The organism is Methylocaldum sp. (genome assembly GCF_035627495.1).
Taxonomy (GTDB): Bacteria; Pseudomonadota; Gammaproteobacteria; order Methylococcales; family Methylococcaceae; genus Methylocaldum.
The window spans coordinates 1-56303 of sequence record NZ_DASPLO010000012.1; the positions used below are offsets into that span (position 1 = coordinate 1).

Annotated in this window: 58 protein-coding genes and 1 pseudogene (1 of these 59 running past the window's edge); 35 read left to right on the forward strand and 24 right to left on the reverse strand. The window is 58.4% G+C overall.

The window, feature by feature from the left end:
• A pseudogene (locus tag VEB01_RS01220) lies at window positions 1-120 on the forward strand (IS110 family transposase); the annotation flags it as partial.
• 53 nt (window positions 121-173) lie between these two features.
• On the opposite strand, the gene VEB01_RS01225 reads toward VEB01_RS01220, so the two are convergent.
• Window positions 174-812 (reverse strand): hypothetical protein, encoded by a 639-nt coding sequence (locus tag VEB01_RS01225; RefSeq protein ID WP_324872282.1) that lies wholly within the window; start codon window positions 810-812, stop codon window positions 174-176.
• 775 nt (window positions 813-1587) lie between these two features.
• On the opposite strand from VEB01_RS01225, the gene VEB01_RS01230 reads away from it, so the two are divergent.
• From VEB01_RS01230 to VEB01_RS01300, 15 genes are all read left to right on the forward strand, one after another.
• Entirely contained in the window at window positions 1588-3132 is a 1545-nt protein-coding gene (locus VEB01_RS01230) for a porin (RefSeq protein WP_324872283.1), read from the forward strand.
• A 67-nt stretch (window positions 3133-3199) separates the two neighbouring features.
• Entirely contained in the window at window positions 3200-4012 is an 813-nt protein-coding gene (gene modA, locus VEB01_RS01235) for a molybdate ABC transporter substrate-binding protein (protein ID WP_324872284.1), read from the forward strand.
• Window positions 4009-4188 (forward strand): hypothetical protein, encoded by a 180-nt coding sequence (locus VEB01_RS01240; protein WP_324872285.1) that lies wholly within the window; start codon window positions 4009-4011, stop codon window positions 4186-4188. Before modA ends, VEB01_RS01240 begins: the two co-directional genes overlap by 4 nt.
• Window positions 4185-4598, forward strand: a complete 414-nt coding sequence (locus tag VEB01_RS01245; RefSeq protein WP_324872286.1) for a TOBE domain-containing protein — start codon at window positions 4185-4187, stop codon at window positions 4596-4598. Before VEB01_RS01240 ends, VEB01_RS01245 begins: the two co-directional genes overlap by 4 nt.
• Window positions 4588-5259, forward strand: coding sequence for a molybdate ABC transporter permease subunit (gene modB, locus VEB01_RS01250; protein WP_324872287.1), 672 nt, complete (start codon window positions 4588-4590; stop codon window positions 5257-5259). The genes VEB01_RS01245 and modB overlap by 11 nt, the downstream gene beginning before the upstream one ends.
• The gene (locus VEB01_RS01255; RefSeq protein ID WP_324872288.1) at window positions 5259-6167 is read left to right on the forward strand and encodes an ATP-binding cassette domain-containing protein; all 909 of its coding nucleotides are present in this window, start codon (window positions 5259-5261) and stop codon (window positions 6165-6167) included. Before modB ends, VEB01_RS01255 begins: the two co-directional genes overlap by 1 nt.
• A 14-nt stretch (window positions 6168-6181) precedes the next feature.
• Window positions 6182-6997, forward strand: coding sequence for a TOBE domain-containing protein (locus tag VEB01_RS01260; protein WP_324872289.1), 816 nt, complete (start codon window positions 6182-6184; stop codon window positions 6995-6997).
• A gap of 147 nt (window positions 6998-7144) precedes the next feature.
• Window positions 7145-7486 carry an ArsR/SmtB family transcription factor gene (locus VEB01_RS01265; RefSeq protein WP_324872290.1) on the forward strand — a complete coding sequence of 114 codons (342 nt, stop codon included), beginning with the start codon at window positions 7145-7147 and terminating at the stop codon, window positions 7484-7486.
• The gene (locus VEB01_RS01270; RefSeq protein ID WP_324872291.1) at window positions 7483-7986 is read left to right on the forward strand and encodes an arsenate reductase ArsC; all 504 of its coding nucleotides are present in this window, start codon (window positions 7483-7485) and stop codon (window positions 7984-7986) included. The genes VEB01_RS01265 and VEB01_RS01270 overlap by 4 nt, the downstream gene beginning before the upstream one ends.
• A 51-nt stretch (window positions 7987-8037) precedes the next feature.
• Window positions 8038-8610 carry an arsenite efflux transporter metallochaperone ArsD gene (arsD, locus tag VEB01_RS01275; RefSeq protein ID WP_324872292.1) on the forward strand — a complete coding sequence of 191 codons (573 nt, stop codon included), beginning with the start codon at window positions 8038-8040 and terminating at the stop codon, window positions 8608-8610.
• Window positions 8611-8619: 9 nt separating this feature from the next.
• Entirely contained in the window at window positions 8620-10404 is a 1785-nt protein-coding gene (gene arsA, locus VEB01_RS01280; protein ID WP_324872293.1) for an arsenical pump-driving ATPase, read from the forward strand.
• Between the two features lie 45 nt (window positions 10405-10449).
• Window positions 10450-10893, forward strand: a complete 444-nt coding sequence (locus VEB01_RS01285) for an ArsI/CadI family heavy metal resistance metalloenzyme (protein ID WP_324872294.1) — start codon at window positions 10450-10452, stop codon at window positions 10891-10893.
• Entirely contained in the window at window positions 10890-11381 is a 492-nt protein-coding gene (locus VEB01_RS01290) for an arsenate reductase ArsC (protein WP_324872295.1), read from the forward strand. The genes VEB01_RS01285 and VEB01_RS01290 overlap by 4 nt, the downstream gene beginning before the upstream one ends.
• A gap of 20 nt (window positions 11382-11401) precedes the next feature.
• Complete coding sequence (gene arsB, locus VEB01_RS01295) at window positions 11402-12541, forward strand: ACR3 family arsenite efflux transporter (protein WP_324872296.1); 1140 nt, start codon at window positions 11402-11404, stop codon at window positions 12539-12541.
• Window positions 12538-13356 carry a class I SAM-dependent methyltransferase gene (locus tag VEB01_RS01300; protein WP_324872297.1) on the forward strand — a complete coding sequence of 273 codons (819 nt, stop codon included), beginning with the start codon at window positions 12538-12540 and terminating at the stop codon, window positions 13354-13356. Before arsB ends, VEB01_RS01300 begins: the two co-directional genes overlap by 4 nt.
• A 53-nt stretch (window positions 13357-13409) precedes the next feature.
• Here the strand turns inward: VEB01_RS01300 and VEB01_RS01305 are convergent, their stop codons facing one another.
• Window positions 13410-13589: a hypothetical protein gene (locus VEB01_RS01305; RefSeq protein WP_324872298.1), complete on the reverse strand. Its 180-nt coding sequence runs from the start codon at window positions 13587-13589 to the stop codon at window positions 13410-13412.
• Window positions 13590-13624: 35 nt separating this feature from the next.
• Here VEB01_RS01305 and VEB01_RS01310 point away from each other — a divergent pair, with 35 nt between their 5' ends.
• Together VEB01_RS01310 and VEB01_RS01315 are read left to right on the forward strand one after the other, a co-directional pair.
• On the forward strand, window positions 13625-14158 hold the full coding sequence (locus VEB01_RS01310; RefSeq protein ID WP_324872299.1) for an FAD-dependent oxidoreductase: 534 nt from the start codon (window positions 13625-13627) through the stop codon (window positions 14156-14158).
• 291 nt (window positions 14159-14449) lie between these two features.
• Entirely contained in the window at window positions 14450-14812 is a 363-nt protein-coding gene (locus VEB01_RS01315) for a YceK/YidQ family lipoprotein (RefSeq protein WP_324872300.1), read from the forward strand.
• 290 nt (window positions 14813-15102) lie between these two features.
• Here VEB01_RS01315 and VEB01_RS01320 read toward each other — a convergent pair whose 3' ends face one another.
• Genes VEB01_RS01320 through VEB01_RS01330 form a run of 3 tightly spaced genes read right to left on the reverse strand, consistent with a single transcriptional unit; the run spans window position 15103 to window position 17561 of the window.
• A complete protein-coding gene (locus tag VEB01_RS01320) occupies window positions 15103-16542 on the reverse strand; it encodes a hypothetical protein (protein WP_324872301.1) in 1440 nt (479 codons plus the stop codon).
• The gene (locus tag VEB01_RS01325) at window positions 16508-17089 is read right to left on the reverse strand and encodes a nucleoid-associated protein (RefSeq protein WP_324872302.1); all 582 of its coding nucleotides are present in this window, start codon (window positions 17087-17089) and stop codon (window positions 16508-16510) included. Before VEB01_RS01325 ends, VEB01_RS01320 begins: the two co-directional genes overlap by 35 nt.
• Complete coding sequence (locus VEB01_RS01330; RefSeq protein WP_324872303.1) at window positions 17028-17561, reverse strand: hypothetical protein; 534 nt, start codon at window positions 17559-17561, stop codon at window positions 17028-17030. The genes VEB01_RS01325 and VEB01_RS01330 overlap by 62 nt, the downstream gene beginning before the upstream one ends.
• Window positions 17562-17875: 314 nt before the next feature.
• Between VEB01_RS01330 and VEB01_RS01335 the strand changes: the two genes are divergently transcribed.
• The 4 genes from VEB01_RS01335 to VEB01_RS01350 all read left to right on the forward strand — a co-directional run bounded on the left by VEB01_RS01335 (window position 17876) and on the right by VEB01_RS01350 (window position 22842).
• On the forward strand, window positions 17876-20092 hold the full coding sequence (locus VEB01_RS01335) for a hypothetical protein (RefSeq protein WP_324872304.1): 2217 nt from the start codon (window positions 17876-17878) through the stop codon (window positions 20090-20092).
• A gap of 271 nt (window positions 20093-20363) precedes the next feature.
• Window positions 20364-20849 carry a hypothetical protein gene (locus VEB01_RS01340; RefSeq protein ID WP_324872305.1) on the forward strand — a complete coding sequence of 162 codons (486 nt, stop codon included), beginning with the start codon at window positions 20364-20366 and terminating at the stop codon, window positions 20847-20849.
• Between the two features lie 224 nt (window positions 20850-21073).
• Window positions 21074-21886 carry an alpha/beta fold hydrolase gene (locus VEB01_RS01345; RefSeq protein ID WP_324872306.1) on the forward strand — a complete coding sequence of 271 codons (813 nt, stop codon included), beginning with the start codon at window positions 21074-21076 and terminating at the stop codon, window positions 21884-21886.
• Between the two features lie 734 nt (window positions 21887-22620).
• Window positions 22621-22842, forward strand: coding sequence for a hypothetical protein (locus tag VEB01_RS01350; protein ID WP_324872307.1), 222 nt, complete (start codon window positions 22621-22623; stop codon window positions 22840-22842).
• 135 nt (window positions 22843-22977) lie between these two features.
• On the opposite strand, the gene VEB01_RS01355 is transcribed toward VEB01_RS01350, so the two are convergent.
• Window positions 22978-23943, reverse strand: a complete 966-nt coding sequence (locus VEB01_RS01355) for a CvpA family protein (RefSeq protein WP_324872308.1) — start codon at window positions 23941-23943, stop codon at window positions 22978-22980.
• Window positions 23944-24166: 223 nt separating this feature from the next.
• On the opposite strand from VEB01_RS01355, the gene VEB01_RS01360 reads away from it, so the two are divergent.
• The 6 genes from VEB01_RS01360 to VEB01_RS01385 all read left to right on the forward strand — a co-directional run bounded on the left by VEB01_RS01360 (window position 24167) and on the right by VEB01_RS01385 (window position 28686).
• The gene (locus VEB01_RS01360; RefSeq protein ID WP_324872309.1) at window positions 24167-24508 is read left to right on the forward strand and encodes a zinc ribbon domain-containing protein YjdM; all 342 of its coding nucleotides are present in this window, start codon (window positions 24167-24169) and stop codon (window positions 24506-24508) included.
• Between the two features lie 650 nt (window positions 24509-25158).
• Complete coding sequence (locus VEB01_RS01365) at window positions 25159-26427, forward strand: RNA polymerase sigma factor (protein WP_324872310.1); 1269 nt, start codon at window positions 25159-25161, stop codon at window positions 26425-26427.
• A 265-nt stretch (window positions 26428-26692) separates the two neighbouring features.
• The gene (locus tag VEB01_RS01370; RefSeq protein ID WP_324872311.1) at window positions 26693-27094 is read left to right on the forward strand and encodes a YciI family protein; all 402 of its coding nucleotides are present in this window, start codon (window positions 26693-26695) and stop codon (window positions 27092-27094) included.
• Window positions 27095-27105: 11 nt separating this feature from the next.
• A complete protein-coding gene (locus VEB01_RS01375) occupies window positions 27106-27462 on the forward strand; it encodes a YciI family protein (RefSeq protein WP_324872312.1) in 357 nt (118 codons plus the stop codon).
• 92 nt (window positions 27463-27554) lie between these two features.
• Window positions 27555-28037: a DUF1579 domain-containing protein gene (locus tag VEB01_RS01380; RefSeq protein ID WP_324872313.1), complete on the forward strand. Its 483-nt coding sequence runs from the start codon at window positions 27555-27557 to the stop codon at window positions 28035-28037.
• A 121-nt stretch (window positions 28038-28158) separates the two neighbouring features.
• Window positions 28159-28686 (forward strand): SRPBCC family protein, encoded by a 528-nt coding sequence (locus VEB01_RS01385; RefSeq protein WP_324872314.1) that lies wholly within the window; start codon window positions 28159-28161, stop codon window positions 28684-28686.
• A gap of 112 nt (window positions 28687-28798) precedes the next feature.
• On the opposite strand, the gene VEB01_RS01390 is transcribed toward VEB01_RS01385, so the two are convergent.
• On the reverse strand, window positions 28799-30790 hold the full coding sequence (locus VEB01_RS01390; protein ID WP_324872354.1) for a sensor histidine kinase: 1992 nt from the start codon (window positions 30788-30790) through the stop codon (window positions 28799-28801).
• Window positions 30791-31175: 385 nt separating this feature from the next.
• Here VEB01_RS01390 and VEB01_RS01395 point away from each other — a divergent pair, with 385 nt between their 5' ends.
• Genes VEB01_RS01395 through VEB01_RS01415 form a run of 5 tightly spaced genes read left to right on the forward strand, consistent with a single transcriptional unit; the run spans window position 31176 to window position 35131 of the window.
• Window positions 31176-32135, forward strand: a complete 960-nt coding sequence (locus VEB01_RS01395; RefSeq protein ID WP_324872315.1) for a protoglobin domain-containing protein — start codon at window positions 31176-31178, stop codon at window positions 32133-32135.
• A gap of 18 nt (window positions 32136-32153) precedes the next feature.
• Window positions 32154-32531 carry an STAS domain-containing protein gene (locus tag VEB01_RS01400; protein WP_324872316.1) on the forward strand — a complete coding sequence of 126 codons (378 nt, stop codon included), beginning with the start codon at window positions 32154-32156 and terminating at the stop codon, window positions 32529-32531.
• Entirely contained in the window at window positions 32500-32925 is a 426-nt protein-coding gene (locus VEB01_RS01405; RefSeq protein WP_324872317.1) for an anti-sigma regulatory factor, read from the forward strand. Before VEB01_RS01400 ends, VEB01_RS01405 begins: the two co-directional genes overlap by 32 nt.
• Entirely contained in the window at window positions 32913-33533 is a 621-nt protein-coding gene (locus tag VEB01_RS01410; RefSeq protein WP_324872318.1) for a SpoIIE family protein phosphatase, read from the forward strand. Before VEB01_RS01405 ends, VEB01_RS01410 begins: the two co-directional genes overlap by 13 nt.
• On the forward strand, window positions 33530-35131 hold the full coding sequence (locus tag VEB01_RS01415) for a SpoIIE family protein phosphatase (protein ID WP_324872319.1): 1602 nt from the start codon (window positions 33530-33532) through the stop codon (window positions 35129-35131). The genes VEB01_RS01410 and VEB01_RS01415 overlap by 4 nt, the downstream gene beginning before the upstream one ends.
• An 872-nt stretch (window positions 35132-36003) precedes the next feature.
• Here the strand turns inward: VEB01_RS01415 and VEB01_RS01420 are convergent.
• From VEB01_RS01420 to VEB01_RS01430, 3 genes are all read right to left on the reverse strand, one after another.
• The gene (locus tag VEB01_RS01420) at window positions 36004-40380 is read right to left on the reverse strand and encodes a DUF4062 domain-containing protein (RefSeq protein ID WP_324872355.1); all 4377 of its coding nucleotides are present in this window, start codon (window positions 40378-40380) and stop codon (window positions 36004-36006) included.
• A 403-nt stretch (window positions 40381-40783) separates the two neighbouring features.
• Window positions 40784-41509, reverse strand: coding sequence for an RES family NAD+ phosphorylase (locus VEB01_RS01425; protein WP_324872320.1), 726 nt, complete (start codon window positions 41507-41509; stop codon window positions 40784-40786).
• Window positions 41469-41849: an MbcA/ParS/Xre antitoxin family protein gene (locus VEB01_RS01430; RefSeq protein ID WP_324872321.1), complete on the reverse strand. Its 381-nt coding sequence runs from the start codon at window positions 41847-41849 to the stop codon at window positions 41469-41471. The genes VEB01_RS01425 and VEB01_RS01430 overlap by 41 nt, the downstream gene beginning before the upstream one ends.
• A gap of 219 nt (window positions 41850-42068) precedes the next feature.
• Between VEB01_RS01430 and VEB01_RS01435 the strand changes: the two genes are divergently transcribed.
• Together VEB01_RS01435 and VEB01_RS01440 are read left to right on the forward strand one after the other, a co-directional pair.
• Window positions 42069-42284 carry a TOBE domain-containing protein gene (locus VEB01_RS01435; RefSeq protein WP_324872322.1) on the forward strand — a complete coding sequence of 72 codons (216 nt, stop codon included), beginning with the start codon at window positions 42069-42071 and terminating at the stop codon, window positions 42282-42284.
• A 60-nt stretch (window positions 42285-42344) separates the two neighbouring features.
• Window positions 42345-44783: an AMP-binding protein gene (locus VEB01_RS01440; protein WP_324872323.1), complete on the forward strand. Its 2439-nt coding sequence runs from the start codon at window positions 42345-42347 to the stop codon at window positions 44781-44783.
• A 41-nt stretch (window positions 44784-44824) separates the two neighbouring features.
• Here VEB01_RS01440 and der read toward each other — a convergent pair whose 3' ends face one another.
• From der to VEB01_RS01510, 14 genes are all read right to left on the reverse strand, one after another.
• Window positions 44825-46216 carry a ribosome biogenesis GTPase Der gene (gene der, locus VEB01_RS01445; protein WP_324872324.1) on the reverse strand — a complete coding sequence of 464 codons (1392 nt, stop codon included), beginning with the start codon at window positions 46214-46216 and terminating at the stop codon, window positions 44825-44827.
• A gap of 3 nt (window positions 46217-46219) precedes the next feature.
• Window positions 46220-47449: an outer membrane protein assembly factor BamB gene (bamB, locus tag VEB01_RS01450; RefSeq protein ID WP_324872325.1), complete on the reverse strand. Its 1230-nt coding sequence runs from the start codon at window positions 47447-47449 to the stop codon at window positions 46220-46222.
• Complete coding sequence (locus tag VEB01_RS01455; protein WP_324872326.1) at window positions 47449-48096, reverse strand: YfgM family protein; 648 nt, start codon at window positions 48094-48096, stop codon at window positions 47449-47451. Before VEB01_RS01455 ends, bamB begins: the two co-directional genes overlap by 1 nt.
• A gap of 15 nt (window positions 48097-48111) precedes the next feature.
• A complete protein-coding gene (hisS, locus tag VEB01_RS01460; protein WP_349255735.1) occupies window positions 48112-49383 on the reverse strand; it encodes a histidine--tRNA ligase in 1272 nt (423 codons plus the stop codon).
• Window positions 49384-49419: 36 nt separating this feature from the next.
• Window positions 49420-50190, reverse strand: a complete 771-nt coding sequence (gene pilW, locus VEB01_RS01465; protein WP_324872328.1) for a type IV pilus biogenesis/stability protein PilW — start codon at window positions 50188-50190, stop codon at window positions 49420-49422.
• Entirely contained in the window at window positions 50187-51287 is a 1101-nt protein-coding gene (gene rlmN, locus VEB01_RS01470) for a dual-specificity RNA methyltransferase RlmN (protein WP_324872329.1), read from the reverse strand. Before rlmN ends, pilW begins: the two co-directional genes overlap by 4 nt.
• The gene (gene ndk / locus VEB01_RS01475) at window positions 51262-51693 is read right to left on the reverse strand and encodes a nucleoside-diphosphate kinase (protein WP_324872330.1); all 432 of its coding nucleotides are present in this window, start codon (window positions 51691-51693) and stop codon (window positions 51262-51264) included. Before ndk ends, rlmN begins: the two co-directional genes overlap by 26 nt.
• Window positions 51694-51909: 216 nt before the next feature.
• The gene (locus tag VEB01_RS01480; protein WP_324872331.1) at window positions 51910-52233 is read right to left on the reverse strand and encodes a HesB/IscA family protein; all 324 of its coding nucleotides are present in this window, start codon (window positions 52231-52233) and stop codon (window positions 51910-51912) included.
• A 121-nt stretch (window positions 52234-52354) separates the two neighbouring features.
• Window positions 52355-53515 (reverse strand): cysteine desulfurase family protein, encoded by a 1161-nt coding sequence (locus tag VEB01_RS01485; RefSeq protein ID WP_324872332.1) that lies wholly within the window; start codon window positions 53513-53515, stop codon window positions 52355-52357.
• Window positions 53516-53527: 12 nt separating this feature from the next.
• The gene (gene iscR, locus VEB01_RS01490; RefSeq protein WP_324872333.1) at window positions 53528-54016 is read right to left on the reverse strand and encodes a Fe-S cluster assembly transcriptional regulator IscR; all 489 of its coding nucleotides are present in this window, start codon (window positions 54014-54016) and stop codon (window positions 53528-53530) included.
• A 253-nt stretch (window positions 54017-54269) separates the two neighbouring features.
• Complete coding sequence (gene gmk, locus VEB01_RS01495) at window positions 54270-54884, reverse strand: guanylate kinase (protein ID WP_324872334.1); 615 nt, start codon at window positions 54882-54884, stop codon at window positions 54270-54272.
• Window positions 54885-55056: 172 nt separating this feature from the next.
• Window positions 55057-55458, reverse strand: coding sequence for a c-type cytochrome (locus VEB01_RS01500; protein ID WP_324872335.1), 402 nt, complete (start codon window positions 55456-55458; stop codon window positions 55057-55059).
• Window positions 55459-55627: 169 nt separating this feature from the next.
• The gene (locus VEB01_RS01505) at window positions 55628-56224 is read right to left on the reverse strand and encodes a cytochrome c oxidase subunit 3 (protein ID WP_324872336.1); all 597 of its coding nucleotides are present in this window, start codon (window positions 56222-56224) and stop codon (window positions 55628-55630) included.
• Window positions 56221-56303: the 3' end of a c-type cytochrome gene (locus VEB01_RS01510; protein ID WP_324872337.1), read on the reverse strand. Its footprint extends 391 nt past the window's final position; 83 of the gene's 474 nt are visible here — the last part of the coding sequence; the start codon falls outside the window, past its right edge — the gene reads right to left on this strand; its stop codon occupies window positions 56221-56223. The genes VEB01_RS01505 and VEB01_RS01510 overlap by 4 nt, the downstream gene beginning before the upstream one ends.

Below are 56303 nucleotides of genomic sequence, written 5' to 3' on the forward strand. Positions count from 1 at the left end.
GCGCTTTCGGGTAAACCCGCCAAGCTCATCATCGGCGCCATGATGCGCAAGCTTTTGCAGGTCGCCTTCGGCGTCCTCAAATCCGAAAAACCCTTCGATCCAGCCCTGCATGGCGCTTGACCCGGATAACAGTATCTACAACCAAGGAAAGTCCCGCCCCCAAGAAACCTCGCCTATTCACACATACTTTTAAGCTGAGCGAGCGATTGCGCCATCTGCTGTTCGCATGTCCGGCGAGCATCCCCCGTTGCGCCGGCGCAGGCTTTCTTCGGGTCCATCTGGACCATCTGCGCTTTCATCGCCTTGCAGGCCTCGCTGTTCTTATCGAAGCTGACCACCGGTTTCCCGCTGTTTCCCTGGCAAGGCCCTTCATAGGTGTAACGCGAGGTCATGGCGAACGAGCCTTCCGCGCCCTTGCCATTGGCTTCGATGACGAATGAACGAGGTCCCTCGCGGGTTATGGTGCTGCGATAGACGCCGCTATCCTCGCACGTGGTCTCATAAACGGCGCGATTGTCCGTGTTTTCGAGAATTTTGCCGCGACAAGCTTTGGGACCCTGCTGCTGCTCGCTCTTCTTGGCCATGTCCATGAGGCTGTCCATGCACATCGTCATGCTCTTCGGCATGGCGCTTGCGCCCTCTCCGTTGTCTTCCATGCCGTCGAACTTGAGAATCTCCATGCGCCATTGACCCTTTTGGGCCGGAGCGTCGCGAAACACTTTGGGCGTGGGCATTTCTTCCGCGGCAACGGCGGACACGCCGCCCGCGATCAACAAAAGCCCCACGACACCGAACTTACCGATCTTGTTCACAGATATCTCCTATGGAAAAAGCACTCAGGGCACCGGCAGGCAACAACGCCGGTTCCGGTGCCCGAAAGCTTAGCCAAGTTCGCGCCTTACGGCCTAAAGCGCATAGCTCTCCTTTGTCCGATTGCGTGCAACATGACAGTCGCTATTTGTGCGAAACCCGACATTCCTTTAGCCGCAGTATCCACTGACAATTGCCGTTCAAGCGCTTCGCATCGGTATGTATATTTATATATAGCGGCATGCTAGCAGGACGATAAACCGTGACTGAAAACGCATTTCCATCGGACATTCAACAATATGCATGCAGGTTTGTGGTTGTCACGGTAAGAATATGGCCGAAAACAACGTTCCGATTCATGTTGCTGGTGTAGGTGGGTTAGGCGCGCACCGCACCGAATCTGGAAAGTTCCTGTGGTGTTTCCGCGCGCCGTAACCCACCAGGCAAGGCCGCGGAACCGGTGGGTTACGGCGCGCGGAGAGTCCTGCGGCCATGGCATGGTTCGTGGCCGTGCGCGCCTAGCCCACCATCGATGGGTTTCGCTTCGCTCTACCCATCCTACAATCGTTTTCGAGTAGAACGGGATGTTATTGGCGGCCAAATCCTAAGCAAGCCATTACCAGGCAGTCCGCGCTCGCCGATCTAGTTACCCCAATTTTGGCCCCGCTTTTGCTTGATCTTCGTTATTACTACACAGTAATAACGATCATCGCGATCGGAGACTTCGTGGAAAGTGCTGTCGCAGCTTACCGGCAAAACCAATTGGGGAAACATCTCGTGACGATAAAAACAAAAACAGCGCTCGCCGTCGCTTGTCACGGCTTACTCCTTGTCGCGCCTGACGGCGCTTCGGCGGCCACCATGGAGGAACGCATGCAGGCGATGGAGCGGCGCCTTATGGAAATGGAAGATCGCCTGGAACAATCGGAAAAGGAAAATACACAACTCCGCAAACAGATCGCTGCGAAGACGCAGGAAACGAATCCGACGAGCCTCCCTGTTGCCGTGCCTGGTGGCGAGGTGAAGGCGCTGAACGACAAGGTCGCCACGCTAGAGAAAAAAATCGAGCTGGATCGCAAGGCGACAGCGGAAGCGGCGAAGAATGCGCCTAAAATCGATATGAACGGCAACGGCCTGGTCATCAAATCCGCCGACGAGAACTATCGCCTGAGCCTCCGCGCCTATGCCCAGGCCGACGGCAACTTCTTCATGGATGATTCGTCCGGCGACACGATTCCAGACAAGTTCACCATCCGCCGCGCCCGCCTGACCATCGACGGCACCTTCTTCAAATGGGCGGATTTCCGTTTTTCGCCTGATTTCGGCCAAGGCAATCTGCGCCTCTTCGACGCCTTCGCCGATCTACACTATTTTCCGTACGCCAGTCTGATGGCGGGTAAATTCAGACCGCCGGTCAACGGCCTGGAACGCCAGCAAGGGGCGCCCAATATCGCGTTCGTCGAGCGCGCCTTGACCCAGAACCTGACTCCGGCGCGAGACATCGGCGTGATGCTGCACGGCCAGATTCCCTATCCCGGCTATAGCACGCAGTACACGATATTGCCGGTGTTCCGGGAGTTCTTAGGGTATCAACTGGGCGTCTTCAATGGTGCCCGCGACGGGGGAAACACGGACAGCGAGCGGGAAGACAACAAGGAATTCGCCGGCCGTCTTTTTTCCCATCCGTTCCTGCACAGCGGCATCCCGGCTTTGGAAGGCTTGGGCGTCGGCATTGCCGGCAGTTGGGGGCAGCCCAGGCGGAACAGCTTGAACAATCTGGTTTCGGCCGGACAGCAGGCCTTCCTGACTTATAACCCGAATATCACCGCTTCCGGAGACGCCTACCGTGTCACGCCCCAGGCTTATTGGTACTGGGGACCGTTCGGACTGCTGACCGAGTACGTCATTTCATCGCAACGCCTGGCCAATAGCACGAGAACCAGGACCGCGCGCCAGGACAATACCGCTTGGCAAGTGCAGAGCTCTTATGTGCTGACCGGCGAAAGGAACTCGTTCTTCGGGATCAAACCGGCCCGGAACTTCGCCCCCTTCGCCGGCACCTGGGGCGCTTTCCAGATCGCCGCCCGCTGGGGCGAACTGGATGTGGACGACGATACCTTCAAATTCAACGGGGTCTTCGTCAATCCATCCACATCGGCCAGCAAAGCCACCGAGTGGGCGCTCGGCTTGAACTGGTATATCAACGGCAATATCAAGTTCATGGCCGATTACGCCCAGACTTATTTTGACAGCGGCGCAGCCCGGGACCGGGATCGTCCGACCGAAAAATTGTTCCTGACCCGGTTTCAGTACCAGTTCTGATCCACGACTCGAAAATCGGGACAGTTGTGAAAAACCTCGATCTTTTCAATCCATTGGGAATTCAGCCATGAATCGTTTTTTGTTGATTTTTTTGCTCCTTCTGCTGACCATAGGCCACTCTGCCCAGGGCGCCGAGCCGGTCAGGCTCACCATCGCCGCCGCGGCAGATCTCAAGTATGCAATGGACGAGGTCGTGAAAGCCTTCAAAGACCAACATCCTGAGGCGATGGTGGATCTCGTCACCGGCTCATCGGGCAAGTTTTACGAACAAATCGCTCACGAAGCGCCTTTCGACATCTTCTTTTCGGCCGACGTCAAGTTTCCCGAAAAGCTCAAGGAACAGGGCTTGACCGCTTCCGAGGTGCGGATGTACGCCCGCGGCCGCATCGTTCTCTGGAGCGCGAACATGAATGCCGGCAAGATGACGCTTCAGGACCTGGCCGACCCCAGGATCAAGCAAATCGCCATAGCCAATCCCAAACATGCGCCTTACGGCCAGCGTGCTCAGGAAGCCTTGGAAAATGCCGGTCTTTGGACCAAAGTACAGAACAAGCTGGTATTCGGCGAAAACATCGCGCAGACGGCGCAGTTCGCGGAAACCGGGGCAGCGGACGTCGGCCTCATCGCCCTGTCGCTCGCGGTAAGCCCTAGCCTCACGGCAAAAGGCGGGTACTACCTCATTCCCGAAACCCTGCACGAACCCCTCGACCAAGCTTACGTCCTCCTCAAGAGAGCCGAGAAAAATGCGTTAGCCGGCGCTTTCGCCGATTTCGTCGCCAGCGAGCCGGCCCGCGCCATCTTCCGCAGCTACGGCTTCATTCTGCCGGGCGAAGCTTTGCCTGGCGCCGCCGAGCCCGAAAGCAGGAGGTCATCGCAATGAAAGAGATGAAACCCGGATTGCTGCTCGTTTGCTTGTGGTTAGCGTTCGGCCAGGGCGTAATGATCCTCAAGCACGGTCAGATTCACCACAGAGCGGCTTCGCATCGGTTTTACGACTTTTTGTCCTCGCCCATGGCGCGAGCCATTTTCACCCGCTTGGGTCATCTTCTACCATGAATCGGCTCCCGGCCCGGATTACCGCCATCGCCAGTCAAGGGGGCATCTCCCTGGTAGATGTGGCGGTGGCGGAGGATACCCTGACCGCCATTATGGTCGAAACGCCGGCAACCGCGCCTTATCTGACCGTGGGAGGAGATGTCTCGGTGATGTTCAAGGAAACGGAGGTCTCCCTCGCCAAGGGGCTTTCGGGCCGCCTGAGCCTGCGCAATCGTTTGAAAGCCGTGGTACGAAACATCAACAAGGGCGAACTGCTGGCCGAGGTGGAACTGGACTATAAAGGACATCGACTGATCTCCATTATTACCAGCCGGGCTATCGACCGCCTGGAGCTGACCGTGGGCGATCATGTCGAAGCCCTGATCAAGGCCAACGAAGTGATGCTTGGGGAGGCGACCCATGGCCTATGACTGGCAACCTTTGATCCTCACCCTCAAGCTCGCCACGGTCACGACGGCGATATTGATCCTCATCGGTGTGCCCCTCGGTTACTGGCTGGCTTTCGGCCGCTTCCGCCTCAAGGCCGTGGTGGAAACCCTGGTCGCCATGCCATTGGTTCTGCCGCCTTCGGTGCTCGGATTCTATCTCCTGCTTGCCTTCAGTCCGAAAAACGCCTTCGGCCGCTTTTTGGATGACACGCTGGGGCTGCGGCTGGTGTTCAGCTTCGAAGGGCTGGTGGTAGCCTCCGTGCTCTTCAGCATGCCGTTCATGGTCCACCCGGTGCAGTCGGGTTTTCAGAACCTGCCGCGCAGCCTCATGGAAGCGGCTTATACGCTGGGGCTGTCCAAATGGCAGACATTGATACGTATTCTTCTGCCGAACATTAAGCCGTCCTTGCTTGCCGGGGTAGTAATCAGCTTCGCCCATACTATCGGCGAGTTCGGAGTCGTGCTGATGATGGGCGGCAGTATTCCCGGCGTGACCAAAGTAGCGTCCATCGCCATTTATGACGAGGTTGAATCCCTCAATTACTCAGCCGCCAACTTTTATGCGTTCATTCTGTTCGCGGTCAGCTTTTCGATCCTGCTCGCGGTGTTTTTCTTCAATAAACGCGCATTGAGACCGCTCTGATGCTGGAGCTGTCGCTGCGAAAACACCTGCACACGGCGGAAGGGAACGTGACGCTGAATCTCGAGTTCGAAGTCGAGACAGGACAGTTTCTGACCTTATTCGGGCGATCAGGCGTGGGAAAAACCACCTGCTTGCGCTGCATCGCCGGGCTGACGGAGCCCGATCACGGAAGAATCGTCGTAGGCGGCGAGGTGTGGTTCGACCGGAACCGACGCATCAACGTCCCGCCCCAGAAACGCGGAGTCGGTTTTGTGTTCCAGGATTATGCCCTCTTTCCCAATCTGAGCGTGCGCGAGAACCTCCACATCGCGTTGGCGGACCCTAAAGACGAGCACTATGTGGATGAACTCTTGAACCTAATGGGCATCAAGGAGCTGGAACGGCGTCTTCCGGCCACCCTGTCCGGGGGACAACAGCAGCGGGTAGCGCTGGCGCGGGCTTTGGCCCGTAGACCTCGGCTATTGCTGCTCGACGAGCCGCTTTCCGCCTTGGACGGTGAAACCCGGCTCCGTCTTCAGAATGAAATCCTGGGAATACACCGCCATTTGCACATGACCACGCTGATGGTCAGCCATGATCTCGGCGAAGTCTACAGGCTGTCCAATCAGGTCATCGTCATCGAGGGCGGCCAAGCGGTTGTCCGCGGCCGACCCGCCGAGGTTTTCAGCAATCGCCGGATCAGCGGGAAATTTCAGTTTACCGGCGAAGTGCTCGCGATCGATCGCAACGACGTCGTATTCACTCTCTCGATCCTGATCGGTAACCGGGTGGTGCAAGTGATCGCCACTGCGCAAGAAATGCAGGATATCCAAGTCGGCGACACGGTAATGCTGGTTTCCAAGGCATTCAATCCGATCGTGATGAAAGTGGATCGGAATCCCGGCCGTACCTCGCGACCCAGTTCATGAAAGGCCATCGATTAATGACGAATCCAAGTCCCGAGAAAGTCGATCCGCCCTCCTTGGTAGAGGGCGAATTGCGCCTCGCCGGCGGCCTCAATGAGCGCCTCTTTCGGCTGCTCGCGGCAATCGAGAAGACCGGTTCGATCAACCGGGCGGCCAAAGATGTCGGCTTGAGCTATAAAGGCGCTTGGGAAATGGTGGAGCGGGCCAACAACCTTTCTCCCCGAATTCTGGTTTCCACCGCAGTCGGCGGCCGGCACGGAGGCGGCACGAAGCTCACTGGCGGCGGCCGGGAATTATTGGAACTCTTTACCAGACTACAGGAAGAGCACCGCCGCTTCCTGGATTCGAAAAATCGGCAATTGGCGGACAACCCGAATCTCGTTTTCTTATTCAGGAGATTAAACGTGAAAGCAAGCGCGCGTAACCAGTTCTTCGGCAAAGTGACCGATATCCGCACCGGCGCGGTCACCGTGGAGGTGTGCATCGGTCTCAAGGGCGGTGACACCATCGTGTCGTCCATCACCAAGGAATCGGCGGAGTCGCTCGGCATCAGAAACGGTGACGACGTGATAGCCCTGATCAAGGCCCCGCTGGTCATGATCGTCAAGGATTTCGGCGGATACCGCCTGTCGGCGCGCAATCAGTTGAAAGGCACGGTCAAACGCATTCAAAAAGGCGCGGTGAATTCCGAGATCGTGATCGAACTGGCGGGGGGCGACTCGGTAGCCGCTACGATAACCAATGAAAGCATGGATTCGATGGGACTCCGCGGAAGCGATACGGCGTACGCCGTGTTCAAGGCGGGGTCGGTCGTTCTCGGGGTTGCCACCTAGAAGGTGGGCTTTCCGCGGGTATCGGCTTCCCGCTAAAACACAACTCTGAAATATGTAGGACACGATTACGCGGATCAGAGCGGCCCCTGAACCTTTCAGGCGTAAATAACGCTTGCTGTTATTTTATGTTTCTATAATAATTGAACCATGGAAATTAAATTTATAGTCACCGCGCTTGCAGCGCTCGCCCAAGATTCCCGCTTGGCTATCTTCCGCTTGTTGGTGCAGGCCGGGCCTGAAGGCCTATCCGCCGGGAAAATCAGCGAGGCGCTGGGCATTCCGCCCTCTTCGCTCTCCTTCCACATGAAGGAACTCGCCCACGCCGATCTCGTTTCGTCCCGGCAGGAAAGCCGTTACGTCATTTATTCGGCGAATTTCCGGACCATGAACGAGCTGCTCGGCTTTCTGACCGAAAACTGCTGCGGCGGCAAGCCCTGCAAGCCGACCGCCACATCCGACTGCACCAGCATCGAGGAGACCCAGGCATGAGTGAAAAAACCTTCAATGTCCTTTTCCTGTGTACCGGTAACTCGGCGCGCAGCATCATGGCGGAAGCCTTGCTGAACACCATGGGTTCGGATCATTTCCATGCCTTCAGCGCGGGCAGTCACCCGACGGGAACGGTCAACCCATTCGCCCTGGAAAGATTGGAAAAAGAGCGAATTCCCACCGAGGGCGCGCGGAGCAAGAGCTGGAATGAATTCGCTCGACCGGCGGCACCGGTCCTGGATTTCGTCATCACCGTCTGCGACAACGCGGCGGGAGAGGTGTGCCCGGCCTGGCCAGGACAGCCGATCACGGCCCATTGGGGTGTGCCCGATCCGGCAGCGGTCGCCGGTTCGGATGGCGAGAAACGCCTGGCCTTCAGCAAGGCATTCGCCGTTCTCCATCGGCGCGTCTCCTTGTTCACGAGTCTCAATCCCGCAAGCTTGGAGCGGCTCGCGCTGGAACAAAAAGTCCGCGAGATCGGGCGCGTAGTCGAGACCTGAAGCAGAGATTTTCCACGCATCAGCCACTTGTTTAACTTAGGAGATACCCGGATGAAAAAGCTAGAAATTTACGAACCGGCCATGTGCTGCAGCACCGGCGTGTGCGGTGTCGAGGTGGATCCCGTCCTCGTGCAGTTCGCCGCCGATTTCCAGTGGTTGTCCGAACAAGGCGTGGAGGTCGCCCGCTATAACCTGTCCCAAGTCCCTCAGGCGTTTGCGGCGAACCCCGTCGTGAAAGCTTCGCTGGAGAAAGAAGGTAACGAATGCCTGCCTCTGATCCTGGTGGACGGTCAGATTGGCAGCAAGGGGAGATATCCGGCCCGAGAGGAATTGGCGTGTCTGTCAGGCGTGGGCATGGGAACGCCTGCACCAAGTATTTACACGGACGCCGTCGCCGAGCTCGTTGCGATCGGTGCTGCTATCTCAGCCAACTGCGAGCCATGTTTCAAGTACCACTTTCAGCAGGCCAAGAAGCTGGGTGTCTCGCGCGAGGACATGATGCGCGCCGTGAAAACTGCCCAGAGTGTGAAGGAGACACCCGCAAAAGCGATGCTGCAACTGGCACACCGTTTTCTCGAAGGAGACCCGGTCGAGCTTCCCGTTGTACAGAGTTGCCGCGGCTAAGATATTGCAATGACGAACACGACGTTCCTCGAACAGCCTCCGCGCTTCCTGTTCTTCACCGGCAAGGGCGGCGTCGGCAAGACATCGATGGCCTGCGCCACGGCGATTCAACTGGCGGAAAGCGGCAAACGCGTCTTGCTCGTCAGCACCGATCCGGCCTCCAATGTGGGGCAGGTGTTCGGCGTCACGATCGGCAACCGCATGACGCCGCTGGACGCCGTTCCGGGCCTCTCCGCCCTGGAAATCGACCCGCAGGCGGCGGCGCAGGGCTACCGCGACCGTATCGTCGGCCCGGTGCGCGGCGTCTTGCCCGACGCCATCGTCAAGGGGATCGAGGAACAGCTCTCCGGCGCTTGCACGACCGAAATCGCCGCCTTCGATGAATTCACGGCGCTGCTGACCGATTCCGCTCTGGTGGCGGGCTACGATCACATCGTGTTCGACACGGCGCCGACCGGGCACACCATCCGCTTGCTGCAACTGCCGGGAGCCTGGAGCGGCTTTCTGGAAGCGGGCAAGGGTGACGCCTCGTGTCTCGGTCCGCTGGCCGGTCTGGAAAAACAGCGGGCGCAATACAAGGCGGCGGTGGAAGCCTTGGCCGATTCCAACCGCACCCGGCTGATCCTAGTGGCCCGCGCCCAGCAAGCCACATTGCGGGAAGTGGCGCGCACCCATGAGGAACTCGCCGCCATCGGGCTGACGCAGCAGCATCTGGTGATCAACGGCATCCTGCCGCCCGGCGAGGCCGAGGACGATCCGCTCGCCGCCGCCATCGTGCGCCGCGAACAGGTCACCCTGGCCGAAATTCCCGAGTCGTTGCAGGCACTGCCCCGCGATCAGGTCGCGCTCAAGCCCTTCAATCTCGTCGGGGTAGACGCGCTTCGCCGCTTGTTGACTCCTGAATCATCGCTATCAACACCCGTCCATGGGGCATCGTGGATACTGAACGCCCCCGACCTGAACAGCCTGGTCGAGCCTATAGCCGCCGACGGCCATGGCTTGGTGATGCTCATGGGCAAGGGCGGCGTGGGCAAGACCACTCTGGCCGCGGCCATCGCCGTGGCGCTGGCGCGGCGCGGACTGCCAGTGCATCTCACCACCTCGGATCCGGCTGCGCATCTGGCCGAGACGCTGCCCAACGTGCCCGACAACCTGGCGGTGAGCCGCATCGACCCCCAGGCCGAGACCGAACGCTACCGTGCGCACGTGCTGGAAACCAAGGGCAGCACCCTCGACGCACAAGGCCGCGCCTTACTCGAAGAGGATCTGCGCTCGCCTTGCACCGAGGAAATCGCCGTTTTCCAGGCTTTCTCGCGCATCATCCGCGAGGCGGGCCGAAAGTTCGTGGTGATGGACACGGCACCCACCGGCCACACCCTGCTGCTGCTCGACGCGACGGGAGCCTACCACCGCGAGGTCACCCGCCAGATGAATGCCACGAGCCTGCACTACACCACGCCGATGATGCGGCTGCAGGACCCGGAACAGACCAGGGTAATCATCATCACCCTGGCGGAAACGACGCCGGTGCTGGAAGCGGCCAACCTCCAGGCTGACCTCGAACGCGCCGGCATCGAGCCTTGGGCCTGGATCGTCAATCAGAGCCTCGCCGCCGCCCAGACCCGCTCGCCGCTGCTGCGACAACGGGCGCTGAACGAACGCGCGCAGATCGAGGAGGTAGCCGCCGGGCACGCCGTGCGCTACGCGGTGGTCGCGCTTCAGGAAGAGGAGCCAGTCGGCGCCGAACGCTTGCGGGCACTGACCGAAATGCCGGCAGACGCCGCTGCCACATGAGTGAAATCAAGAGAGCCGCAAATTTTACTTATCGGAGCATTCGCCATGAAAAGATTCCATGTCCACATCGCCGTCGATGATCTCGAAAAGAACATCCGTTTCTACAGCGCCTTATTCCAAACCGAGCCCAGCGTCCGGGAAACCGACTATGCCAAGTGGATGCTGGACGATCCGCGCATCAACTTCGCCATCTCCGCACGGGGAAGCAAATCTGGCCTGGATCATTTGGGGATACAGGTCGAATCCACCGAAGAATTGGAAGCGGTGCAACAAGGGCTGACAACCGCCGCCTTGCCGGTCGCGGCGCAGAAGCAGGCGGCCTGCTGCTATGCCCAATCCGACAAATACTGGACGGTCGATCCCCAAGGCATCGCCTGGGAGGCCTTTCACTCGTTGAGCACCATCCCGATGTTCGGCGAAGACACGGCCATACAACTCAAATCCGCTTCGAACTGTTGCAACCCCTCCCAACAAGGAATCCGTACGTGAACCCGCGTCCGCTCGATGTTCTCGTTCTCTGCACCGGCAATTCCTGCCGCAGCATCCTCGGCGAAGCTCTGATCAACCACTTAGGGAAGGGCCGCTTGCGCGCCTTCAGCGCCGGGAGCCATCCGACCGGCCGGGTCAACCCGAACGCCCTGGCAACGCTGTCGCGTCACGGTCTGCCGACCGAAGGCTATGCCAGCAAGTCTTGGGATGCGCTCGAAGAGACGCCGATCGATATCCTGATTACGGTCTGCGATTCGGCGGCGGGGGAAACCTGCCCGGTTTACCTGGGATCGGCCGTTCGGGGTCATTGGGGCTTGCCCGACCCGGCCCACGTCACCGGCAATCCCGAAGTCATCGAGGCCGCTTTCGAGGCGACTTATTCCGCCCTGGAGAAGCGTATCCGCCAACTGCTGGCGCTGCCGGTGGAAACGATGTCCCGGTCCGAACTGACCGAGGCGCTGAATCGGATCGGCGCGGGAACCCTTTGAATAGCTTGAGAGCTACCGTCATGAACAAAGAAATATCCATCAATTCCGACCGGACTCTTCACCCGCCAGCTTCAGCCCGCGAGTCCCGCAAGCGGCTGGATTTCGTGGCGCGGTTTCTGACGCTGTGGATTTTTGTGGCCATGGCGGGCGGGGTCGCGCTGGGCTATTTCGTCCCCGGCGTCACCCAATGGCTGACCCGGTTTCAGGTGGGAACCACTTCCATTCCCATCGCCATCGGCCTCATCCTGATGATGTATCCGCCGCTGGCCAAGGTGCGCTACGAGGAACTGCCCCAGGTCTTCAAGAACCTCAAGGTCTTGACGCTCTCCCTGATCCAGAACTGGGTGATCGGCCCGATCCTGATGTTCGCGCTGGCCATCCTGTTTCTTCGGGACTACCCGGAATACATGGTGGGCCTGATCATCATCGGCCTCGCCCGCTGCATCGCCATGGTCCTGGTCTGGAACGATCTGGCCCGGGGCGATACCGAATATTGCGCGGGGCTGGTGGCGTTCAACTCCATCTTTCAGATGCTGTTCTTTTCCCTCTACGCCTATGTTTTCGTCACCGTCCTGCCCGACTGGCTGGGAATCGCATCGGGCCTCGAAGTATCGATCACCATTCTCCAGGTCGCCGAAAGCGTGTTGATCTATCTGGGAATTCCTTTTTTCGGCGGCATGCTCACCCGTTTTTTTCTGGTGCGGCGCAAAGGCCGGCAGTGGTATGAGGAAAAATTCATCCCCAAGATCAGCCCTCTAACCCTAATCGCCCTCTTGTTCACCATCCTGGTGATGTTCTCGCTCAAGGGCGAATACATTGTGCAGCTGCCCCTGGATGTGGCGCGCATCGCCATCCCCCTGGTCCTCTATTTCATCATCATGTTCTTGGCCACGTTTTACATGTCGGCCAAGGCGGGAGCCGGGTATCGCATCAGCACCACCCTGTCGTTCACCGCCGCCAGCAATAATTTCGAATTGGCCATCGCCGTGGCCGTGGCGGTTTTCGGTCTCCAGTCGGGGCAGGCCTTCGCCGCGGTCATCGGCCCTCTGGTGGAGGTTCCGGTGCTGATCGGCCTGGTCAAGGTGGCCCTTTACTTCAGGCAAAAATATTTCACGCCCGGCGACCGAGCCGCCGAACCAATCGCGGAAAGACTCTCATGAATGACCTGAAAGAAGCAAAAGCCCGAGCCGCCAGAGCCTACAACGCCGCAGCCGACTATTTCGACCATCCCGTCAGTTCCTTTTGGCACCGCTTCGGAAAACAAACCGTAGAGCGGATCAACCTTCTTCCCGGCGAACGGGTGCTGGATGTCTGTTCCGGAAGCGGGGGTTCCGCATTGCCTGCGGCGGAACGGGTAGGCCCGAATGGCAACGTGGTCGCGGCCGATCTTGCGGAAAACCTGATTGCCTTGGCTCGAGCCAAGGCGAACGCCAGGGGTTTGGAGAACATCGAATTCCGGGTCGGCGACATGCTTGCCCTGGGCTATCCGGATGCCGGTTTCGACGCGGTGGTCTGCGTCTTCGGCATCTTCTTCGTTCCGGACATGGCTGCAGCGGCCAGGGAGTTATGGCGCATGGTCCGCCCCTGCGGCCGTCTGGCCATCACCACCTGGGGACCTAAGCTCTTCGAGCCGGCCAACGGCGCTTTCTGGGATCTCATCCGCCAGGAACGGCCCGATCTCCATCGCAGCTTCAATCCCTGGGACCGCATTTCCGAACCGTCCGGCTTACGCGAAATGCTTGCGGACGCGGGTGTACACACTGCGAACATCGTCGCGGAACCCGGCACTCATCCCTTGAACGCGCCGGACGACTGGTGGGCCATCGCTATGGGCAGCGGCTACCGGGGCACCCTGGAGCAATTGGATGCCGAGACCTTCGCCCGAGTGCGCGAGGGCAATCTGTTCCGCCTTCACCAGGAGCGGGTAAGCGCCATAGAGACGAACGTCATTTATGCCGTGGCCACGAAAAGCTGATTCCGATCCTGATACGCCAGCATAAGGCTGCGGTGGCCAATGCCTCGCACGCGTTAATCGTGGGTGGGGGATTCATCGGTCTGGAAATGGCCGATCAGGTGTTGCCGCCGCTCGATCCGGAAATGGCCGGTTACGCCGCCGAAAGGCTGATAAGCCACGGCGTCAGCCTGGGGCTTCGCGAAGGTGTCGCGGCCTTCGACAAGCGCCCGGAGCGCGGTTTGAACGTGCGACATCCAAGGGCGAAACGCTCGCTGCCGACCTGGTCATCATGGGAATCGGCGGGCGCCCGGATTCGGAGCTGGCGACCGCCGCCGGATTGGAATTAGGCGCCCTCGGCGGCATTCGCGTCAATGAGTACACGCGCATCAGCGATGCCGCTATCTGGGCCGTGGGCGACGTGGTCGAAGTCAAAAATCGAGTTACTGGGAAATGGCAACTGGTCCCGCTGGCCGGGCCCGCCAACCGGCAGGGACGCATCGCGGCTACGGCCATACTTCACCACTTTTCGTGCAGCAACGGCGAGACGCCGCCTCTGGCTTTCGAGGGCGTTCTCGGAACCGCCGTGTGCGAAGTGTTCGGCCTGACAGTGGCGGTTACAGGCGCCAACGCACAAAATCTTCCTCTCGAAACCTTGCGCGACCGGCTTCACGAACTGCCCCGCGATCGGGACATCTGGCTAGTCTGCGGTGTCGGACAACGCGCCTATTACGCCTTTCGGGTATTGATGCAGAACGGCCTTCAGGTCAAAGTGCTTTCCGGCGGCATGCAGACCTATCAGTCCCGGATGCAAGCGAGTGGCTGAGAAGGGTAAGCACCGTAGGCGGAATAGAGGGACGAAACCCGGCGACATTTGACATGAAGGTCTGCTTGATCATAGTTTGGTAAACGATCACGCCCGAACCGATGGCGCAGCCGACGGGTCTCACCAAACAGATATCAAGTTGAAATGCCCGCCGGAAAAGGCCGCCATCATCGCGGACAAGCTTTGCCGTTCTTCCCGTTGCTTCTCCAGAATGGGCGGTTCCGGTCAGTCCGCTTCCGAAGGCTCCGGTTCCCATAACGGTATTCCTGTTATCCGTTCAAAGGAAAAGCGATGAAAGCTGACGTTGGAAAATGGGCCGTCATTGTTCTCTTGAGCGTTCTCGCCACCGGCTGTTCGAGCATACGTGCGAGAACGGAAACACCCGCGACGGAATGGAAGATTTACCCCGGCGTTCGGCAAGACGTGAAAGAGATGGGCGAAATTTTCAGCGGCGAGCGTCCACAACCGGGATGGCTCAACGGGCTAGTGGCATCCATTCTTATCTTCGACCTGCCTTTCTCGTCCGTCTTCGATACTTTCGTATTGCCATACGACCTGAATCGCGTCCGTAATCCGGAAGCTTCTCAAGTAGCCCCCGACACATCCAAAGGATCGCCGGACCGGGAATCGCAGGAAATTGAAGAAGACAGATGACTGTCGGCGGCTTTTCGAAAAATAGGGGGCGATTACCGGATTTGGTTGCTGTCTTCGTTCAGCCATACGAACCAGGGTGGCCAAGGCCTGAGCGCCTCAAAAAGGTCGCGCTTTGGCCGATAGTCGTGCTCGTGTTAGCCCAAAATCGTTTTGGTCAACCTGGAGACCCTTCGTTAACCGAGGCGGACAGTCCTGATTTGGCAGGAACTTCAGGCCTGCTTGGTGCTGCGGCCGGCAAAAAACAAAGAAGTGGTCCGAAACGAAAGACCCGCGCTTATGCGGCATGCCTACTACAAGTGAGTTGTCAACCAACTCCAGGCTTTGCTCCAATTCCTACTGATGTGTTCAACAAGTAGGCCGTCTTCCATCCACTGGATCTCCACGGTGATACCAATCAAAAGGGCAAAAACAACTACCAAGACTACGATAGTTGTGCGTGCTTGCGTATTTCGATATGCCGCGACGGCATCTGTGAGAGGTTTGTCCGCCAGTGTTTGGTAGTCATCGTCATCCAAAAATGCATAGAGTTTGGTGCGCCACGACTTTCTTGATGTCTCGACGATATCCAAAAATCTTCCGTAAGTGGCAACGGTAATGACGTATGAAGTAACGATATAGATTGCGACAAGAAGATAGATTGCAGCAAAACCAAAAGTACCTTTACCTGCTTTTGTGCCGTCCATAGCAACGCGAATACCAACCACTCCGATCGCAATTGCCACGTCACGCCATACAGCGCTCGATAAATCTCGCGCTTGTTGAAGGAGTTTCTGGACTTCGTCGGCAAGCGTTTTCCGAAGATCGGCCAAAGCCTTGAGGGTATCTTTGCTTCCAGAACGCAGATGAGCCTTATAGACGAGACGCGCAGAATCGAGTGCGCCGACCAGACGCGATTCGAGGCCAACGCAGAAAGAGGCATCTGGGGTCCAGGCACGCGCTAGCTCCGCTGACAGAAACGTATGCCTGACTTCCACATCGTCCCCTTCCAAATAGACCCAAGTCGCCGCTTCCTGGAGAGCCTGAAACGGCACTTCATCAGCTTGAAAGGTGCCGAGATCAAGCCGCCGTGGCGGTTGCCCGGAGAGACCCACTTTTGAAATTCCTCCATCTTTATAGAGATCATTTGGCAGAGACTTCGCGATCATCTGGGCGGCAATTTCCTGCCAGATGGTGACAGCTTCGCAATTATCGGGAGCAGGTCCGGCCAGTATCCAAGGCTCAATTTGAGCGGGGGCCATTAAATCAGGCGATTGGCATCTGACCTGGCGCCTCGGACCGCTGTCACTTACTCGTCTTTCGTCTTGAAGTTCAAGCGTAGTTGGGGAATTGATCCAAGGCTCGATACTGAACGCCCTTGTATTAAAACCATTCTTGGTAAAAGCTAGCCTGACAGTCCTAGCCGAGGAAATCGCCAAATCTTTTTGAAGGAAAGAGCGCCAACCTTCGGGAGTGAAAAGATGAGGCGTGGCATCAGATGATTGAAATCTGAGACTTAATCGTTGTTTTTCACCTTCTCTGCCGTCTTTCGGCTCTATGGTATCTTGAGCTTCATCTTTGCATTCCAATGTGAGCCAAGAACATTGATCGTCGACAACGGCCTGCCAGGCCGATAAAGCGGCACGCGACATCGCCCCGCCGATCCAAAGATGGCCGGGATCCTCGCTGATATTGAAGTCAGCCGCAGCACGGCTGGCTTCAATTGCCTCGTGAACCTTTTTCAATGTCGACATCGTTTCTCGTAATTTGCGCCGTCACGATCACAATTTCTGTGCGACCATCGCCGTGAGGTCTTGTCTCCGGTTCATGTTCTTCATCGAAAATAATGTGAGTGCCTTCTACTGTTTCTAGCCGCCGACGTTTAGGCTTCGGAATGTGCTCCGGATCAATGTCGAATGTCTCCTCCGCAATTCCCTGTTCCTTCAATTTCCGCTTTAGCGTCTTGCGAACAGGCGCATCCTCAGCAACATGTCCAAAAATAGCCGTAATCAGTGGCTCTGGATTATCAGGATCAAAACGGTGTCCACCCTGACGCAGAACATCATAGATACGATTGACCCCGCTAGTCCGAATATCGGGAGGCAGTTCAGTTCGATGTTCTTTGAAGGTCTGCTTAAATGCCTCTACCACCTTACCGCTCATGTCTTCGGGTGAGTTCACACGGCGCGCCTCAAGAAATCCTTGAAAGTAATCAGAAATATGGGCCGGTTCACTTCTATCACGCACGACGATCTTGCCGCCTTGACCATCCGTAAGACGAACTAGAGCAATTTTTTGCATAGCCTCGGCCTTTACGCACGAAGCTTTCGCGAAATCGTTCTAGGCGCGGTACTTGAGGCCCATCTGTATCGTTCAATACATAACGAACAACATCTTCATTATCGTATTTAATAAGCGCATAGATTGTCTCGCCATCCCCCACGCTCAATTCGAAAACGAAGAATACCCCCATGCTCATCGTGCGAGAAAGGTGTAATCTCTGGAAATCTCTAGCTAAATTCTGAGTGTGCTCAGTAAAAACACCTTCATTCTTAGCGATTAAGCGCAGGATACGTTCAGCATTTGACAGTGGCTTAAACTCAAAGAGATTGCCCCGCAAAGCGGATTTCACGCGCTCTAAAAAGAAATCGGTATGCTGCGGAGGAGCAATCTCCTCGAGCAATATCGGTTCTTCGAGAGACTTACCAACCACATGGAAGATCATCCGTCTGATCGACAGCGCTTCCTTCTCTTCATCTGTCAATAAACTCATTCGCCCCCCTTGTCAGCCTCGACTACTCCCAAAACGCCCAGATTCACGGCTATTTTTCTATTGATTAAAAAATAATTATCGACAACACAAATAATATACAACGCTGGGCTCGAGCGGGTATGAGTGAACAGCCTTTCTGCTGTTTTTGCTAGTTCCCAAGCGGGAGCTTAGAAATCAGCAAAAGCCGTGGCCTTCGCCGCAGATTCCCGTGCAAGTGGCAAGGCGCGTAATTGCTGCCGCCTTCAAAGCAGGCGCTCCTCGAAAGCGGGTGCGTAGCGCCTGCTGAAATGTTTATTTGAGCGGAAAGGAAACGTATGAAAGCTGTCAGGTGCATCCTGCTTGTTTTGTTGGCGGCCATGGCTCCCGCGGTGTTGGCGGAACCCGGGAAGCGCGAATGCCGGTTCCCGGAGGACCCGTCTTATCCGGGGAACATTTTCGAGCCGCCGGCATGGCCTGTGACGGACCTCGAAACGTACGCGCGAGGTCGGCTAGGCGTGATCAAGCCGACCTACGATCATTTTTACCTGTTCATCGCCTATCGAAGCTTGGCTGGCTTGCCGATCACGCAGAACGACATAGAACGGCTCCGTCCCCACGATCCCTGCTGGTACACGGATGCACGCGCATTCTTCCACTATGAACCGACTGCCGAGGATAAATTCCAGTCTGCCTTGAGCAGCTGGCTGGATGTGCGGGCAAAGGTCGGCGCGCTTCCCGAAGTTCCGACGATCGAAGCCCGTGCGTCTCACCCTGAATACAGCTTCGTGGAATTTCTGAATTGTCACGCGGATGCGTTCAGAAACGCGGCCACGGTATTGAACAGCCTCTTGTCGACCTATGGGCAAAGCCCGGAAGTGCTCGACTGGGTTAAAGCTCAGGATCAGGTATTCGCCAATTGTGCGGCGCCGTCCGGTCAGCCTGCCGATGCGCCCGCGTCCGCGCCGAAATGGTTACGGCTGGATCGGGACTATCAAAAGGCCGCCGCTTATTTTTATGCCGGACGATATGACGAGGCGGTCAAGCAATTCGACGCCATTGCCATGACCGCCGATTCGCCATGGCGCGAAATTGCTCCCTATCTGGCGGCTCGTGCCGTTATCCGGTCGACCACCACTCAACAGCCGCCACAAGGCGGCTCCCTAGATCCCCAGAAGCTGGCCGAGGCCGAATCCCGCCTGAAAGCACTCCTGGACAAACCCGTCGGAGATGAACTGCGCAAGGACGTTGGGCGATTGCTGCAGTTCGTACAGCTTCGAACGCGACCGGACGAAGTTTTGCGTCGTCTCGACAGCGAACTGACGGCAAGCGAACTGCCGGATTTGATCGGGCAGGATGTGACCGACTATTGGATGGCCTACACCAAAGGGGAAGGCGAGGAATCGCCGTTGCCGTTCGCGTCGTGGTTGTCGGCCATGCGTCGTGGCAGTGACGCGGCCGGAGCTATCGAGCGGTGGCGGGAGAATCGTCAGTTACCTTGGTTGGTTGCCGCACTTCAATCGGCCGGGCCGGACACTCCCGGACTCGATGGAATCCTGGCCGATGCGGAAAAAATCCCTCCAGGCTCGGCTGCCTATTTGACGGTGCGGTATCACTTGGCGCGGCTGACCGGCGATCACGCGACAGCCATCGGTATTATCGACGATGTACTCAAGCTGCCGAACGGATCGGTCGGCATTCAGGATTCCAACGCGTTTAGGCGCATAGGGCTCGCACGGGCCGCAACGATCGCCGAGTTCGCCCGCTTCGCCCCTCGCACCAGTGCCATGTCGATATATGGGATTCCTCCCACGATCGACAGCGACTCGGTACGCATCTTCAACGAGGGGCTTCCGCTCGATGAACTGGCGCAAATCGCAGCCATGAAGAAACTGCCGGACAAGTTTCGCCACGAGCTGACGCTAGTGGTCTGGACGCGCGCATTCGTTCTCGAACGCTGGGATGTGCTAAGGCGATTCGCGCCCCGAATCAAACGCCTGATCCCCGAATCGGGAAATCTGGTCGACGATATGCTTCGAGGATCGAACGGAAACAGGCGCCGGGCCGTCGGTGCCATGCTGGTCGCGCGCTATCCAGGCATGGTCGGCAACATGAGCGACAAAATAACCTATTCGGTAAAGCTGGACGACTTCGCGCGGGCCAATGTGCGTCGCTCGATGGCCCAGGATGGAGAACGAGAGAACTGGTGGTGCGGCTTTCCCTCCAGTGTTTACTGGGCCGAGATGGGCTACGAAACGAGTGCGGAAGAACCGCCTCCCAAGTTTCTCTCACGAAAGTCGATCCAGGCGCTCCGGCTGGAACGACAGAAACTGCGCGAAACTCCCAATGCTACCGATTACCTCGCCAACCTGGTTACCGCATGGGCGAGAACGGCGCCGCGCGACCCGAGATTGCCGCAGGCCTTGCACATGTTGGTACGGTCATCCCGTGGAGGGTGCGTCCGCCAATCCAACTCCGGCGCCATGTTCAGGCATCTTCATAAGTATTTCCCGGACAATCCTTGGACCAAGATCACCAAAGTTCACTACCGGTAGGCATTCCAGCGGCACGCGCGCCCACTCCATGGCTCGATGAGTTTCAATCCAGGGTATAGAGAAATCCGGCGATATTCCTTGCATCCTGTTCGGTCATGCCCGGGTTGGGCATGGCGGTGAGCGGGTCTGCGTCCGGCGGGTTCAGAAGCCAGTGGAAAGTGAATACGGCTGGGCCGAGAAACGAACCGCAGCGATTACACAGCCGGCTTCATAATAATGGCTATATTTGTAAACTCACCTGCGGTGCTGACCTATCCGTTTCGGAGAAAAAATGATGAGCACATCCAATATGCTGATGCTATCCGTCGCTTTGACCGTTTGCTGCCTCGGCGCAGCAGTGGCGGATGAAGGAAAGGACGAGTCTGGAAAGGGAAAGGACAGGTACTACTTAGAGAAGGACTGGAAGGATAAGAAACACCGGGATGTTGAGAAGGACTGGAAGGATGATGGGCGTGGCTCTTACTTCCACGAGCATGGCTACACCCGTCTTGATATCCCTCCTGGACATTATCCTCCGCCGGGCGAGTGCCGCATCTGGTATCCGGATCGACCCGCCGGACACCAGCCCCCTCCCGGCAAGTGCTATCGGTTGCGCACCAAGGTTCCGCCGGGTGCCTGGCTCATCCGTCATCCGGAAGATAATGCCGAGCATGTCCATGTGATTGTCTATGACGACTATCGCCGCGGTGCCATCCGGGTAATCGGAGAGTTCGATATCGGTACGGGCGTATTTGTGGACATTGTCGTGGATAGATGATGCTCGACCCTGAACGGCTGCTCCTTTACACCGAGAAGTCATTCGCAAGCGGCTCATTAAGGAAACACGTCATCAACCCTCCCTTTTGACTTCGATCCCATCTTTTAAAAATTGAAGGACCGCTTCTGGCGGATCTGAAAAACGGCTTTTCTACAGCTTCGCTAGGTGTCGCGAAGGAACACAGAGGCATGGGTGACCGTCCTACAAGGAGGAGGATAGAACCAATGGAACGTGTCAACCTCAACGGTGTGGACCTTGAATATGACGTGCAGGGCGCGGGGGAGCCGTTGCTGCTGATTCATGGCAGTATCTTCGCGGATGCGTTTTTCCCCCTGCTTGTCGAGCCCCGTATCGCCAACAACTATCGCGTGATCTCGTATCACCGCCGCGGCTTTGCGGGCAGCACCCATGCCGGAGACCCATTCACGATAGAGCAGCAGGCCGCTGATGGCCGTGCCCTGCTCCGACACCTCGGCATTCCCCGAGCGCATATCGCCGGGCACTCCTATGGTGCCGCCATCGCGCTGCAGTGGGCGCTCGACGCTCCCGCAGAGGTGCAGAGCCTGGCACTTCTTGAGCCCCCACTCGTCGCGTCGGCTCCCTCAGGACCGACGTTCTGGGAAGAGATTGCGTCCGTCCGGGCGATGTATGAACGCGGGGACAAGGCGGGGGCGACCGATGCCTTCTGTGCTGGGGTGGCGGGACCAGAGTATCGTCAGGTCATCGACACGGTCTTGCCGTCTGGCGCGTTTGAGTTGGCGGTTACTGATCTCGACACCTTTTTCCAAGTCGAACTGCCAGCCTTGCACCAGTGGCGGTTCACCGCCGAGGAGGCCACGCGCATCCGACAACCCGTGCTATCGGTTGTTGGTAGCGAGACCGAGCCGGTCTTCAGAGAGAGCCATGCGCTGATCCAGCAGTGGATGCCACACGCCGAGATCCTGGTGGTGCCGCAGGCGACCCACGCGCTCCAGATGATGAATGCAAGCGGGGTTGCCGATGGCCTGGCACGTTTTTTCACCCTACACAAGCTATAAGGAGCTCGACCGTCAAGTGGAGGGTGTTCGTCCGGTGGAGATCCAGACCGGCGGTTGAGAATCCTACAGCGCGTTACCTGACGAAGGCAGGCAAGCGGCGCTCTCAGCGTCGGCTGCCTCCTGCTTTCGGGCGCACCTGATGCCCGGCGTTATGCTCCCGCTGATCCTCCGCTTTGCAACCAGCCGTTCACTTGTATTTGTTAACTGGCAGGTCGTGGCCGAATGCGGTCCATCCAAGGCTGGAATGACGTTAAGCCGCAAAGATCTAACCTGCTCATCAGAAGCCGAACATCCATTTCCCGGTCCAACTGCCGCTGCGGGACGACCGGTGCGGCGGTTGGATCGGTAAGGTCCGGGTTTAGCTGATGGTTTGATAAGGCTTCTTTAGCGAGCGCCTGTTCGGGAAAGGCACCCAGCACCTTCCTGTCCGCCGTCATGAGAGGTAACTGCGACCTCCGGGCAAGCCACACGAATTCGCAGTCGTAAGCGCTGCAGCCGGTTTTTGAATGGTCCTGATTCAGCTTTCACGGCAATATGTGATTCACACATACCGGAATATGTAAAAAAGGTATGCAAAATTGCGTATTGGAAGACTATAGGCTTTTCGTAACTATGGTACTCGGACTGAAAATCCGAGTATGGTGATTAAGAGCTGGATTGGGTATCAAGAGCGTCCCGAACATTTTTCAATTATGGAAAGGATCGCTCGCAAATCATTAACCGGGAGGAAGACCATGGAAAGAATCATTCAATCTCGTGACACAAGATCCAAAGCCAAGCAAATTTCATTGCTTTGGGCCAAGTGGCTTAGAAAAAACGGCAAGGAAGTTAAACGGGCCCAGCGAGTAGCGTTTGAATCGGATCTGGATTCCTTCTTGCGAAAGTATCCGGATTATTGGGGCGGGAATGAGATCGAGATGCGCTTAAACCCTATATCTACCGAGCATAATAATTGAACGATCCTCGACTTTAAATCAGGAATATTCCAGTTGAAAACCCGAATATTCCTAAGCGGCGGTCCGTGTAAATCTCCGCCGAGTACAACTACCGAGGAATAAATTTCGTTAAGACTCGTTTTAATTATCGGCCGGTTAATTGCGAAAATTTTGGGTCACCATCAAGCCGCGCACGCCGCCATCCATGATGCCGATGCCGATACGCCCGAATTGCGGTCGCAAGATATTCGCGCGGTGTCCGGGTGAGTTCATCAGGCCGGTGTGCGCGAGGTGAATGCTGGGGGCGAGGGCCAGGTTTTCACCAGCGATCAGAAAGCGCACCTTGGATTCGCGCATCCGGTCAAATGGGCTTTTGTCTTCCGGGGTGTAATGAGAAAAATAACTGCGCGTGAACATGTCGGCCGAATGGCCTCGGGCGACTTCGGTCAAGGCGGGGTCAAGCTTAAGCGGCGAGAGTCCGGCCGCGGCACGTTCACGGTTGACGTATTCAAGCATTTGTTTTTCAAGCACGGGTCTCGGCTGAGGGGTTTCGACTTTAAACGGCAACGGAATGTGCTCGTTCGATTCCGGGTAAATCGTGATCCGACGATTCAGCGTATGGGTGAGCGCATCCTCGAAAATCGGCATCAGGGCCGTTGTCAGTCTTTCGGCCAAGACAGCGAAGCGGTTGGCCGTCACGCTTTCGCGGGCGTCTTCGCGTAACTGGCCGGGCAGCGGCACAACAAACAACAAAGCGGCGGCAATGGCTGCCGTTATGAGCCCGTTGGTCAATCCCGGGAGTGTGCCGAGAAGGCGATTGAGGAGCCGTCGGTGAATATCGCGTGGCAAGCGTTTAAGCAGCGCATTCCCGAGCAGCCGAATCGTCAAGCTGGTAAGCAGAACAACCAGAAAAAACGCGGCAGGTTGCCGCCACACTTCGGATAAGCCCGTTTCCGAAGCCAGCAAACCCGCCACCGGTTGATAAAAGAACCAGCCCGCGAGCAAGCTGCCCAACCAGCGCAGAAGATTGAGAAAACCCAAGATAAAACCACGCCGCCATCCGCCCCAGACGCTGAGCAGAATCAGCAGAAAGAGAACAACGTCGATTACGTTAAAGACCATGTCGACAATCCCGTTACCGGCAAATGCAACTTAGATGTGCGTGGTGGCTGGCCTATCCAGTGCCTATCGCTGAATTTATCGACCATGCTGGCGCCCCACACGGGCTGTGCGGTAGTCCAGCGACGGTAAGATGTTTCGGCGTTGTCAAAGACGGACTAATCCGCTCCGGGGCAGTTGTCGATGCCTTATAATGCGCGCCCCAACTTATTTTTTGAGCGGAATCATGTCCACTATCCCAGCTTGCCCCCAGTGCACTTTAGAGAACACCTACCCGGACGGCGACAACTATGTTTGCGCCGACTGCGGCCATGAATGGCCGATGAAGCAGACCACAGATTCAGATGACGATGCAGGTGCGGTAGTAAGGGATGCCAACGGCAACGTGCTGGCCGACGGCGACACGGTCGTGCTGATCAAAGACCTGAAAGTTAAGGGATCGTCCATCACGCTGAAAATGGGCACCAAGGTTAAGAGTATCCGTTTGGTCGGCGGCGATCACGAAGTGGACTGCAAGATGGATACCGGTAATTTCATGCTGAAGGCCTGCTTTTTGAAGAAGGTCTGATAGACCGCCTCTGACCGGATGTGGTCCATCCAAGAGCACGGTAGGCTGGGTCGAGGAACGAGACCCAGCATTATTAAGGACCGCAGATGCCGGATTGCGCTGGGATTTCGCAAAGCTTCATCCCAGCCTACGGGCTTAGCACGGTAGGCTGGGATGAAGCTTTGCGAAATCCCAGCGTTAACCCTCCCAGACCGGGAATAAACGCTGGGTTTTCCAACTCAGCCTACGGTGCTGACGGATATCCCGAAAACAAGTCTTCCGATCCTGAAGTGAACCTCTAATCCATGGCCAAGCAACAATCGAACAGACTCGGCAACGGTCGTTCTCCAGCGCTCTCAAGCTGACTTCTAAATGATCTTCCGGGAAATCCGTGCTTTTGAAGACACGGTTGTGAAAGGCCTTCTCCCGTAGTTCGTCCTACAGGCGTTCAATCGGGTTGCGGCCAGGCTCTCAGAAGTCTACTGTCACGGTCGAAGCAAAATGTTTGAGGCTCCGGTAGAGAGATCAGCATGACTAATCCTGCTAAAAGCACGAAGGCGACCGTTACTCCAGTCCTTCGATATCTAACGCGCCCGCTGCGATCGAACGGCTATGGCGGACATTCGGTTTTGAGAAGCACTTGATTGTGCCGGTTCATGGGATCGGGACACATGGCGGATAACGACCCACAAGCCCACGGTGTCTCGGCCGAGCAGGCACGCCAGACAGTTGACGCCGTCTACCGCTCCGATTCGCGCCAGGTCTTCGCGACTCTGATTCGCTTGCTCGGCGACTTCGATCTCGCCGAGGAGGCGTTGCACGACGCCTTCAGAGCCGCGCTGGAGCAATGGCCGCGCGACGGCGTGCCCGCCAATCCGCGGGCGTGGCTAGTCTCGACCGGACGCTTCAAGGCGATCGACGGCATACGCCGGCGCGCCCGATTCGAGCCGTTGCCGGACGATATCGATGAGCGGCTCGCGGCCGATACCGGTAAAGCGCCGGGCGACGACGGTGTCGAGGACGATCGGCTGCGGCTGATCTTCACCTGCTGCCATCCGGCCCTGTCGTCGGACGCCCAGGTGGCACTCACCTTACGCGAAGTGTGCGGCCTGACGACCGAGGAAATCGCACGCGCGTTCCTGACCGCCGCGCCCACGCTGGCCCAACGTATCGTGCGCGCCAAGGCGAAGATCCGCGAGGCGCGTATTCCTTACGAGGTGCCTTCGCTCCCCGACCTCCCCGATCGATTGGACAGCGTGCTGCGCGTGGTCTACCTGGTATTCAACGAAGGCTACTCGGCGTCATCGGGCGAGTTGCTGACGCGCCACGATCTCTCGGGCGAGGCGATCCGCCTAGGAAGGCTGTTGATCGGACTGTTGCCGGAGCCCGAAGCGATAGGACTCCTGGCGCTGATGCTGCTGCACGAATCGAGGCGTGCCGCGCGCAGCTCGCCGGCCGGCGATCTGATCCTGCTGGACGATCAGGATCGCTCGCTCTGGAACCAAGATTACATCGCGGAAGGTTCAGCGCTGGTGGAAAGGGCCCTGTTGTCGCGCCGGTTCGGTCCGTACACGCTGCAAGCAGCGATCTCGGCCGTGCACGCCAACGCGCCCGACGCCGCGGCGACGAACTGGGCCGAGATCGTCGGACTCTACGATGTGCTGGCACGCATCGAACCATCGCCCGTGGTCGAACTGAACCGCGCCGCGGCGGTCGCGATGCGCGACGGCCCTTTAGCGGGGCTTACTCTCGTCGACGCCATCCTCGCGCGTGGCGATCTTGCGGACTATCACTTGGCGCACGCGGCGCGGGCGGACCTGTGCCGGCGACTCGGGCGAACGGCTGAAGCCCGGACGTCCTACGAACGCGCCCTCCGCCTTACCCAACAGGAGCCAGAGCGACGCTTTCTCGAGCGAAGGCTACGCGAACTGCCGGGCTGAGCCGGCGAGCGCAGACTCAGTCTGCACTGCCCACTTCAATGGCGATAAGCGATTGAAAAGGTGGGAAAACGCCTTTTGGTTTTCGCCTCTGAAAAACGCCACGGATGACTTTTTCAGAGCTGCCCTAACTAGGGCAATCCGATCGTCTGTCTCGATGCAGGTTCAAAAAAGCATCGCGCTCGGTACTCCCGATGTCGAATTTTTCCTTCCCCGAACGACTATCCGATGTGAACGAGCTTTCCACGCCAAACCGGAGGTGTTGACCATGAAGTACCTATGCCTGATCTGCGCCGAGACCGTCATGGAGCAGATGCCAGAGGCCGATGCGGAGAAGCACTACGAGGAGTACAGCGAGTTTACCGAAACTATCAAAAGGAGCGGCCATTATCTCGGATGCAACCGGCTGCAGCCTCCACATGCCGCGATCACCGTGCGGGTACGGAACGGCAAGGTCATGACTACCGACGGCCCCTTTGTGGAGACCAAAGAACAACTCGGCGGCTATTACCTCATCGAGGCCAAGGATTTGAATGAGGCGATACAGGTGGCCTCGCGGATTCCGGGGGCCCGGATCGGGTGCGTCGAGGTGCGGCCGATCGCGGAGGACGCACGGACGCTCCAGGCGCTCGGGTTTGTCGATCCGGGTACCCGCCATTCGACTAATTGATGGAGGCGTCCATGAAGTACCTGTTGCTGATTTACGGTGACGAGCAGGCCTGGGACGAGGCCGGGCGGGAGCAGTGTTACGAGGAATCCGCGCAGCTCGCGCGTCAGATCAAGTCGAGCGGGCAGTATCTCGCCGCTGCCCCTCTACACCCTACGTCGACGGCAACCAGCGTCCGAGTGCGCGGCGGCAAACGGCTGGTGACCGACGGTCCGTTCGCGGAGACACGCGAACAGCTCGGCGGCTATTTCCTAATCGACGCCAAAAATCTCGACGAGGCGATCGGCATCGCCGCACGGATTCCAGGAGCACGCCTGGGCACTGTCGAGATCCGGCCGGTGATGGAAATCGCGGGTCTGCCGGCTGATTAGTGTCTGCAACGGGCGGAAGCCATCAAATGAAGAACATAGGCACACACTTCGACCAACAATGCCGATCAATCACGAAGAAATAGGAGATACCGATGAAGACCGAACCTCAGAAAGAACACGCGTGGCTGCAGAAGCTCGTTGGTGAATGGACGTATGAGTCCGAGTGCTCGATGGAACCCGGCAAGCCGCCGGAGAAGTTCAAGGGATCGGAGAACGTGCGCTCGCTGGGCGGCCTCTGGGTATTGTGCGAGGGCCGCGGCGAAATGCCCGGCGGAGGCATGGCGACAATGTTGATGACGCTTGGCTATGACCCGCAGAAGAAACGGTACGTGGGGACTTGGGTGGGATCGATGATGACCCACCTATGGGTGTACGACGGGTCGCTGGACGCGGCGGAAAAGGTGCTGACGCTCAATGCCGAAGGCCCGAACTGCGCTGAGGAGGGAAAGCTGGCGAAGTACAAGGACGTGATCGAGATAAACAGCGACGACCACCGTGTGCTGACGTCGCACATGCTGGGTGATGACGGAGAATGGCACCAATTCATGACGGCGAACTATCGGCGGAAGGCATAGCGGCCGTAGCGCTCCGAACATCGCCGCCTGGGACCAACGGGTGTAGGCCGGGGCGGGAATTCACGTCCGGTCAAAACTATCGGGAAGCGCGGCTTTCAACCGAAATCCTATGGAGAAAATCATGCTCAAGACAATTGCTATCGTAGTCGTCGTTTTCGTTGTCGCGCTGCTCATCTTTGCCGCGACCAAGCCTGACACTTTCCGTGTCCAGCGCGCGGCGAGCATCAAAGCGCCGCCGGAGAAGATCTTTGCCTTCATCAACGACTTGCACCGTTGGGGCGCCTGGTCACCCTACGAGAAAAAGGACCCCGCGATGAAGAGAACCTACAGCGACGCGCCAAGCGGCAAGGGCGCGGTGTATGAGTGGGAAGGTAACAATGACATCGGCAAGGGACGCATGGAGATCACGGACACATCCCCACCTTCCAAGATCACGATCAACCTCGATTTCGTCAAGCCGTTCGAAGCCCACAACATCGTCGAGTTCACGATCGAACCCAAAGGCGACGCCACAAACGTCACGTGGGCCATGCACGGCCCCGCGTCCTTCATTTCGAAGGTAATGCAAATGTTTTTCAGCATGGACAAGATGGTCGGCAAAGACTTCGAAGCGGGTCTTGCCAACCTGAAGATCCTTGCTGAAAAGTGAGAAGTGAGCGGCGGACGACTTCGGTCCTGCAATCACGCCCGAACTCCGGACGGAATCGATGGATGCCCCCGTAACGGCAGGGAAATTGCGCAGTTTGAAATGGTGCGAGCGTCTAGCCCTCTGTTGCGCTTAGCTGGGGCTGACATGACGGCTCATAGACCGGCAACCGCACCACGAATTCACTGCCTTTCCCAACGCCCTCACTGTGGGCTTCCACCCGCCCGCCGTGCAGCTCCACGAGGCGGCGGACCAGGGTCAGACCAATCCCCAGTCCGCCCCCGGGACGGTCCAAGCTCTGCTCGGCTTGGACGAAGGGCTCGAAGACCCGCGACAGCAGATCCGCGGCCATGCCGATGCCGGTATCCTTCACCCGAAGCACCACCCCGGCATCCGCGCGCTCCACGGCCAGTTCAATGGTTCCGCCATTGGGGGTGTACTTGGCGGCATTGCTCAGCAAGTTTTCGAGGATTTGGACCAGCCGGCTGGGATCGGCCATCAGCCGCACGGGCTCCGGCGGGAGGATCAGCGTCAGCCGGTGCTGACGCGCCTCCATCAGAGGCCGCGCGGTCTCGATAGCGTCGGTTACGACCTCCGCCAGTTCGACAGTTTGGAGGTGCAGTTGCATTTTACCTTGGGTGATGCGCGAGACATCCAGAAGCTCATCCACCAGGCGGGTCAGGTGCATGACCTGCCGCTCGATCACGTCGCGTACCCATTGCAGTCTGGCTTCGAGAGGACCCAGCTTGCGCATCACCTGCACGGCATTGCGGATCGGCGCGAGGGGATTGCGCAGCTCATGGGCGAGCATGGCGAGGAATTCGTTCTTGCGGCGATCCATCTCAAGCAAGGCTTCCTGCGCCCGCTTTTGGTCATGGACATCCGCCGTAACCCCGAACCATTTGATGATCTGGTCTTGATCATCGCGGATCGGAATGCTGTGGTTGCAGAACCACTTGTAAGTGCCGTCATGATGCCGCAAGCGGAATTCCGTATCAAAGGGCACGCCTTGGGTCACCGATTCCCGCCAGCGGGCCTGCATGCGGGCCTGATCCTCGGGATGCACCGCATCGAGCCACCCCTCGCCGAGCGCCTTTTCCGGAGTTTGCCCAGTAAACGTGTAATGGCGCTGATTGAGATAGTCATAGTGGCCGTTCGGGTCCGCGGTATAGAGAATTTCGGGCACATTCTCCGCCAACAGGCTGTAGCGTGCTTCCCGTTCACGCAAGGAGGCCTCCAGCCGCTTGCGTTCGCTGATATCGACAATGGAGGCGAGGACCAGGATCCCTTCGGCTGCGGCGATGGGACTCAGGCCGATTTCGACCGGCACCTCGCGGCCATCCTTCCTCCGCCCGTACAAATCCCGCCCCTTGCCCATCGGTCGGATTTCGGGCAGGGCCAGGAACCGCCGCCGGTCCTGCTCATGCCGGGACCGGAAGCGTTCCGGCACCAGGGTCTCGATCAGTTCGCCCACCAATTCGTCCCGGGCATAACCGAATAGCCGTTCCGCTTGGGCATTGGCCAGGAGGATCGTGCCGTCCTGGCTCACCAAGATCATGCCGTTCGGAGCGGCTTCCACGGCCCATTCGAACCATTTCGTGGTTTCTTTCTGCTCATGCAGCGCAAGCTCCAGCTGGCGCTGTTTTTCAACCGACCGATCCAGCGCCTGGACCTCGGTTTTCCGCAGTTTGCTTATCAGCAGCGTAGTCAGAGAGCCCATCCCCACCAGCAGGAGCATCTGCAGCCGTGCGCCCGGCGGCGCGATGCGTGGATCGAAGGGAACTTGCAGGAAAAAGGCACTATTCAGTGCGCTCAGTGCCGTGGCGAAAAGACCGGCCCGGGTCGCGCCATACCACGCCGCGAGCATCACCGCGATCAGAAACAGCAGCAGCGGCGGATTGCCGCCGGTCAGCGGTTTTAGCCACCAAAGGAAGAACAGAATTGCCGACGTCGCGAGTACCGCTATGACAAAGCCATTCGATAATAATCGCTTAATGGAAGCAACCTCCTCGACACAAAGGCATTCCCGCCCGGATAAATGAATTGGGGCAAGACTATGGAGTCGGGCAGCAGGGCGAAAAGGAAGTTCTTCTTCTTGGAAGATAATGAAGACAACCGATCCGTACTACTTCCAAGGCCCAGGAGTGAGTAAGCGGACAGAGGGATTATCTTTTAAATCAGACTAGTTTACTAGGAATTTTCCTAATAGACTGTTTGGCGCCCGAAAGAATTCCCGTTAGGAGAAAGAGCTGATCTTCCTAATCGTTCCACTTTGTCCGTCCTCTTGCTCCGGAACGGAAAAGGGGCGCACTGACCCGCACTATCCGGTCGTCAGACGGTCTTGTGATATATGAGGGATAGGGACGCAGGAATCCGCAACGCCGGAATGCACGGCCGTCCGCTGCCGCATTCCCAATGGTTTGGTCCAGCCCGGCGGGATCAGTACCGGCACGCGACCTCAAAATCCGCTGAAGGAGCCGGAGGAAACCAGGATGAATGAAGAAAGAAAGCCAAGTGCCGAATGGCCGCTGATGCAGGAAATGGGGATTACCGATCGGGAAATCGCCAGACACCAAGCGTTTTTGGAATTCGGCGACGAGGACATCCAGGAACTGATGAGCATCAATGAACTTGCCCAAAAGTATGCAGATCCCATCATCGAAGACTTTTACAAGCATCTTCTCTCGTTCGAGGAAGCCCGTGCGTTTTTTCCAAACCCCGAGCTCATCGAGCGTGTCAAGCGTGCGCAGAAAGCCTATTTTCGAAGGCTCACGCAAGGCGAGTACGATCAGGCTTATATTGAAGATCGCCTAAAGATCGGCGCGGTTCACGAGCGCATCGGCCTGCCCGTCAAGCTGTACTTGGGGATGTACACCTTCTACCTGAGAGCCGTCGCGGCTCGACTTTTCGAGGCGTATCGAGACGCGCCGGAAAGAGCGCTGGAGGCTTATCTCTCCTTGATGAAAGTGGTTTTTCTGGACATTGGCCTTGCGATCGACACGTACATCTACCGCCGTGAGCAGCTGATCCGCCAGCAGCAGGAAGCCATGCGCGAACTCCCTACCCCGGTACTTCAGGTCCGCGATCGGCTGCTGATCCTGCCGATCGTCGGCGTGCTGGAATCGCATCGCGCCCGCCAGCTCACCGAGCAGTTGCTCAACAGTATCAGCGCCACCCGAGCGAAAGTCGCGATCCTGGATATTACCGGTGTGCCGATTGTGGACTCCAAGGTGGCCAACCATCTCCTGCAGACGGTCAGCGCTGCACGGCTCATGGGAACGACCGTGATCCTGACCGGCTTATCGCCCTCGATTGCCCAAGCGCTGGTGGTGCTCGGCATGGACCTGAGCCCGGTCAAAACCACGGTCGACCTGCAGAGCGGTCTTGAAGAGGCGGAACGGCTGCTGGGTTACAAGCTGATCCCTGTCGGAGAGGGGATGGCCCAGATGTAACGCGGACCAAGCCTCTTTATGAAAGCGCCAATTCTGAAAATCGGCCCCTATCTGATCGCCTCTCTTCAGGCCGAGCTGACCGATACCGATTTGCTGGAATTGCAGGACGCCCTAGTGGAGCAGGTGGGCCGTTTTCGCTCGCGCGGCGTCATCCTGGACGTGACCACGCTGGACGTCATGGATTCCTTCGCGACCCGCACCTTGCGCAACATCGCCCAGGCGGTCGGATTGCGTGGCGCCGACGCGGTGATCGCGGGCATCCGGCCCGAGGTGGCGTTGGCCATGGTGCAGTTGGGTTTGGATCTGCGACTTTCCTGCGTGCGAACCACGCTGGATCTGGAGGAAGCACTGGCAATTCTTGATCATGAAAGCAAAGGATCTGGCCGCCGTGGCTGACGAAGTGCGCGTGATGATCCAGTCGGATGCCGACATCGTGCTGGCCCGCCAGCAAGCGCGCGGGCTGGCCAAGGAGCTGGGATTTTCGGCCAGCAACCTGGTCGTGATCGCGACCGCCCTCTCCGAATTGGCGCGCAATATCGTCCAATATGCTCAGTGCGGAGAAATCCTCCTGAGCCGAATCGAACACGGAAACCGCCGCGGATTCGTGATCATCGCCCGCGATCAGGGGCCGGGTATCGCCGACATCGAACGGGCCATGCAGGACGGCTACTCGACGGGCGGAGGATTGGGATTGGGCCTGCCGGGGACCAAGCGGCTGATGGACGAATTCGAAATCACCTCCGGTGTCGGCCAAGGCACTACCGTGAGGGCCACGAAATGGATGCGTTGATCGAGCATGGCGTCGCTGCACGGGCTTTTCCCGGAGAAAACGTGTCGGGCGACCGTCCTATGGTCAAGCTCGTTCCGAACGGGGTGCTGATAGCAGCCGTGGATGGCCTGGGCCATGGCGTGGCGGCCGGCATCGCCGCCGGAATCGCGGTCGCCACGCTGGAAGACCACGCCGGGGAGGAACCGGAAGCGCTGGTGCAACGCTGTCATCAAGTGCTGAAAGGCACGCGCGGTGTGGTGATGAGCTTGGCCTCCATCGACGTGCGCGAAGGAAAGATGGCTTGGCTGGGCGTCGGCAATGTGGATGGCCTGTTGCTGCGGACCGCCGGTTCGCCCCCGACGCGCGAGGCGCTGTTGATGCGCGGCGGCGTGGTGGGCGATCAGCTGCCGCCCCTGCGCACCGCGTATCTTCCCATCGCGGCAGGCGACCTCCTGATCTTCACCACCGACGGCATCCGCAGCGACTTCGCGACAAGATTGTCCCTCATCGATCCGCTTCTTCGGCACCAGGACGTGCAGGAGATTGCCGACCGCATTCTGGCCCGCTTCGGCAAGACGACCGACGATGCGCTGGTGCTCGTCGCGCGCTACCTGGAGGCCGCTCCATGAACGATACGTTGCGCGAGTTCGCGAAACACTATGCCTCGGAGCTGCGGAACTACCTGGCGGGCGCGGGGGAGGCCGGCCTACAGCGCGCTTATGAACTCGGACGTCTGGCAGTCGAATCCGGCCTGGGCGTGCTGGATATCGAATCGATTTACCGGGAGGCGCTGGCGTCCGTGTTGGAAGGCCTGCCTTCCGCCGAAGAGAGCAGACATACAGTGGCGATGGCGGCGGAGTTCTGGGCCGAGAGTCTCGCGCCTTTCGAGATGACCCATCGCGGCTTCCGCGAAGCCAACGATGAGCTGCGCCGGCTCAACCAGACGCTGAAAGGCGAAATCACGGAGCGCAAGCGCGCCGAGGCGGCGCTCCAGAAAGCCCATGACGACTTGGAACGGCGAGTTCGGCTCCGCACCGCCGAACTGGCGCAAGCCAATGCCGAGCTTGGCGAGGAAATCACCGAGCGCAAGCACTACGAGGCGGAGCTGCGCCTACACGATCGCGCCATCGAAGCGTCCAGCGTAGGCATCATTATCACCGATGCGAGGCAGCCGAATTATCCCATCATCTATGCCAATCCCGCCTTTGCTCAAATGATAGGCTTTTCCCGGGAGGAACTGATCGGGCGCAATCCCCGCATTTTGCAGGGGCCGGACACCGATCCGGAAGCGATTGCGGAAATTCGTCAGGCCTTGCGTGAAGGACGCGACTGCCATCTGACCCTGAAGAATTATCGGAAGGATGGAACCCCGTTCTGGAATGAGCTGTTCCTCTCTCCGGTGCGGGACAACCAGGGCAATCTCACCCATTACATCGGCACCCAAACCGATGTGACCGAGTTGCGCCGGGCGGAGGAAGAGCGCCATGAGATGGAAATCGCCAAACAGATTCAACTGTCCCTTTTACCCGGCTCACCCTTGCAGCTTCCCGGTGCCCTCATTGCCGGCTACTGCCTGCCGGCCACCCATGTCGGCGGGGATTATTTCGATTATTTTTGGGGGCCGGACACCATCGATCTCGTCGTTGCCGATGTCTCCGGGCATTCGATGGGTGCGGCGCTGGTCATGGCGGAAGCACGCAGTACTCTTAGAGCGGAGGCCCTGCACAGACAGCAGGCACAACACGGCCTAGCACGGGGAACCGGGGAAATCCTCCGCGCCTTGAACGCCTTACTTTACGATGATCTGAGCCGGGCGGACCTTTTCATCACCATGTTCTATATGAAATACCACCGCGCTACCCGGCAGTTGAGCTACGCCAATGCGGGACACAACCCCCCGCTGCTGCTGCGTTGCGGCGAAACGGCGTGCCGGGAGCTGGATGCCGAGGGGCTTATCTTTGGGGTGATCAAGGAGGTGGCGTTCGAAGAGAAAGGCACCGTTCTGGACAAGGGAGACCTCGTGCTGCTCTACACCGATGGCGTAACCGAGGCACAGAACCCGGAAGGCAAGTTTTTCGGCGCCGACCGCCTCAGCGAGCTCTTGGCCGCCCAGGGGGCAAATACGCCGCAGGAGATCATCAACACAATCATCGAAGCACTGCAGACCTTCTGCCGCAGCCATTCCTTCGCCGACGATGTCTCCATGGTGGTTCTTAAGGTCACGTAGGGGCTGGCCACCGCCTCCATGTGGGCTAGAGCGTTTTCTGGTCTGGTGTAGCGCCCGCATGGCGGGCACTACACGTCTTAGTCCCGTTCGGACGCCCCCGAGCATCGGAGTCCGGAACCGGAATCGCCCGAAAGGGGCGCGGCGACCGAGGCACACGGAGGTGCCTTCGGTCGGCCCCGGTGCCGGACGAGACGCGCAGGATCAGGGCGTCCGCCGGGTGTCCTTTCTTTTGGTTCCTTTTCTTTGGACAAGCAAAGGAACCCGCGTGCGGGGCGGCTCCCCGCTCTAAAACAAGATGCCGCGACAAGCGGCACCTTGGGGTATGCTTCCGGATATCGCTCATCGCTACATCTTACCGAAAAATGCTCTAGCTAGTTGTTTCCCATCGAGATTTGCGTATAAGGCTATGGGTTCAGACCCTCCACGATGTGAGGCCGGTCGGCAATAGTGGACGCCCTGGCGCGCAGATTTGATGCAGACGCATGCGGACTCCGGGATATCGAGACCGGTCTCAAAGGCGTAGAACAAGGATCTTTCCACTTTCGCCGAAAGCGCTTGATCTCAACCGCCAGGGGTGACTACATACAGGTCATGAGCGTAGAGCAGATTGAAAGCCTTTCGAAGCTCTTGATCCCGCCGCTGTCTCAGAAATTCATACCGAACGCCGCGGGCCTCGCCCAGGCCAAAGGCTTTATTCCATTGGTTGACCGGGCAGGATCTTACCGATGCTCTCAGACAGACAGCCGGCCAGTTCAGGGGACAGGTGACCGGTTTTGGCCGAAAGCGCCTATCAACGGATCGGCGGTTCGCGACCCATTCCGGTCATTCAAGCAGCACAGATAAACACTGTTTTTACTTCGAACAAGCCTAATTCAATGTTTCTTAGTCCTTCTCCATTTTCGGCGACAAACGGACGTGGTCGAGGCTTGCTGTGGCGTGCGTTTGTCCAAGTCCAGCAATATCTCGCGCGCCTGTGGGACGTTAAACTCCAGCATTCTCTCGAACAATGCAGTGCCCTGTGCCTGGTGGGGAGCACCTAAATCCTGGAGAACCAAGGCAATGGTCACAAAGGACTCGCTCATTAAATAACGGGATGAGGCAATATTCCCCATATCCATTCCGGCGAAATCGAGAAGGATATTGCAAACCTTGTATACACGTTCGGGTTCTACGTGAACAAGCTCTTCCAAACACTCACCCACGAATTCCGCCGATTGATAGCTAAGAATCGAGGGATAGTCGCAGAGGGTGTCGAGTAGTTCTCGGCTGGCCCAATCAGGAAGGAAACCTCCGAGACGGAAAATACTGGCAAGAGCCCTGAGGACAGCTTCATCCTGGTCTTCGAGCAGTTGCAAGAGATAGCCATGAACAGTGTAGCGGTGCTGAGATTCCCGCCAAAGATGCGCTATCGAGTGAGCGACACCCACACGGACGGCACGTCGCTTTTCGTTCGTTTCATCTCCATGGATGAGATCATTCAACCATTCGGCAATCCAGCATTCATCTGGGAACCAGACACGGCGCAGCATAACCAATTCGCCCATGCCTTGAGCGGCTGTCTCCCCGCCCTCTTTGAGCATCCTGTCTAACCAATGCTGGGCTACGTCCGGTTCGATCCAGTGCTGACAGTGCGCTAACAGATGCGCCCCTTCTAACGTATCGAGGATGGACGGATAGGTTAGGAACAGCCCGTTCAGGAATGCTTGCGCACGGCTGCGGTCGGCGAGATGCAGCCACTGAAGATAGTGGAACATGGCGATCCAGACGCGGGGAGATTCGGGGCGAAGCAGATGTCTTTGCAAGATGCTCAGCCAGTGATCCGTCCTAGGTGGCTGCGCAAGGAGACAGGCTTTCGACAAAGCCGCCAATATCGGGTAATTCCCATGCGGCAAGATCCTACCACCCGCAAGGTCCCAAAGCAGGCTGCCCTGCGCTTTTTTGCTTTCGTCATGCGACTCGCATGCCTCCTCTGAAGATTCGCCAGCGGGAGCAAGCCAAGTCTCCAGAATGCCGAACAGAGGTTCGGGCAAGGGATGATCGGCATCAACGGCCTTCTCCACAGCCCTCGCTGCCGGGCGGCGGAAATGTTCACTGGCAAACCCTTTCTCTGCCAACTCCAAGATAAGACTATAGAACGCGTTGCGGTCATAGTTGGTTTTGGCCAAAGCCTCGAGGACATCACCCACCGGGATTTCGTTGTGTCCAGGCAGCATTTGCCGCACCAGCCGAACCGCACGCTCGGGGTCCCCTTCCGCCAACTTTGCCAGCTCTCGCCCCGCCTGAATAGCTCCACCTTCCATCCTCTTTCTCGGATGGTCCCAACCGTATTCGTCCGTCAATTCGGAAAACAGGTTGAGTACATCTTTATCTTGTGCGGCCTCCATCTGCTCGGCACTGACTCGGCTGCCGATCTCACGAAAACCTGAAAACCACATATCACGGTCATGGAGGTCAGGAAAAGCCCGTTCCTCTTCCTCCACATGGCGGCGGCAGATCGCGCTCATCCGTTCCCGTGGCAGGACCTTAAGCAACCGCAGCCTGTACTCCCGTGTCCAGCGTATACGATTACGCCGAGTCTTAGCGTCATCATCCGGTACATGGCTGTAGCGGTTCCAACTCCGGAGAAGCTGCTCCAGACGCAGGAACTGCCCTGCGTCAAGGTGAGGGACCAGAACCTGTATCAGTTCCTTGGTGTTCCGATGAACGTCTGAATGTGAGCCTAGGACCAGTCGCCGTGGGTCCGCGCAAAGGAATTCGAGCGCAACATCGGGGTGGATTTTTACGATATGGGCCATGCCTTTCGCCAGGAGGCGCTGCACGAGCATGAGGTCGATTCCCTCATTGGCCTTCTGGAAGGCGAGAAAAGCGTCGGGCTGGCATTCCGCTAATTTTTCTACTGCCTGGACCATGGCGGTTAGGAAAGGCCGTTCGATGCGCGTTTCCCGTTCATCGTCAATGCCATCGATCAAGCTTAAGCCCTGTCGGTATCCCACTACGAAGAGATGAGCCTCCCGCGCAGTAGTGGTTATTACCTGTACGAACCAGGGCCAGACGGCATCTAAGAAGGCACCGGCGGCGGCTTCCGCCAGGGCGGGCAGGTCGTGCAACTCATATCCCTCCAGCAATTTACGACAACGTTTGAACTGGTTCGATTCTTGCCAGAGGTCCTGAAATGGGGTTTCGCTTTCTGCTACTTGAGTCTCCACGTGGGGTTCAGGCGGAAACTCCTTCTCCCACTCCCATCTGAACCAAGTCGCGATCAACCGCGGAGCCTGTTCGGGCAGCTGCATGCTGACTACACCGGCCAGATGGTTCACGGCCCAAGCCGCCACATCGGTCCGGGTCAGAATGCGGCAACAGCGGTCCACTACGTCGGTCTGCCACCCACTGATATGCTCTAACACCCGCCAAGTGAGAACGTCCTTGTCCGCGTGGGGGAGCCAGTGGTCGTCGATCAGATGGAGAACGCTGGGCTGATCAAAGTCGAGGGCTTTAATGAGGATGGGCACTACCGGCCATGCCTCCTGTGCTGACCTGACTATGATCATGGGCAGGTGAGTGGGCGAAAGCCGTGCAAACCAGCCCTGACTGCCGACTACGGCGGCAAGGATGCGGCTCTGATGCCAGGCATCATCGAACCTCTGGAAAAACAAGGCAGCTTCGGCAGGTTCAGGGTCCTGAAGCTGGCCTAGGAATTCGATCAACAACATGCGCAGGTGGAGGCGCAGTTCGGAATCCCAGAGTCGGCGGATTTCGTCCCGATAGGCGTGTCGGTCCACCGCTCGCATGTAGCCTAGAGCATGCCAGACTTGGGGACGTATACGTAGACTGTCTTGCCGCGCCAATACGGCTTCCATTAGTTGTCCGGCTGCGTCTAAGAAGGTTCGTGCTCGGACAAATTCAAACAGCGTCTGATGACGGAAACCGATACGTCCCCTTTCCTCAATCAGGACACCGGCCGCTTCCAGTTCCAGAATCACGGCATAGCGGTTCTCGAAGGCTGCCAGAGGCAGCCAAAGCACTTCCTGGTCCGCCATACGCTCGGTTAAGTCCAACAACAGGCGACGGCGGTTGCCACTGGTATCACAAAGAACGGCCTGCTTCCACAGCGATTCAAGCATGTGCTGATAGCCTTGCAACAGCTCGGCCTCGTCGGTGGTCTTGATCAGACGTAGGAATGTATCTAGGGCATGTGGGGAGCGCAGATCCTCCCGCATGGTTTTATTCCAAGCCGCAGTCCGAACTCCATGGGCTTGCAGGGCAGCGTCTACCTGTTCCCAAGCAGGCAGAGCCAAGGTCAGGAGTTCAGCCTCTAGATTTCGCAGGCGCGGATCGTGGCGATGCTCGAACACTCGGCAGGAGGCTACCACATGCACGTTATCCAACCCGGCTAGATCGCGGATCAGTTCTAGCGGAACACGCAGGCGACTGGAATGCTGTACCACCAAGTCGGCCAGCGCATCGAGCTGATCCAACAGCACTACCACCTTGCTCTCCCGCGCCAGGGTACAGATACAATCCACGGCGGCCGCGGGTAGGCCAAGGTATTCCCCTAAGCCGTTCTGATCCTGAATAGATTCGGGCAGAAAATCTAGCTTGATGCCGAGAGCTGGAATGGAAGCTGCTTCGAGTTGCTGCCCCAAGCGGGCTAGCAAGGCCGACTTGCCGCAGCCAGGCTCGCCCACCAGCAAGGTCAAAGAGTGGATATCACCTTCGATGCGTTGCATCAGAGCATTCAGCTCCGGGCGTTCCAGCCATTGACCGTTTGACAGGGAGACCTGCCAAGTCAGCAGATCGGAGGATGCGCGGTGGAACAGGTTACGCAGCTCGTCAGTGGTAGGTGCCGGATTGCGTAGCTTGTCAAACGCTCGGTCAATACCGGTGCTGAGAGCACTGATTAACCCCGCTTCGTCAGAAAATACGCCAGGCCGTCGATCCCTGCTGACCTCGTCACGAAATGCCGTGATCCTTTGCAGCTTTTCAGGATGATTCATATCGGACAAGGCAACATCCGGAATGCTCGTGCGCAGCAAGACAATCGTCGGAATCCCCTTAGCCTTCGCTCGGCGATATTCCAGATGGGTGATCGAGAGGTTCTCTGGATTATCCGCCTCGGGCTGGTGGCCATAACGGTGTCCAAGTATGAGTACGTAAATGTCGCAACCCTCAACGTCTTCCAAGCAGCTCTCACAGACCGTCTCACTGTCGGGGGCGTAACTGTGGACAGGTTGATGCCCCGCAGTGATCAGCTAGTCCATGACCGCCTGGCGTTCGGCTTTAAGGTCGAGAAGGGTGGAGGAGACGTAAACTGTAGCCATCAGCATCTTTCTTGAGTGGAATGCTAATTATTCACTTAAAAGAGCTATAAATTGTATTTCCATCTTACTGTGGATTTAGGCTTGAGCGTCTGTTCCTGGCCCAGTCTGTCTAAAAACGTGAAAATCGAAAATCTAATGGAGAGACTCAACTGGTTTTTGCCTGAACCTCCTGCCGAGGTGGAGTCAACGATTAAGAATTCACCCGGTTTTGACAGGTTAATGGAGTAAATTCCACGTCAGAATGGCTCGCTCGTGAGTTTTTACACAGCCTGGGCCGAATGCGGTCCCTCTGAGGCTGGAAATGACGTTAGGCCGCAAAGATCAAACCCGCTCATCAGAAGTCAAATACCCAGCTTTCCCGATCCAACTGCCGCTGCAGAACGATCCGGTGCGGCGGTTGGATCAGCAGGGTCCAGGTTTGCTGGTGGTTTCGGTAAGGCTCCTTTACCGATTTGAACGGCTGTGGCGCCAGCACGGCCAGGCAGAAACCGCCGGGCGCGCGGACCGATTCATAGCGAATCAGACCGATGCCGGCTTCCCGTGCGTGTTCCGCCAGCAATTGCGTTCCCGCGTAATCGACAGGGTGCGTCCAGGATTCCCGATCGGAGGCCAGGGGCGGCGCTGAAAGATCGATGGCTTTATGGGCGTCCACATGAAATTCGAACAGCGTCAACTCGACGCTCGCGGAGCGGCCCGACAAGCCTTCGCTATCCAGCCAAAACCGCAGCCGCCAGTAGCTGCATTCGGCGCAGGCCGTTCGGCGGTCCTCGGCGCCGTAAAAAACGCCGGGGTCGGCGCGTCGGCGAAATTGCGACCCGCCCGGCAGCGGCCAATAGCGGAAAGGCGTTGCCAACAGCCAGTGCAAGCCGTGGGCCTCGACGGGCAGGCGGGGCTTGGCTTCATCGAGGATGTCCTCCAGCAGCGTCTGATCTTCCAGATTGCCCGAGGTCAGGTGCATGGTGGCGACCCGATGCTGGGCCTCCACCGCCCGCCAGCCGTTCCCCCGCCAAGGGCGGGACTCAGACGCGAGCGCGGTGGGCGTCCAGATATTCGCAGGCATGTATCAGGCCGTCGACGCGCTTGATGACCTCCATCGGCCGCTGTCCGTCGAAGGCGCGGTTGGTCGATTTCAACCAGCTTCGGGCCAGCTCGTCGTCGCCGCCTACCAGCGAGGACAGCGAACGATACAGGCGCACGAAATGGGCGGCCAGCTCCCAGGGCTTGCCGCCTTCGGGAAGGGCGTATCGGCCGTTCAACAGCCGGGAAGCGGTCGGTTGGCTGGCACCGATGATGCCTTTCAGATCGCTGGGACCCAATCCCAGGCGGCGAGCGGCCTCGATCACCGCTTGAGTGAGGACGCGTGAGCGGTCTGTAGCAGGAGCGGAAGCCGAGCGTGTCATGGTGTCGTCCCTCATTTGCTTGCCGATATATTTATTCTCAGGAATAAAATTATCACAAAATATCTTATGTGAATATCCATTAGAGGGCGGCGTTTGCAAAACCAGCCAGGAATTATTGGAACTCTTCATGCATCTACAGGAGCCCCCGCTTTCTCGATGCGAAAAATTCTCAACCGGCTGACAATCCGAACCTCGTTTTCCCTACTCAGAAGATTGGCCATGAAAGCAAGCGCGCGCAATCAGTTGAAAGGCATGGTCAAACATATACAAAAGGGCGCGGTGAATTCCGAAATCGTGATCGAATTGGCAGGCGGTGACTCGGTGGCCGCCACCGTAACCAACGAGAGCGTGGATTCGATGGGACTCCGCGTGGGCGATACGGCGTGCGCCGTGTTCAAGGCGGGGTCGGTCGTTCTCGGGGTTGCGGCTTCTTAACCGCACTCTGTTGACTTACGGTCGGTATTCGCCCCCCTAACCCAGAAAGGCCAAAACCACATGGATTCGCTAGCCGTATTCTTCGATCAGCAAACCAGGCTTCACGGCTCCCGGACAGCCGTTCGCTACCGGCCGAGATATCGGACCATCCGCTGGAGTTACGACGAGTTGAGGGAGCACGTACTCGGACTGACGCAAGCACTGTCCGCACATGGCGTCGAATCGGGAGACCGGGTCGTTCTTTGCGCCGAAAACTCGCCGTACTGGGTCGCGGCCTTTTTCGCTATCCTAGCCCGTGGCGGAGTGGTGGTTCCGCTGAATCCGAAAAGCACACCGGACCAGATCAACCGGATCAGCAAGTCCGCCGAGCCTAAGCTCGCCCTGCTGTCGTCCTCGCTCGTCTGGCCCAATGAGGCCGTGCCTTTCTTGCCGGTTGATTCGGCCTACCCCATTGACGAAGCTGCGGCCATTCGGGATCGGACCATATTCGAGAAACCCGGCGAACTTGCCGAGATCATCTATACCTCGGGGACTACCGGCGATCCGAAGGGTGTCATGCTCTCTCATCGAAATCTCCTGGCCGATCTCGACGCCGTGGCGAAAGCGGTACCTTTGACGCCCGACGATCATGTCCTCACCTTGCTCCCGCTGTTTCACGTATTCGGTCAAATGACGAGCCTCTTGTGCTCGCTGCACAGCGGATGCTCGGTCACCTACCTCGCCGCCCCGACGACCCGCGCCATCCGCGAAGCCCTGACCCATACGCCGGCGACTCATCTGGTCGTGGTGCCCGAAGTGCTCAAAACGATGATGGACCGTCTCGAAAGCCGGCTGGGCCGAATGCCGGGTTTTCTCCGGCGCGTGCTGCGCGACCGCATCCGCTCCCGCATCTCCGGCACGCTGCGGACCATCGTGTGCGGCGGCGCGCCGCTCGATCCGACGCTCGAGGAAAAATGGTGGAACCTCGGCTTCGAAGTCCTGCAAGGCTACGGACTCACCGAAACGAGCCCCGTCATCAGTACGAACACCTCCGCTGCCCACCGTACGGGATCGGTCGGAAAACCCTTAGACGGAGTCGAGGTCAGGCTCGCTCAGGACAGCGAGATTCTGGTCCGCGGCCCGATCGTGATGCACGGATACTATCGGGATGCTCAACGCACCGAAGCCGTTCTGGCCAATGGCTGGCTCAAAACCGAGGATGCCGGACGATTCGACGAAGACGGATTTCTGTATGTTTTCGGGCGCAAGAAATACATGATCCTCGGACCGAGCGGCGAAAACGTCTTTCCGGAGGATCTGGAAGCCGAGCTGAACCGCGTTCCCGGCGTCATCGACAGCGCCGTGGTCGGCTTGCCGAAAGACGGCCGGACCATCATTCACGCCGCGCTCCTCTGCGAGCCTAACCAGGCTGCCGGCATCGTGGCCGAGACCAACCGTCACTTGGCGCCGCACCAACAAATCATGAGCTGGTCGGTCTGGCCCGAACCCGATTTTCCACGCTCCGTCACGCGCAAAGTAAAAAAAGAGGAGGTCATCAAGAAACTCGGCAGCCAGCCTGCCAGCCAAGCGCCCCAAGGCGGACGGATCACGCCGCTCAAGCGGCTGCTGGCCGAGGTGACGCAAACCGATATCGGAGCCGTCGGCGATTCGACGCAAATCGTATCCGACCTGAATCTGGATTCTCTGCTGCGGATCGAACTGGTTTCGCGGATCGAGGACGAACTCGGGGTTTACGTCGAAGAAGTGCAAATCACGCCGGAGCTGACTGTCGCCGACTTGGAAGCGCTGGTGCAAAGCCAAAAGGGGCAAATGCCCAAGCTCGGCCGATATCCGCGCTGGTCGAACTCCGCCTGGGCCAGCCGATTACGTCCTTTGGCACAACAGATTCTCTTCCGCTGGTGGCTTCCGGCCTTTTGCAGGTTGCGCGTAGACGGCGAGGAGCACCTGGCGAACCTCCCGGAGCCCGTGATTTTCATGGCGAATCACCGCAGTTTCCTCGATCCCGTCATCGCAACCTGGGTCATTCCCGCAGCCGTTCGCTCGCGCCTCGGCATCGCGGCCGGCACCGAGGTACTTTACGGCGAGTACGGGTGGTTTGCGCCGCTGGCGGAACTCACGTTCAATTCCTTTCCGTTTCCCACCCGGGCCGACGAAAACATCCGGCCGGGACTCGATTATACCGGCCGCATGCTCGATGACGGCTGGAACGTTCTGATTTTCCCCGAAGGACAACTGAACCGTTCCGAACGGCCGCTGCTGAGCTTGAAAGGCGGTACCGGTGTGGTCGCCGTCGAGATGGGAGTTCCCGTCGTTCCACTAGTCATCCAGGGGTCGGAGAAAATCCTGCCTCCCGGCGCGATCCTCCCGAAGAGACGGAGTCAAGTGACCGTGCGCTTTGGGCAGCCTCTACGTCTGGCGGGAGAGGGATACGCTGACGCAACGGCGCGCATCGAATCGCATCTGCGGCATTTACTGGGAGATTGGGAAGGAAGCGAATGAGCCGACGCCATCCCCGGCGGCATCGGCCATCCGAGAAGCGGTCAGGTCTTTTTCTTGTGCCTGATCAGGCGCCGGCGCTTTCGGACCTGCCGGGCGGTCAGCTCGTTGCGCTTGCCCTTGAACGGATTCTCGCTGCTCTTGAATTCGAGCTTGATCGGCGTTCCCTGGATGTCCAAGGCATCCCGAAAGGTGTTGATCAGATAGCGTTTGTACGCGCCCGGAACTTCTTCCGTCTGGTTGCCGTGGATCACGATGACCGGCGGGTTCTGACCGCCCTGATGGGCGTATTTGAGCTTGATGCGACGGCCCCGGACCAAGGGAGGTTGGTGGGCGACCAAGGCATCCTGAAGGATTTTGGTTAGCCGCGAAGCGGACAAATCCCGCATCGAGGCATCGTAAATGGATTCGACCGTATCGAGCAGATTGCCCACACCGGTACCGTGCAGGGCGGAGATGTAATGTTTCTCCGCAAAATCGAGAAACGGCAGTTTCAAATCGATCTGGCGGCGGATTTGATCCTTCTGGTCCGGGCTCAGTCCATCCCATTTATTCAGGCCGATGATGAGCCCGCGGCCGATTTCCAGAACCATTCCCAAAAGATTCGCGTCCTGGTCGGTCACCCCCTCGCGGGCATCGATCAGGAAGATCACCACGTGGGCCTTTTCGATGGCTTGAAGGGCTTTGATGACGCTGAATTTTTCGATGGTTTCCGAAACTTTCCCGCGGCGGCGGATTCCGGCCGTATCGATCAGGGTATAGGCTTTGCCATGACGCTCGAAGGGGATGTAGACGCTATCCCGCGTGGTTCCGGGCTGGTCGTAAACGACCATCCGATTCTCGCCCAGAATGCGGTTCACCAAGGTGGATTTACCCACATTGGGGCGTCCCACCACGGCAATGCGGATGCCCGGCGATTCTTCCATGGATTCAGGCTCTTCCGGAGTCGGCAATCTTGCTTCCAGCTCGTCCAGCAGCGTGTCGATTCCGAGGGCATGGGAAGCCGAGATGGGATGTGGTTCACCGAGGCCAAGCGCGAAGAACTCGCCCGCCACTACGGCCAAATCCGCCCGGTCGATCTTGTTTACCACCAGAAAAACGGGTTTCCCGGTCTTGCGCAAGCGTTCGGCTATGGCTTCGTCGCCGGCATTGAGGCCGTGCCGGGCGTCGACCAGCAACAGGATCAGGTCCGCTTCTTCCAACGCGTAACTCACCTGCCGCATCGCCTGCTCGTCGATGCCGGCGTCGGTCTCGACGATACCGCCGGTGTCGACCACGAAATAATCCCGCTGACCGCGTCTTACCCGGCCGTACTGCCGGTCGCGGGTCAAACCCGGAAAATCGGCGACGAGTGCGTCGCGGGTCCTGGTCAGATAATTGAATAAGGTGGACTTGCCTACATTAGGGCGGCCCACCAGGGCGACCACGGGCAACATGGGCTACTCCAATCGCAAACGGTCATCCGGGGAGCGCCCGGATGACCCTTCCACCGCAACGGCGGCCACGGTGCCGCCGCTGGTATAAACGTAGATGACGTCGTCGAACACGACGGGCGCCGCCTCGATAGGATTCTTGTCGACTCTCACCCGCCCCACCAGGCTACCGTCTTCCTGGGAGAGCAGATGGAGATAACCTTCTAAATCGCCGACCACCACGTAATCCTTGACCAAAACCGGAGTCGTCAGACGCCGCTGGTGTAACTCGTCCTGCTTCCACAGATCGGCGCCGCTGCGTATGTCCAGTTGCCACACGTCGCTGCTGGCGTCGGTCACAAACAGGGTGCGGCGAGCCGCCGCCATACCGGCGTAAGAAGAAAGCTCGGTTCGGCGCCACTGCACCTCGCCGTCCCTTAACGATACTGCGGCCACGCCGCCTTGATAACCAGTCACGTAGATTGTGTCTCCCTTCACTATTGGATCGGAATCCATGTCGACCAAGCGCTCTATTTCGGAGCGGCCGTGAGGCAAGGCGACGGTCGCTTCCCACTCGGGTTTGCCGTCCGAGAGGCTCAGGGTGATCAGTTTGCCGCTGCCATAACCGTCCAGCACCAAATCGTCTGCAATCGTCGGCGAACCTCGGCTGCGAATCGAAAGCGCCGGTATCGTGCGGTCATGATACCAGCGTGTCGCACCGGTTTTTTCATCGAGCGCGGTGATGCGTCCGTCGCTGCTCCGCACCACCACCGTGTCGCCCTCGACGCGCGGCAAGGCGAGAATCTCGCTGGACACGTTAGTCTTCCAGAGAATCGAACCGTCGCCGTCACTCAGAGCGACCACCTCGGCGTTGCTGGTGCCGAGTATGAGCTTGCTCTCACCGGCCACGGGTCCGGCGGAAACGGGCAGCTCGATATCCACTGACCACAGCTTGTCGCCGTTGAGGCGACTGCGGGCCTGTACTTTGCCTTTACGGTCGGCAGCGAAAACCTTGTCTTCGGTGACGGCGGGAACCAAGTTGACGTACTGCTTGGCATAGCCTTTACCCACCGAGGCGTCCCAAAGCACCGTCATCTTAACCGCCGGCTCGAAATCTTCGAGTTCCGCGGGAGGGTCGACATTGTCCGAACTGCCGAAATACTCTCCGATACCGGAAGCCGCCTCTTTCAGGGCGCCCAGACCGCTACAGCCCGTCAGCAGCAAGCTGTACAAGAACAAAATAAGAAAACGACGCATCAGGGCCCAGCAGGTTTCGGCGCGGTCGGCAAATCGTTGAGCTTCAGCTCCAGCAGCGGGGAGGGTTCACCGAATTGTTTCGCCGTTTCGTAAGCCTTGCGGGCTTCATCCGGCCGATTGGCGGCGGCGTACAAATCGCCTTTGAGCTCTTCGTAGAGTCCCGCAAATTTGCCCATCTGCTCCGAGGTCAGGGGTTCCAGCATGCCCAGCGCCGGGCCGATTTCGCCCGAAGCCAGCATCACCTGCCCGAGACGAAGCCTTGCGATATGCTTGAAATTTTCGTCCTTGGTTTTGGCGAGGGTTTCTTCCAGGATCGTCTTCGCGCCGGCCAAATCGTTGGAGTCGACCTTGAGCTTGGCGAGCAGCAACCGGGCGTAATCGGCATACGTGGTCGACGGATACGTGGCAACGACCCGCTCGCCCAATTTGATTGCCGGTTCGGTTTGCTTGGTTTCGGCCGCCTTCAGCATCTGCTGATAAAGATTGGACGCCTGCTCCTGCTGGGTCCGGACATTGCCTTGCCACATGTTCCAACCGATGATAACCGCGACACCCAGCAGAACACCGAGAATTAGCGATTGCCGATTTTCTTTCCACCACCGCTGGAGCGCTTCTAACCGCTCTTCTTCCGTCAAATAAGCTTCCACTCGAACCTCGTCGCGTTAAATGAGTGTTTGCAAAAAAGGGATCAATTCGGATTGCGAAAGAGTCGCCTGATCGGCGTCCGTGCGTAAGTGCTTGATGCCGATCAGCTGATCTCGCGCCTCATCGTCGCCCATGATCAATGCCAGAGCGGCGCCGCTTTTGTCCGCCCGCTTGAACTGGCTTTTAAAACTGCCGCCCCCGCAGTTCACCAGGAGCCTCAAGCCCGGCAGAGCATCGCGCAAAGTCTCGGCCAGCAAGGCTCCCCGCCGTTCGGCGTGCTCACCCACGCGGATCAGATAGGCGTGGGGATGCGCCGCGGCATCAAGCTTTTCGGGGGCATCGAGGAGCTCGATCAGCCGCTCAACTCCGAGGGCAAACCCGATCGCGGAGGAGGCTTTGCCACCCAGCTGTTCGATCAGACCGTCGTAACGCCCACCGGCGCAGACCGTACCCTGAGCCCCCAGCTCGTGAGTCACCCATTCGAAAACCGTCCGCGAATAATAATCGAGACCACGCACCAGCCGGGGGTTCACCGAGTATGCGATGCCGGCCTCGTCGAGAAGCTCCTTCAGCCGTTGAAAGTGAACTCTGGATTCCTCGCCCAGTTCATCCGCCAAAATCGGAGCCGCCTGAATCAGCTCGTGCATGGCGGGATTTTTGGTGTCAAGAATACGCAAAGGGTTGGATTCCAAGCGTCTCTGGCTGTCTTCGTCCAGCTGCCCGTAGTGCGCGCGGAAGAACTCCACCAGCTTGGCGCGATACACGTGCCGCTCTTCGGCCGTGCCCAGGGTGTTGATCTGCAATTCGAGCTTGTGCGCGATCCCCAGTTCCCGCCACAACCGGAAGCTCAGCAAAATCAGCTCGGCATCAATGTCGGGACTCGCCATGCCGTAAGTTTCAACACCAACTTGGTGGAATTGGCGGTAGCGGCCCTTCTGCGGGCGCTCGTGCCGAAACATCGGCCCTGCATACCACAACCGGCTCACCTGGTTATGCAGCAGGCCGTGCTCCATGCAAGCTCGTAAGCAGCCCGCCGTACCTTCCGGACGCAAGGTCAAAGAATCGCCGTTGCGGTCCTCGAAGGTATACATTTCCTTTTCGACGATGTCCGTGACCTCGCCGATGGAGCGTTTGAACAGCTCGGTCTTTTCCACCAGCGGCAGACGGATTTCCTGATAGCCGTAGCTCGCCATGACGCGGCGCACGACCGACTCGACATGCTGCCAGCGCGGCGCGTGATCCGGCAAAATGTCGTGCATACCGCGAACGGCCTGAATTTTTTCCATGATCGAAAGGTATGTCGTGGGGTTGTTTAACAGCGGGAATCAATCCACGGTGGCGTAGCGCTTGGCCTGCACGGCCTCCTTGCTGCCGGGAAACCGGGTCCGCAAAGTCTTCGCATATTCTTTGGCCGTTCGGAAATTGCCGAGCGCCGCTTCGGTCTCCATGCCGACCCATAGCGATCTCGGGTCCGGCGCCGCCACGGCATGGTAGCGCTCCAAAAAAGCGCGCGCGGACATGTGTTGACCGGTCTCGCGGCTTAGCTCAGCCATCTCGAGCAGGGCCGGCGGGAAACGGGAGTCATATTCCAGCGCCTGACGCAGATATTGCTCGGCGTCCGCCTTTTTACCCGCCGACCGGGCGCAAAGCCCGGCATTGGTGAGCGCAATCCAGGGCGAGTTATAGAGCTTCGAACCGATAACCGTCTGGAACTGGCTCATGGCCTCGGCATACTGGCCCTGGGCACACAAAAAACGGCCGTAATTGTTGCGGACGCCGAAGTTATCGGAGTTTGCCGATAACGCCTTCTTGAACTGTTGTTCGGCGTCGGCCGGCTGATCCAGCCGCTGATAGAGCACCGCCAGCGCGTTGTAGGCCTCGCTGTTTCGTCCATCCAGCTCGGTGGCCCGCGTCAGATCCTGCAAGGCAACCTGGTAGTTGCCCGCCTCCATGTATTGAACGCCCTTCTGGACGTAGACCTCGGATTCGCTGAGCGAGCCGTAGGGGTCGTTAGAGCCGGTATTGCGCGCTTTCGACGCGCTGCAGGCGGCGAGCACCATGCACAATACCAGACAAACCAGAACGCGAAGCTTCATGACTGTGCAACCTGTAACCGGTGATGCCGACGCGTGCGATCGTTCACCCGTCCGACCAATTGCCCGCAGGCCGCGTCGATATCGCCGCCACGGGTCTTGCGAGTAGTGGTGGTCAATCCGGCGACGTGCAGCATCTCGCTGAACCGGCGTATGGTTTCGGGGCTGGAGCACCGGTAGTTGGAGCCGGGAAACGGGTTAAACGGAATCAGGTTGACCTTGGATGGCACATGGCTCAACAGCCGAATCAAAGCCTTGGCATGTGCGGGCGTGTCGTTGATGCCATCCAGCATCACGTATTCGAACGTCACCTTGCGGCGGTTTTCGCGGCCCACGTAGCGCTTGCAGGCCGCCAGGAGCTCCTTGATCGGGTATTTCCGGTTGATCGGCACCAGTTCGTTGCGCAATTCGTCGTCCGGCGCGTGCAGCGAAACGGCCAGGCTGATGTCGGTCACTTCGGCAAGCCTGTCCAAGGCCGGAACTATACCTGAGGTGCTGAGCGTCACCCGCCGCTTGGAGAGCCCGTAGGCGAAGTCGTCCAGCATCAAATTGGTGGCAGCGACCACGTTGTTGAAGTTGAGCAAGGGCTCGCCCATGCCCATGAGCACCACGTTGGTCACCCGGTCTTCGCCGAGTTCGCGCCGGGCCACCCAAAGCTGGCTGATGATTTCGGCAGCGCTCAGGTTGCGATTGAAACCTTGTTTCGCCGTAGAGCAAAACGAACATTCCAGGGCGCAACCCACCTGGGACGAAATGCATAAGGTGCCGCGGCCATCCTCGGGAATGAATACCGTCTCGATGCGATTCTGCTCATCCAGTCGCAGCAGCCACTTGCGAGTGCCGTCCGAGGATTTTTGCGCGTAGACGATCTCCGGCACCCGAATTTCGCAACGCTCGGCCAGCTGCGTACGCAGCGACTTGCTCAGGTTGGTCATCGCCGAAAGGTCGTCGACGCCGCGCTGATGTATCCATTGCAGCAGTTGCGTCGCACGAAAAGGCTTTTCCCCGATCTCGACGAAGAAGGCTTCCATTGCCTTCCGGTCGAGGCCGAGAAGATTCAGCTTTTCGCTGGAATTAGCGGGTACGGGGGCAGAGCTCATTCTCTTTGAAGAAAAATGCGATTTCCTGTGCCGCCGTATCCGGTCCGTCGGAACCGTGCACCGCATTTTCGTCGATGCTGACGGCAAAATCGGCACGGATGGTGCCGGGTGCGGCTTCCTTAGGATTGGTGGCGCCCATGATGTCACGGTTCTTGGCAATAGCGTTTTCGCCTTCGAGCACCTGCACCATCACGGGCCCGGTGATCATGAAGCTCACCAGATCGTTAAAGAACGGCCTTGCTTTGTGAACGGCATAAAATCCTTCCGCTTGCTCGCGGGAAAGATGCAGCATTTTAGCCGCGACAATTTTAAGCCCCGCTTTTTCGAAGCGGCTGTAAATCTCGCCGATCACGTTCTTGGCTACAGCGTCGGGTTTGATGATGGACAAGGTGCGTTCGACCGCCATGGGATCTCCTTGATTCGGATTCGCCGGTGTTGTGTAGTGAATGAAAGCCGAGCGCTCTCGGCTTTCGGAAAAAATGCTTGCCGCCCAAATACGGGCAGATAAAACACCGGGATTCTACTGGAAATTTCAGCCGATGATAAGAAATACCCAACCTAGAAGCTGTTTTCAAGCACCAGGGGCATTGCCATGGCGGCGCACAGCAGGCTGAAGACCGTTCTAGACGGCGAAACTCTCCCCGCAACCGCAAGTGGCTTTAACATTGGGATTGTCGAACCGAAACGCTTCGTTGATGCCTTCCCGGCGATAATCCACCTGAATGCCTTCCAGATAGGCCAGATCGCTATCTCTAACGATGACTTTCACGCCATGCTGTTCGAATACGGCATCGTCCGATTCGACCGCGTCTGCATAATCGACCACGTAGGCAAAGCCCGTGCAGCCGGATTTTTTCACGCCGAGCCTGAGCCCTACTCCCTTGCCGCGTTTTTGCAGTTGTTTGGCGATCTGCTGCGCCGCTTTTTCGGTTAACGTAACGGACATAAGCTATCTCTCGAATCGCTGGTTCAAAAAACTTGCAGGCGCTTAAAGCATGCTCTTAGAGGCTGGTTTCAGACATCATGAGCAACGCCGGCAGGCGGTGCGTGAGCTTGAAGACAGCTTCTTAGACAATCGGCATCGCCGGTGTTGCGCCCCGGCTTTCAGGAATGGGTACGCGGACGACCTTTTTCAAGGCCTCCAGAAAACGGTCGGCCTCCGCCTCGGTGTTGCCCTTGCCGAAGCTCGCGCGAATCGCGCTTTTGGCAATCACAGGGTCGACTCCCATGGCTATGAGTACCGGGCTGGGCTCGCCCGCACCGCTGGCGCACGCGGAACCGCTGGACAACGCGAAGCCTTGCCGGTCCAGACTCATAACCAGCGCCTCGCCATCGTAGCCGGCCACGCCGAACTGCACGGTATTGGGTAGCCGCTCCACATGCTCGGCGAACAAGGTCGCACCGGGCATAGCCTTCAGCCCGGCTTCCAGCCGCTTGCGGAGGCCGAGCAGATGAGCCTGTCTTTCCGCCAATTCGGACAACGCCAACTCCGCCGCTTTACCGAAACCGACGATAGCCGCCACGTTCTCGGTGCCGCCGCGCAGCCCTTGCTCCTGTCCGCCGCCATGCAACAAGGGTTCGATCGTGACGGTTTTGTCGAGGATCAGCGCGCCCACGCCTTTGGGACCATAAATCTTGTGTCCCGAGAGGGACATCGCATGCGCGCCGCTAGCTTTGAAGTCGACCGGAACCTTGCCCGCCGCCTGCACCGCATCGCAATGAAAAACAACGCCGCGCTCGCGAAGCAAGCCGACAATCGGCGCGATATCCTGTATCACGCCGGTTTCATTGTTCGCCATCATGAGCGTGACGAATCGGAGATCACCAACCGGCAAAGACTCTACGAAAGAGGGATCGGCCACGCCGTCCCGATTCACCGGGATCGTCGCCACCCGCCAGCCTCTTGGCTTTAAAAATTCCAGCGGCTCCAAAACCGACGGATGCTCGGTGGCGCCTGCGGCGATCAGTCCCGGCTCGCGGGAAAAAGCCAGGCCCTTCAAAGCCAAGTTGTTGGCCTCTGTCCCGCCGCTGGTAAAAACAATCTCGGACGGATGCGCGCCAACCAAGGCAGCAACCTGTTCCCGCGCCGTATCGACCGCGCCGCGGCAGACCCGTCCCATGCGGTATAGGCTGGAGGGATTGCCGTAAAAGGCGCTCAGATAGGGCGCCATTGCGTCCAAGACGCGCTCATCCAGCGGTGTGGTCGCATTGTGATCGAAATAGATCATTTCGGCAGAACGCTAAAGCCGCGTTTCCCGGCGCAACAGAATATCGATGCCTTGGACGCCGGTGGCCTGCTTGTCCTGACGCTCGGCGACCTGGCGAACGCTCTTGCGCTGCAGGACGTCTTGCAGACTGATGGATGCCAGATAGCCGCGGATTTGATCGCTCAGCCCCATCCACAGATCGTGGGTTAGGCAGGGCTGGTTGTTTTGACAGTTGGCCTTGCCGCCGCAGCGCGTCGAGTCGATGGCTTCGTCGACCGCGACAATGATGTCGGCGATGCTGATTTGGCTGGCATCGCGGCTCAATTGATAGCCGCCACCGGGCCCTCGCACCCCCTCAACCATTCCCGCCCGACGCAAACGCGCGAACAATTGCTCCAGGTAAGACAACGAGATGTGTTGTCGCTTGGCGATATCGGTCAACGTCACCGGCCTTTTTTCGCTATGATAGGCCAGATCCAGCATGGCGGTGACGGCGTAGCGGCCTTTCGTCGTTAAGCGCACGGAATGACTCCCGAAATTTCACACTAATATCGTGGGAATTCAGGTTCACATATCCTAGAAAAATAGTCAATTATTCGGGCATCATTTCGTTTTTTCTGTCAAGACGAATCGGTGCTTTTCTATCTCGCTTCGCGGGGCCATCAGCCATAACGGGGTTAAAAAACAGATAGCGCCGCTCTCGTCAATGCTGAACCAACCCGAAAAAACGCCCTAGACACCGGCACAAAAGCCGCAAGATTGAATCGGCGCGAAGTCAGGCCAAAAGGCCGGCAATCAAGTCTTTATATTTCTCGGACTGCCGCCCCGTCTTGAGCCGGCTGATAACCACCACGTTGCGCAGTTCCGCAAGCGCCTGATCGAAGTCGTCGTTCACGATGAGATAGTCGTATTCGCCGTAGTGGGACATTTCCGAGATGGCGTCGCGCATACGGCGGGCAATGGTGTCCGGATCGTCCTGACCGCGGGCTTTGAGCCGCTCCTCCAGCGTGCTGCGCGAAGGCGGCAGGATGAAGACCGAGACGCAACCGGGCATCAGGCTCCGGATTTGCCGGGCGCCTTGCCAGTCGATTTCGAGCAGCACGTCCTGCCCTTCGGATAAGGCTTTTTCCACCGTGGTCCGAGCCGTGCCGTAATAATTGTCGAACACCCTGGCGTGCTCCAGAAATCCGCCCGCCTCGATCATCCTTTCGAATTCGGCACGGCTCACGAAGAAATAATCCTGACCGTGCACCTCGCCCGGACGCTGCGCTCGTGTCGTATGCGACACCGACACCGTGAAACCGTCGAGGCTTTCCCGCAAGGCCCTGACCAAGCTGGTTTTTCCCGCCCCGGATGGAGCCGAAACGATGAACAGCGTGCCGATACTCATGTGCCTTCGAAATGATCCGGATTGGTTTTAAGAATTACTTGATGGATTACGGCTCCGGGCGAGCCCACGATTACAGTGGCGGCTCCAATCGCAAAACGGAGGCGGCCGAAATCGGGCGTATTGGACTATTAGCTTAACATGTCCGTGCCGGCCGCGAGAGCGGGCGGCACACCTACTGCAGCGTGTAGAGAAAGCTGGCGAGATTCCGGGCATCCGCTTCGGTAACACCCGTGTTCGGCATGGCCGTCAAAGGATCGACCGAGGGCGGATCTTGAATCCAGCGCATCAGATTCTCCGGGGTGTTGGTCAGCACGCCGGCGATGTAGACGCGATTGGCGATCCCGCTCAAAGGCGGACCCACCAAGCCGTTCGCGCCTTGGATGCCGGGGATGATATGGCAGGACCCGCAGCCGTATCGGGAGATGGCCGCTCTCCCTAGTTCGGGATCGCCGCCCGTTACAAATGCCGCCACGGGCTCCTCCCGGCGATCGCAAGCGCCAAAAGAGGCGGACAAGATCGCAAGTCCGGCAACAAGCACGCTTCTGCGATGCCCGATTTTAATTCCCTTGCTCATATCCGCGGTCCTGTCGATTAAGGTTGCGAATCGAACCCGGTTCTCATTTATCGCAGGGGCTCAAAATGAGTTGCGGTATCCATTGCGCGAGGATGACGAACGGAGCGGCAACCGTCGCGGCTCCGCCCGACAACATCCTATGGATCTCATCACGCATTACGAACTGTCCTCATAGCCATCGGGGGCCGGAATAAACGACTGCGTAGAGCGGAATCCACGCCAGCACTACGAAATACCAGTAGAACGCGTTGTCGCTGACATCGGAGAAACGCCTTCCCTCCAGAGGGCCGGTAAACATCAGCACAGTCAGCACGGCCGCATCGATAGCGAGGTGAACCGTGTGCAATCCGAGGATGATCCACACGATGGAGCCGTAAGCGTTATTGTCCCAGCGGATGTTCAGCGCCCCGAACTCGAACGCCCGAATGATCAAAAAGACAATCGCGAACCCCAAACATACCGGCAAACCGATCCGCACCGCCCGAAGGTCGTGGCGTTTGGCGGCCCCGTCCGTCCAATAGTTCGGGACGAGACTCACGAGCAGCACCAATGTATTCAGCGTGTCCCACAGCAATTTGGGGGCGGGCAACCCGCCCGGCGGCCATTCGGCCGTGCGCTGCCGGAGATAAAAATAACTCGCCAGCACGAGGGCGAACACCGTCCCCTCAATAGCGATGATGCCCAGCGTGCCCCACCACATCAAGCTGCGGCTGCCGAAGACGTAACTCGGCAATTGCGAGACATCGATGATCCGATGACTGCTCACGGCGGCTTCTCCAGGGGCAAGTCCTTTTCGGCTTCTCCCGGCTTCGGCCAAAACCAGCCGATGAGCCCGATAGCCACGG

Bases quoted from the DNA above. Each gene is read 5' to 3' on its own strand.
- VEB01_RS01320 (WP_324872301.1), bottom strand. From the start codon at position 16,542: ATGTCGACATTGAAAAAGGTTCACGAGGCAATTGAAGCCAGCCGTGCT.
- VEB01_RS01260 (WP_324872289.1), top strand. From the start codon at position 6,182: ATGACGAATCCAAGTCCCGAGAAAGTCGATCCGCCCTCCTTGGTAGAG.
- VEB01_RS01265 (WP_324872290.1), top strand. From the start codon at position 7,145: ATGGAAATTAAATTTATAGTCACCGCGCTTGCAGCGCTCGCCCAAGAT.
- VEB01_RS01255 (WP_324872288.1), top strand. From the start codon at position 5,259: ATGCTGGAGCTGTCGCTGCGAAAACACCTGCACACGGCGGAAGGGAAC.
- VEB01_RS01365 (WP_324872310.1), top strand. From the start codon at position 25,159: ATGGCGGATAACGACCCACAAGCCCACGGTGTCTCGGCCGAGCAGGCA.
- VEB01_RS01435 (WP_324872322.1), top strand. From the start codon at position 42,069: ATGAAAGCAAGCGCGCGCAATCAGTTGAAAGGCATGGTCAAACATATA.
- VEB01_RS01270 (WP_324872291.1), top strand. From the start codon at position 7,483: ATGAGTGAAAAAACCTTCAATGTCCTTTTCCTGTGTACCGGTAACTCG.
- der (WP_324872324.1), bottom strand. From the start codon at position 46,216: ATGTTGCCCGTGGTCGCCCTGGTGGGCCGCCCTAATGTAGGCAAGTCC.
- VEB01_RS01325 (WP_324872302.1), bottom strand. From the start codon at position 17,089: ATGCAAAAAATTGCTCTAGTTCGTCTTACGGATGGTCAAGGCGGCAAG.
- modB (WP_324872287.1), top strand. From the start codon at position 4,588: ATGGCCTATGACTGGCAACCTTTGATCCTCACCCTCAAGCTCGCCACG.
- rlmN (WP_324872329.1), bottom strand. From the start codon at position 51,287: ATGAGCTCTGCCCCCGTACCCGCTAATTCCAGCGAAAAGCTGAATCTT.
- bamB (WP_324872325.1), bottom strand. From the start codon at position 47,449: ATGCGTCGTTTTCTTATTTTGTTCTTGTACAGCTTGCTGCTGACGGGC.
- VEB01_RS01485 (WP_324872332.1), bottom strand. From the start codon at position 53,515: ATGATCTATTTCGATCACAATGCGACCACACCGCTGGATGAGCGCGTC.
- arsD (WP_324872292.1), top strand. From the start codon at position 8,038: ATGAAAAAGCTAGAAATTTACGAACCGGCCATGTGCTGCAGCACCGGC.
- VEB01_RS01310 (WP_324872299.1), top strand. From the start codon at position 13,625: ATGGGAATCGGCGGGCGCCCGGATTCGGAGCTGGCGACCGCCGCCGGA.
- VEB01_RS01410 (WP_324872318.1), top strand. From the start codon at position 32,913: ATGGATGCGTTGATCGAGCATGGCGTCGCTGCACGGGCTTTTCCCGGA.
- VEB01_RS01395 (WP_324872315.1), top strand. From the start codon at position 31,176: ATGAATGAAGAAAGAAAGCCAAGTGCCGAATGGCCGCTGATGCAGGAA.
- VEB01_RS01345 (WP_324872306.1), top strand. From the start codon at position 21,074: ATGGAACGTGTCAACCTCAACGGTGTGGACCTTGAATATGACGTGCAG.
- arsA (WP_324872293.1), top strand. From the start codon at position 8,620: ATGACGAACACGACGTTCCTCGAACAGCCTCCGCGCTTCCTGTTCTTC.
- VEB01_RS01335 (WP_324872304.1), top strand. From the start codon at position 17,876: ATGAAAGCTGTCAGGTGCATCCTGCTTGTTTTGTTGGCGGCCATGGCT.
- VEB01_RS01355 (WP_324872308.1), bottom strand. From the start codon at position 23,943: ATGGTCTTTAACGTAATCGACGTTGTTCTCTTTCTGCTGATTCTGCTC.
- gmk (WP_324872334.1), bottom strand. From the start codon at position 54,884: ATGAGTATCGGCACGCTGTTCATCGTTTCGGCTCCATCCGGGGCGGGA.
- modA (WP_324872284.1), top strand. From the start codon at position 3,200: ATGAATCGTTTTTTGTTGATTTTTTTGCTCCTTCTGCTGACCATAGGC.
- VEB01_RS01425 (WP_324872320.1), bottom strand. From the start codon at position 41,509: ATGCCTGCGAATATCTGGACGCCCACCGCGCTCGCGTCTGAGTCCCGC.
- VEB01_RS01405 (WP_324872317.1), top strand. From the start codon at position 32,500: ATGAAAGCAAAGGATCTGGCCGCCGTGGCTGACGAAGTGCGCGTGATG.
- VEB01_RS01370 (WP_324872311.1), top strand. From the start codon at position 26,693: ATGAAGTACCTATGCCTGATCTGCGCCGAGACCGTCATGGAGCAGATG.
- VEB01_RS01430 (WP_324872321.1), bottom strand. From the start codon at position 41,849: ATGACACGCTCGGCTTCCGCTCCTGCTACAGACCGCTCACGCGTCCTC.
- VEB01_RS01375 (WP_324872312.1), top strand. From the start codon at position 27,106: ATGAAGTACCTGTTGCTGATTTACGGTGACGAGCAGGCCTGGGACGAG.
- VEB01_RS01360 (WP_324872309.1), top strand. From the start codon at position 24,167: ATGTCCACTATCCCAGCTTGCCCCCAGTGCACTTTAGAGAACACCTAC.
- VEB01_RS01350 (WP_324872307.1), top strand. From the start codon at position 22,621: ATGGAAAGAATCATTCAATCTCGTGACACAAGATCCAAAGCCAAGCAA.
- VEB01_RS01385 (WP_324872314.1), top strand. From the start codon at position 28,159: ATGCTCAAGACAATTGCTATCGTAGTCGTCGTTTTCGTTGTCGCGCTG.
- VEB01_RS01500 (WP_324872335.1), bottom strand. From the start codon at position 55,458: ATGAGCAAGGGAATTAAAATCGGGCATCGCAGAAGCGTGCTTGTTGCC.
- VEB01_RS01400 (WP_324872316.1), top strand. From the start codon at position 32,154: ATGAAAGCGCCAATTCTGAAAATCGGCCCCTATCTGATCGCCTCTCTT.
- VEB01_RS01240 (WP_324872285.1), top strand. From the start codon at position 4,009: ATGAAAGAGATGAAACCCGGATTGCTGCTCGTTTGCTTGTGGTTAGCG.
- VEB01_RS01440 (WP_324872323.1), top strand. From the start codon at position 42,345: ATGGATTCGCTAGCCGTATTCTTCGATCAGCAAACCAGGCTTCACGGC.
- ndk (WP_324872330.1), bottom strand. From the start codon at position 51,693: ATGGCGGTCGAACGCACCTTGTCCATCATCAAACCCGACGCTGTAGCC.
- VEB01_RS01285 (WP_324872294.1), top strand. From the start codon at position 10,450: ATGAAAAGATTCCATGTCCACATCGCCGTCGATGATCTCGAAAAGAAC.
- VEB01_RS01300 (WP_324872297.1), top strand. From the start codon at position 12,538: ATGAATGACCTGAAAGAAGCAAAAGCCCGAGCCGCCAGAGCCTACAAC.
- pilW (WP_324872328.1), bottom strand. From the start codon at position 50,190: ATGAAGCTTCGCGTTCTGGTTTGTCTGGTATTGTGCATGGTGCTCGCC.
- VEB01_RS01480 (WP_324872331.1), bottom strand. From the start codon at position 52,233: ATGTCCGTTACGTTAACCGAAAAAGCGGCGCAGCAGATCGCCAAACAA.
- VEB01_RS01415 (WP_324872319.1), top strand. From the start codon at position 33,530: ATGAACGATACGTTGCGCGAGTTCGCGAAACACTATGCCTCGGAGCTG.
- VEB01_RS01340 (WP_324872305.1), top strand. From the start codon at position 20,364: ATGATGAGCACATCCAATATGCTGATGCTATCCGTCGCTTTGACCGTT.
- VEB01_RS01330 (WP_324872303.1), bottom strand. From the start codon at position 17,561: ATGAGTTTATTGACAGATGAAGAGAAGGAAGCGCTGTCGATCAGACGG.
- VEB01_RS01380 (WP_324872313.1), top strand. From the start codon at position 27,555: ATGAAGACCGAACCTCAGAAAGAACACGCGTGGCTGCAGAAGCTCGTT.
- VEB01_RS01315 (WP_324872300.1), top strand. From the start codon at position 14,450: ATGAAAGCTGACGTTGGAAAATGGGCCGTCATTGTTCTCTTGAGCGTT.
- VEB01_RS01245 (WP_324872286.1), top strand. From the start codon at position 4,185: ATGAATCGGCTCCCGGCCCGGATTACCGCCATCGCCAGTCAAGGGGGC.
- VEB01_RS01305 (WP_324872298.1), bottom strand. From the start codon at position 13,589: ATGTCGCACGTTCAAACCGCGCTCCGGGCGCTTGTCGAAGGCCGCGAC.
- arsB (WP_324872296.1), top strand. From the start codon at position 11,402: ATGAACAAAGAAATATCCATCAATTCCGACCGGACTCTTCACCCGCCA.